Consider the following 57,671-nt stretch of genomic DNA (forward strand, 5'->3'; position numbering starts at 1 on the left):
GTTACCACCCGGCCAATGACCACGTCGCCGCCTTGGGATTGGGGGTCGAGCAGGCGCAGGTAGGCCACCAAGCGGTCTTGTTCCCAACCCATCAAGTGCAGCGTATCTGCGCAAAGGTCCTGGCCGTCGACCTCCTGGTAGGCGCATTGCTGCTCCACCACGAAGACTTCAGTGCGCAACTGCAGGATGGCATAGAGTTGCTCCTTGCCAAGGTCGGTATGGTGCTTGCAGATCCACTCGATGGACATGGGTATGAACTCTTTGAAGGGGCGGTCGATCATCGCAAATCCCGGCGCTGGCGACGAGTCAGACATTGCCCAAAAACGGCTTCAACTGCATTCGGCCAAAATAGAGGCTATTTGATATCATTTGTCGGCTGCCGTCCGAGAGGGCTTTGTGTAATCTGCCCATCCTGTAGTAGTGCGGATCGCCACCATCAGAGTGGATCACCCACCTGCGAAAGGACTCGAGCATGCGGCCATTGCTTTGCGCGCTTGGTTTAATGTTGATCGTGCTGGTCACTCCCGCCGTGGCGGCCGAGAAGTTGCGTCTTGTGGCCGACAGTTGGCCGCCGTTCACAGACAGCGACTTGCCCGGCGGCGGCCTGGCCACCAACATCGTCACCGCGGCACTGACCCGTGCTGGCTACACCAGCAATGTCGAGCAAGTGCCCTGGGCCAGGGCCTTGATGGGTATCGGCGAAGGCCGCTACGACATCTTGGTCAACACCTGGTACAACGACTCGCGCACGCGTCTGGGCGCATTTTCCAAACCCTACCTGGTCAACCGCATCCGCCTGCTCAGGCCGCAAGATACGCCTTTGAGCTACCGTCAGCTGGCCGACCTCTACGACTATTCCATTGCCGTGGTACGCGATTACGCCTATTCCCCGGAATTCGACGCCGACGCCCGTTTGCACAAGGTGGCGGTGCGCAACTTCTCCTCGGCGGTGCGCATGCTGGCGGCGGGCAGGGTCGACCTGACGGTGGAGGACGAATTCGTCGCGCGCTACAGCCTGCAACGCGAGCCGAAGGAGGTGCGTGAGGCCGTGACCTTCGTAGAGCCCGCGTTGGGCGAAAACAACCTGCACATCCTCGTCAGCCTCAAGCATTCCCATCATCAGCAGATCATCGAGCGCTTCGACCGCGCCATCGCCGCGATGAAGGCCGATGGCAGCTATGCCCGTCTGTTGCGCCAACACGGGTTCTGATCCGCCTCAGCGCCCTCTGGCTTCAAGAGCGGGTTGGCCTGGGAGCGTCAGCCCGTTGGGCTTTCCTTGATCAGGTGCGCCGCCAGGGTACGCAGCGGCCCGAGTTGGCGGCAGATCAGCGCCAGTTGGGTTTGCACCAGACGCTGATGTTCGTCCAACTCTTCGGGCATCTGTTCCAAGGTGCCGGCCAGGGCTTCCTCGGCATCGCTGTGGATGGCCACGGGCAGGCGGGCGGCCAGTCCATTGGCGATCTCATCGAGGCTGTTGGCCAGGCTCTGGCCGGCGCCATCGATCAACTGCTCGTGAACCTCCGGCGGCAGCGCCGTGTCGCGGTGTGCACCGAGCCCGGAGAGGTAGCTGAGCAGGGTGTGCGAGAGCACCAGGAAGCGGAAGCCCACATCGGCTTCCTTACGGAAGTGCCCAGGCTCCATGAGCATGTTGGCCAGTGTGGTCGACAGTGCCGCATCGGCGTTGTGGGCGTTGCGCCGGGCCAGGCGATAGGCCAGGTCGTCGCGCTTGCCATGGGCATATTGCTGCATGATCTGGCGCAGGTAGGCACTGGCGCAGGTCAGCGTATTGGCCAGCACTTTGTTCAGGCGCCGCCCCTGCCAATCCGGCAGGAACAGGAACACCGCCAGGATGGCAATCAGGCTGCCCACGAGGGTATCGAACAGGCGTGGCAGGAACAGGCCGTAGCCATCGCCGATCTGGTTGAAGCAGAACAGTACCATCAGGGTGATCGCCGCCGTGGCCAAGGTATAGCGGGTGGTTCGGTTGACGAAGAACACCACCCCGGCGACCACCGCGAACATCGACTGGATGACCGGGCTGGGGAACAGGTCGAACAGCGCCCAGCCCACCGTGAGGCCGACAGCCGTGCCCACTACGCGCTGCACCAGCTTGCGGCGGGTCGCACCATAGTTGGGCTGGCAGACGAACAGGGTAGTCAGGATGATCCAGTAGCCTTGGGTCGGGTGGATCAGGTGCACCATGCCGTAGCCCACCGACAGCGCCAGGGACAGGCGCAGGGCATGGCGGAACAACAGCGAAGTGGGCGTCAGCTGCGTGCGCAGGCGGCTCCAGACATCCTTGAGGTTGCGTGGCGAGCGGTCGAGCAGGCTGCTGTCGCTGGCATCGGCCAGACTGTCGGGGTTGCTGGCGGCGCCCAGCAGGCGGTCCAGGGTCGCCAGGTTGCCGGCCAGCGCCCGCAAAGAGCGCAACAGGCCGCGCCAGGCTGGATTGCTTTGCTGGCGCAAGTGTTCCAGGGAGGCGTTGAGGTCTTCCAGCGCTTCGGCGAACCCGCCGCCGTAGACGAACGGCTGGCGCAGGCGGATCGAGTGGGACAGTTGCTGGCAGGCCGAGCCTTGTTGGCGCAGCAGGCGCTGGCAGCGGAACATCACATCGCTGTGGAAGAACGCTTCGGCCAGTGCGTTGTAGGGATAGTGCGAGGCACTGACCCGCTCATGGATGTCCTGAGCCAGAAAGTACAGCTTCAAATAACGGCTGACCTTGGCGTTCGGCTGGCTGTTGCCAACCCGGTGCAGGATGATTTCCTTGGCTGCGTTCAGCGCTGCCACTACTTTGCCATTTTGCTGGGCCAGTTCCAGGCGGCGGGCTTCCAGGTCCAGGTTGCGGATCGGCTCGAACAGGTTGGCCTTGAGCTTGAGGTAGCGGCCAAGCTCCATGAACAACTTCGCCAGGCTCTGCTGCACCGGCTGGTTGGAGAACAGCGCCTGCCACAGGACCGAGAGCAGGCCATACCACGCCGCACCGGCCACCAGCAGCAACGGTTCGTGCCAGAAATCGCTGACCTGCCCGCCGCGCTGGTCCACGCCGATCATGGTGTACACCGAGAGGATCAACGTCGCCGAGGCGATGGCGCCGTAGCGTTCGCCCAAGGCACCGAGCATGGTCAGGGCGAAGGCTGCCAGGGCCAGTGCGCCAGCGAAGATCCAGGGGTAGGGGAACAGCAGCTCCACCGACAAGGCGGCGATGGCGAAACACACCAAGGTAACGGCCAGGGCGCTCAGGCGGCCTTGCCAGCCGTCGTCGGTCTCGGCCAGGGCGCTGGCGATGATGCCGAGGAACAGCGGGATCAACAGCGCCATTTCGTCCTGGTACCAGCAAAGCGCCAGGCTGCCGGTGAGTGCGATCGTTACCCTGATGCTGTAGCTGAACTTGTCTTGGCCCCACAAACGACGCAATGAATGGCGGAACGAGCTCGATGACATGATGGCCCTGGGCAGTGATCGAATGAATACCTTGGCGCCATTCATAGTGGGCCGCGCAGCAGCCCCAGAAAATCGGCACCTCAGCACAGACCAGCAAGAAGCGTTCCGTGCTGCTGAAAGGATTCTACTCTACACGAACTGCGCTGCAGCGTTGGCCGAGGCCCATGCCCACTGGAAATTGAACCCGCCCAGGTGGCCCGTGACATCGAGCACTTCGCCGATGAAGTACAGCCCAGGACTCTTCAGGGATTCCATGGTCTTTGAAGACACCTCGCGGGTATCGACGCCGCCGAGGGTCACCTCCGCGGTGCGATAGCCTTCGGTACCGGCCGGCACCAGTTGCCAGGCCGACAGCTTGTCCGCCACCTGGGCCAGTTCGGCCGGGGTGTACTGCTTCATCGGCTTGGACACGAACCATTGTTCGGCCAGCAGATTGGCCAGCTTGCGGGTGAAAACCTCGCCCAGCAGCGTCTTCAGCTCGCTGTTGGGGCGTTCGGCCTGCTGCTGTTGCAGCCAACTGAGGGCGTCTCGATCGGGCAACAGGTTGATCTCCACGGTATCGCCCGCCTCCCAGAACGAGGAAATCTGCAGGATCGCCGGGCCACTCAGGCCGCGGTGGGTGAACAACAGGTTTTCCCGGAAACTGGTGCCGTTGCAACTGGCGACGCAGTCCAGTGCGGTGCCGGAGAGCTCGGTGCACAGGGTCTTGAGTTGAGGCTCGGTGATGGTGAAGGGCACCAGACCCGCGCGGGTCGGCAGCAGGGTATGGCCGAACTGACGGGCGACCTGGTAGCCAAAGCCGGTAGCGCCCAGGGTCGGGATCGACAGGCCGCCGGTGGCGATCACCAGGGACTGGCAGGCGAACGGGCCGGCGGAGGTTTGCAGACAATAGCCTTCGGCGGTCTTCTCGATCTGCTCGATGCTGGTCTGCAGGCGTATCTGGGCCCCGGCCTCGTCGCATTCGGCGAGCAACATGTCGAGGATGTCGCTGGACTTGTTGTCGCAGAACAGCTGGCCAAGTTTCTTCTCGTGGTAAGGCACGCCGTGCTTGCACACCAGTTCGATGAAATCCCACTGGGTATAGCGGGCCAGGGCCGACTTGCAGAAGTGCGTGTTCTGCGAGAGGAAGTTGGCGGGCTCGGTGTACATGTTGGTGAAGTTGCAGCGACCGCCCCCGGACATGAGGATCTTCTTGCCCGGCTTGTTGGCGTGGTCGAGCACCAGCACCCGGCGTCCTCGGCGGGCGGTGAGCTGGGCGCACATCAGGCCGGCGGCGCCGGCGCCGATGATGATCACGTCGGTGGAATGCACGGTGTAAACCTTTTCTGAAATGACACACTGGCCCCCGTGGAAGCGGGTTTACCCGCAATGCGATGGTGGACTCACTGCCGCCTTCGCGGGTAAACCCGCTTCCACAGAGTCGTGCAGATCTTTAGATGATGCGGACTTTCAGGGACCGACCCTTGATCTTGCCGCTGTTCAGGCGCTGCATGGCTTGTTTGGCCACAGCGCGCTCCACCGCCACGAAGGCCTGGAAGTCGAAGATGGCGATTTTGCCCACCTGTTTACCGGGGATCCCTGCGTCGCCGGTCAGCGCGCCGAGAATATCGCCTGGGCGCAGTTTGTCCTTGCGGCCTGCGGCGATGCACAAGGTGGTCATCGCTGGCAGCAAAGGCTCACCCCCTTTGTGTTTGAGGTTGTCGAGCTGCTCCCAGCGCAGCGGGCGCTTCTGCAGGTCCTCGATGGCCTGTGCGCGGTGGCCCTCGGCAGGCGCGACCAGGCTGATGGCGATGCCTTTTTCGCCAGCGCGACCGGTGCGGCCGACGCGGTGTACGTGAATCTCCGGATCACGCGCCAGCTCGACGTTGATCACCATGTCCAGACCGTCGATGTCCAGGCCACGGGCCGCCACGTCAGTGGCCACCAGCACCGAGCTGCTGCGGTTGGCGAACATTGTCAGCACCTGGTCGCGGTCGCGTTGCTCCAGGTCGCCATGCAGGGCCTGGGCGACGATGCCCTTGGCGGTGAGGTGGGCTACCACGTCCTCGCACTGCTGCTTGGTGAAGCAGAACGCCACGCACGACTGCGGGCGGAAGTGGCCGAGCACTCGGGTGACGGCTTCCAGGCGTTGCTGCGGGTCGATCTCGATGAAGTGCTGTTCGATCTGGTTGTCGGCGTGCAGGCTTTCGACCTTGACCTGCTGTGGCTTGCGCATGAACTCGGCGGCCAACTGCTCGATGCCGGCCGGGTAGGTGGCCGAGAACAGCAGCGTCTGGCGGCGCGAAGGGGTCTTGCCGATGATGCTGGCGATGGCGTCGAAGAAACCCATGTCGAGCATGCGGTCGGCTTCATCCAGCACCAGGGTATTGAGCCCATCGAGCACCAAAGTGCCCTTGTCCAGGTGCTGCTGGATGCGCCCTGGGGTGCCGACGATGATGTGTGCGCCATGCTCCAGGGAGGCGATCTGCGGGCCCAGCGAAACGCCGCCGCACAGGGTGAGGATCTTGATGTTGTCTTCGGCACGGGCCAGGCGACGCAGCTCCTTGGCCACCTGGTCGGCCAGCTCGCGGGTCGGGCACAGTACCAGGGCCTGGCAGCCGAAGTAGCGCGGATTGATCGGGTTGAGCAGGCCGATGCCGAAGGCGGCGGTCTTGCCGCTGCCGGTCTTGGCCTGGGCGATCAGGTCCTGGCCCTTGAGGATGACCGGCAGGCTCTGGGCCTGGATCGGCGTCATCGAGGCGTAGCCGAGGGCGTCCAGGTTGGCCAGCATGGCGGCGGACAGCGGCAGAGTGGCAAAGGCGGTGGAGTCGGTGGTCACGAGGCGGGCCTGCGTTGCGAAGCGAAAAATGCCGCACAGTCTACCAGCCTCGTGGCCATTCGCCCTACGACTCCATGTGCGCTTCCTGACGACGGGCACGCCTTCCGTCTGTCGGCGACAACTGCAGGAAGATCGCTGCGGCCAGCATGGCCATCAAGCCGATGGTCAAGAAGGTCAGCTGGAAGGCGCCCAGGGTGCTTTCCACCCCCTCTGCGCTGCCAGCGGCGGTAAAGCCGCCAAGCAAGGCGCCGGCACAGGCCACCCCCAGGCTCAAGGACAGCTGCGCGACCACCGACAACAGGCTGTTGCCGCTGCTGGCGCTGGCGTCGTCCAGGTCGATCAGGGTCACGGTGTTCATGGCGGTGAACTGCATGGAGTTCACGGCGCCGAGCAGGGCCAGTTGCGCCAGCAGCAGGGCATACGGCGTGTCTGCGTCCACCAGTCCCAGACTGGCCAGCAGCAGGCCAAGCAACAGGGTATTGCCGGTGAGGATGATGCGATAGCCGAAGCGTTCGATCAGCGGCCGTGCGATGGACTTGGCGAGCATCGCCGCGGCGGCCAGAGGGATCATGCTCATGCCGGCCTCGGCGGGCGAATAGCCCAGCGCCACCTGCAGTAGCAACGGCACCAGAAACGGCAGAGCGCCGCTGCCCAGGCGGGCGAAGAGGTTGCCGAGGATGCCGATGGCGAAGGTGCGCACCCGGAACAGGCCCGGCGAGAACAGCGGCTGCGGATCGCGCCCGGCGCGCAGCCAATAGGCGGCCAGGCAGGCCATGCCGGCGAACAGCAGCAACATCACCCGCAAGTGCGGCAGGTGCAGCTCACCCAAGCCTTCCATGGCAATGGTGATCAGTACCATCGCGGCGCCGAACAGGATGAACCCCGGGCCGTCGAAGGTAGTGCGCTCGGCGCCGCGCAGATCAGGGATGAACTTCCATACCGCATAGCAGCCCAGTGCACCGACGGGCAGATTGAGCAAAAAGATCCAGTGCCAGGTGAGGATCTCCACCAGCCAGCCGCCCAGGGTCGGTCCCAGCAGCGGGCCAAGCAGGCCGGGGATGGTGATGAAGCTCATGATCCGCACCAGCTCCGAACGCGGGTAGGCGCGCAGCACTACCAGTCGCCCGACCGGCAGCATCAACGCACCGCCCAGGCCCTGGATGACCCGGGCCAGGATCAGGAACGTGAGGCTGTTGGCCATGGCGCAGAGCAGCGAGCCCAGGCTGAAGAGCAGGATGGCGCTGAAGAAAATGCGCTTGGTGCCGAAGCGGTCGGCGATCCAGCCTGAAGCGGGAATCAACAGGGCCACCGTGAGCATGTAGGCGATGATCACACCCTGCATGCGCAGCGGGTCTTCGGCCAGGGAGCGGGCCATGGCCGGTAGGGCGGTGTTGAGGATGGTGCCGTCCAGGGACTGCATGAAGAAGGCGATGGCCACCACCCAGGGGATCCAGCGGGCGGTGACGGGGTCCAGCGGGGCGCGTTCGGGCATGAATACCTCGGCTTTGCTGCTTGATCGTGCTGGCCCGCCTCCACAGGGTTATCGTCCTGTAGGAGCCCTGTGAAGCAGCCAGCACAGACCCATTACAGGGTGAGGGTCAGGGCTTTGACCAGCGCCCCCGGCAAATGACTCGACCCGGTGCTGCGCTGGCCGTAGGTACTGGTCGACAGGATCAGCTCTCGCTCACGCGTCAGGTCTTCCAACTGACTGCCCAGCAGGTTGTACAGGCTGTCATCGAAGCGCATGGTGCCGACCGGCCCCTGGATGCAACCGTCCTGCACCCAGAAGGTGGCGAAACGGGTCAGGCCGGTCATGCGGGCGGCGGGCAGGTCCGAGTAGTTCAGGTACCAGAGATTGCTGATATACAGGCCCGTGCCGAGTCGCTCGAGGACCTGCGCCGAAGGCAGATGCCCCGGAGCCAGGCTCAGTGCACAGGGCGACTCGAAGCTGTCGGCGCCGTTGGCCTGCAGGTCGAACTCCGCAGCGCTGCGCGCGCTGACCAAGCGCGCGTGTGCGCGGCCTTCGTGGATCAGGCGCACGTCCTGGCGCGGCGAGCCTTCGTCGGAGAAGGGCGGGCTGAGCGAGCCGCTGACCTGTTCATCGAAACCGACCTGCGGACTGAGGCTGGCATCGCCGGTATACAGGCGCTGCAGCGCGCTGTTGCCTGTGGCCAGAGCCTGCGCGGAAAAACCACCCCAGCAGAGCATGCCGGCAATCTCGTCCATCGCCGCCGGGGCCAGGTAGGCGCGGTAGCTGCCAGGCTTGAGGATGATTGCCGGGCGGCCAAGGAAATCCAGTTGCTCGCGGGCCTGGCGCAGGCGCGCCACCAGGGCCGCACTGTCCCAGACCTGACCTGCATAATTGGCCTTGACCGCCTGGCCATTGGCGTGGAACAGGCTCCAGTCGAAGTTGAAACTGTTGGCCTGATGCCAGCCAAAGGCCCCGAAGGAGCTGGCGAACCCCCGGCAGATGGGGCCTGCGGCATAGATACCGACCAGGTCCAGATCGCCGGCTTCACGCTCGATCAGTCCAAGAACATCGGCGCAGTCCGGCAGCGCCGCTGCCTGCAGGTTGTGGCTGTGCCAGGCGCTTTCATCAAGACGCAGGTAAGGGTCGACAGGCAGCAGCGGCAGGATCTGACGCAGCTGGGCCAGCGCGTCGCGCAGGCGCTGGCGGTCCAGCTGTGGATCGTCGCCCAGCGTGAAGTGCTGCTCGGCCTGGCGCCCGTCGCGGATCAGGCGCAAGTGCGCGCTGGCCTGGGCGACTTCGCCGGCCTGGCGCACGCGGGCATGGTTGAAGCGGATGAACTGTGAATGCTCGGCACTGTAGCCGAGGGTGAACTGCTCGCCAGCCTGGAGTGCGTCGCGCAGGGCGCCTGTCAGGTCCTCGAAGCGTTGCTGGGGCGTGGCGCTCATCAAGCGTCTCCTCCGAATACGTCGATCTGGCGGAACACGCATGCCGGCGAGGCATGGCCAACCCGTACCACCTGGTTGGGTTCGCCCTTGCCGCAGTTTGGCGTGCCCAGTATCTGGAACGTGCTGCGATCGCCGACGGCGGCGAGATTGCCCCAGAACTGCGCGGAGATGCCGCGGTAGTTGGGGTTCTTCACTACGCCTTTGAGTTCGCCGTTTTCGATCAGTTGGCCCCATTCGCAGCCGAACTGGAACTTGTTGCGTGCGTCGTCGATGGACCAGGAGCGATTGGTGCGCATGAGGATGCCATGCTCGATACCACCGATCAGCTGCGCCAACGACTGGTCGCCCGGCTCGATGTTGAGGTTGGCCATGCGATCGATCGGCGCGCGATTCCAGCCACAGGCCCGGCTGTTGGCCACGCCATCCAGTCCCGAGCGGTACTGCGACAAGGCGCCGCCCAGCGGGCGCAGCAGCACACCGTCGCGGATCAGGAACTGCTTGCTCGCCGCAGTGCCGTCGTCGTCGAAGCTGTAGCTGGCCAGCTCTTCGGCGATAGTCGGGTCGAAGGTCACGTTGAGCAGCTTCGAGCCGTATTGCAGGTGACCAAAGTCGCTTGCCTTGACGAAGCTGGTGCCGGCGTAGTTTCGTTCGTCGCCCAGGATACGGTCCATCTCCAGCGGGTGGCCGATGGACTCGTGGATCTGCAGCATCATCTGGTCTGGCATCAGCAGTAGGTCGCGCGGGCCGCTGGGGGTATTGGGCGCGAGCAGCAATTGCAGGGCCTCGTCGGCGATGCGCCTGGCCGCACCGACCAGGCCACAGCGCTCGATCACCTCGAAGCCGCCTTGCTGGCCGAAGTTCTCCCTGCCTAGGCTGCGGCTCTGGCTGTCCTGGCCATCGCTTGCGGTCACGCCCAGGCCCGGGAACAGGAAACGTTGGGCATGGCGCAGCTCGGCGCCTGCAGAATTGAGGTAGGTCTGCTCGACAAGGCTGATGCCCAGGCTCGCCTGCCAATCAACCAGGCGGCTGTCCTTGGGCACGCTGGCCGACTCGGCGGTGAGCAGCTCGAGGCACTCGGCAAGGCTAGGCAGGGGATGTTCGAAGTGGGGCGAAACATGGTCATGGCGCTCGCTGGCCACCGGTTGCCCGCTCAGGTCCAGCAGACTGTAGGCGGCGATCGTGCGAGCCAGCGCCTCGGCCTGTTCGAGGGCGCGTTGCAGACCTGCTTGGGACACGTCGGCGGTGGCAGCGTAGGCTTCCACACCCTTGACGCGCACGGTGAGCATGGCGCCTTCGTCCTGACTGAAGAATGGTGGCTCGGCCACATTGCGACGCACCGACAGACTCTGGTCCGACTGCTTCACATGGCGCAGGGAAAACACCTCGGCCGAACTGCGCAGCGCGGCAAAGCGCTGGCGTAGCAAGGCACTGGAATCGAACATGCGGGAACCTCCGGTGCGCGGTGGCTCCCCCTAGAACCACCCCCTCTTGCAGGCCCAGGCCGGCTATGTTGCCTGACTTGAGCGGTGCGAGGTCATTATGGCAGCCTCGCCCTTGGTCGGTGGAAGAAATAACGTGCGGCCTGAATCGTCAAAAGGTGAATCTTGTTGTGAACAGCAGACGGATCAGCTGGTGGTGCTGGGGCATGTTCGATGCCCTGTTGTTAATCGACTACATATTCAAAGCGATCGCCAGCGGAAGGATTCCATTCGTTTCCGACGCGCTGCGGATTGCTGTGGTCGCCAGCGACGAAGGTACGGCGACCGCGGTGCTTTTTGCCTTGCGCTTGGGCCTGCTGGTGTCAGTGGGCATCAGTTGTGCGCTGTTTTTCACCCAGCGCAATGCCGTGAAATGGCTGGTGGGGTTGCAACTACCGCTCAGGCTGCTCTTTTTCATTCCCTCTGTTTCGGTCTTCTATCTGTACGAGGGCTATCAAGCGTCAGCACATCCGCTGATGTTCTTTTTGATCGTGCTGGCGTGTGAGCTGTTCAAAATCTGGACCCTCTGGTTCTTCGGTAGAAACCAGGTGTCCACCTGATGGGTGAGCGGGAATCTGGCGTTGTAAACATAAAAAAGGAGAGCCGAAGCTCTCCTTTTTCGTTTACCGCGTTGGATCAGCCGATGGTCATGAGGCTGGCGTTGCCACCTGCTGCTGCGGTGTTGACGCTCACGGCGCGCTCGATTACCAGACGCTCCAGAGCGATCTGGTGGTCGCCGCTGGAGAGACCATGGACGCCGACGATGGCGCCGGCGCGCTTGGCCACTTGCTCGCACACGCCGCGCAGCTGGTCGGAGTCGCCGTGGTGGATGACGGCATCGAAGGCGACGTCGTCCTTCTGCCAGTCGGCCACCAGCTTGACCTTGGCCTGCAGCTCCTTCGGCAGGCGGGCACGCAGGCTCTTGCCGGGTTCTGCGTCGGCCCATACCGCCGAGCTGCCCACGGCCAGTACGGCAGCCAGTTGGGCCAGCAGGTCGGCATCGTTGTCGGCCAGGCAGAGCACGTGCTCACGTGGCAACACGGTATAGGTGTTGCGCTCGCCGGTCGGGCCGGGCAGCACGCGGCTGATACCGCTCTGGGACTGGGCGGCGAACTGGTCGCACAGGCTGGCCAGCTCACCCAGCTGGCTGCTGGCAGCCCAGGTCTTGAGGGTGTGCAGCGGCTTGATCAGTTGGTCGCGCAGGACAGTATCGACCTTGCCTTCGCCGTCGACACGCTGGAAGTGGCGGGCGATGGCGTCGGCCGGGCGGGTCGACAGCAGGCGGTACAGGTAGAGCGGACCGCCGGCTTTCGGGCCAGTGCCGGACAGGCCTTCGCCACCGAACGGCTGGACGCCGACCACGGCGCCGACGATGTTGCGGTTGACGTACATGTTGCCGGCATTGACGTTGTCCACCACCTTGGCGATGGTCTCGTCGATGCGGGTGTGCACGCCCAGGGTCAGGCCGTAGCCGGAGGCGTTGATCTGCTCGATCAACTGGTCGAGGTCCTTGCGGTTGTAGCGCACCACGTGCAGGACCGGTCCGAAGATCTCACGCTTGAGTTCGTCGAAGCTTTCGAGCTCGATCAAGGTCGGCATCACGAAGGTGCCGCGCTTGATCTCTTCACCTTCGGCGATGGCGACCTGGTAGACCGTACGACCTTTGTCGCGCATGCCCTGGATGTGCTTCTCGATGCCTGCCTTGGCTTCGGCGTCGATGACCGGGCCGATGTCCACGGACAGACGTTCCGGGTTGCCCAGGCGGCTTTCGGCCATGGCGCCCTTGAGCATCTCGATCACGCGGTCGGCGGAGTCTTCCTGCAGGCACAGCACACGCAGTGCCGAGCAGCGCTGGCCGGCGCTGTCGAACGCGGAGGACACCACGTCAATGACCACCTGCTCGGTCAGGGCCGAGGAGTCGACGATCATGGCGTTCTGGCCGCCGGTCTCGGCGATCAGCGGAATCGGACGGCCTTGGTTATCCAGACGGCCAGCAATGTTGCGTTGCAGCAGGCGAGCGACTTCGGTGGAACCGGTGAACATCACGCCTTTGACGCGCTCGTCACCGACCAGGCCGGCACCGACGGTTTCGCCGCGGCCTGGCAGCAGTTGCAGCACGCCTTCAGGGATACCGGCTTCCAGCAGCAGGCGCACAGCCTGGGCGGCGACCAGCGGGGTCTGTTCGGCAGGCTTGGCCAGGACCGGGTTGCCGGCGGCCAGGGCCGCGGCGACCTGGCCGGAGAAGATCGCCAGCGGGAAGTTCCACGGACTGATGCACACCACCGGCCCAAGCGGGCGGCAGCTGTCATTGCTGAAATCGTTGCGTGCCTGCACCGCGTAGTAGCGCAGGAAGTCCACCGCTTCGCGCACTTCGGCGATGGCGTTGGCGTAGGTCTTGCCGGCTTCGCGCACCAGCAGGCCCATCAGCGGCTGGATATCGGCTTCCATCAGGTCGGCGGCGCGTTCGAGGATCGCGGCGCGTTCGGCTGGCGGCGTGGCCTGCCAGATCGGAGCGGCGTTGAGTGCGCACTGGATGGCATTGTCGACGTCCTCGACAGTGGCTTCCTGCACGTGACCGACGAGATCGCGGTGGTCGGCCGGGTTGAGCACTTGCACGGCAGGTTGCTCGCTGGCGGCGCAGGCCAGCAGCGGGGCCGCTTTCCAGTCATTGTGGGCAGTGGCCAGCAGTGCGCAGGACAGCGACGCCAGGCGGTGTTCGTTGGCCATGTCGATGCCGGCCGAGTTGGCCCGCTCGCTGCCATACAGTTCACGCGGCATAGGAATGCGCGGATGCGGCAGGCCAATGCTGCCCTCCTGGGTGCCCATGCGCTCGATGCTGGCGACCGGATCGGCGACCAGTTCCTGGATCGAGATCGAGTGGTCGGCGATGCGGTTGACGAACGAGGTGTTCGCACCGTTTTCCAGCAGACGACGGACCAGGTAGGCCAGCAGGGTTTCGTGGGTGCCGACCGGGGCGTACACGCGGCATGGACGATTCAGCTTGCCTTCGGAGACCTTGCCCACCACCTGCTCGTACAGCGGTTCGCCCATGCCGTGCAGGCACTGGAACTCGTACTGGCCTGGGTAGTAGTTCTGGCCGGCAATGTGGTAGATGGCCGACAGGGTGTGGGCGTTGTGGGTGGCGAATTGTGGATAGATGGCTTCCGGTACCGACAGCAGCTTGCGAGCGCAGGCGATGTAGGAGACGTCGGTGTACACCTTGCGGGTGTAGACCGGGTAGCCTTCCAGGCCCTCGACCTGGGCGCGCTTGATCTCGCTATCCCAGTAGGCGCCCTTGACCAGACGGATCATCAGGCGGTGGCGGCTGCGCTTGGCCAGGTCGATGACGTAGTCGATCACGTACGGGCAGCGCTTCTGGTAGGCCTGGATGACGAAGCCGATGCCGTTCCAGCCAGCCAGCGATGGCTCGAAGCACAGGCGCTCGAGCAGGTCCAGCGACAGCTCCAGGCGGTCGGCTTCCTCGGCGTCGATGTTCAGGCCGATGTCGTACTGCTTGGCCAGTTGAGTCAACGACAGCAGGCGCGGGTACAGCTCCTCCATCACGCGCTCGTACTGGGCGCGGCTGTAGCGCGGGTGCAGGGCGGAGAGCTTGATGGAGATGCCCGGGCCTTCATAGATGCCACGGCCGTGGGAGGCTTTGCCGATCGAGTGAATCGCCTGCTCATAGGAGGCCAGGTACTTCTGGGCGTCGTGCTCGGTCAGGGCGGCCTCGCCGAGCATGTCGTAGGAGTAACGGAAGCCCTTGGCTTCGAACTTGCTGGCGTTGGCCAGGGCCTCGGCGATGGTCTCGCCGGTGACGAACTGTTCGCCCATCAGGCGCATGGCCATGTCGACGCCCTTGCGGATCATCGGTTCGCCGCTCTTGCCGATGATGCGGGTGAGCGAGGAGGTCAGGCCGGATTCGTTGTGGGTGGAGACCAGCTTGCCGGTCAGCAGCAGGCCCCAGGTGGCGGCATTGACGAACAGCGACGGACTGTTGCCCAGGTGCGGCTGCCAGTTGCCGGTGCTGATCTTGTCACGGATCAGGGCGTCACGGGTGCCTTTGTCCGGGATGCGCAATAGCGCCTCGGCCAGGCACATCAGCGCCACGCCTTCCTGGGACGACAGGGAGAATTCTTGCAGCAGGCCCTGGACGATGCCGGCGCGGCCGCTGGCGCTCTTCTGGTTGCGCAGTTTCTCGGCGATGCCGGCCGCCAGCTTGTTGGTGGCCTCGGCCTGCTCGGTGGAGAGACGCGCCTGCTCCAGCAGCATCGGCACAACTTCAGGTTCCGGGCGACGGTAGGCGGCAGTGATGGCCGAGCGCAGGACCGATTGCGGCAGGATGCTTTCAGCGAATTCGAGGAAGCACTGGTGGCTGTGGTCGGGCTGGACGTCGCCGGCATCGTCGCCGAGGCTGGCGGCATGGCCGTTGAGTTCGTTCAGGGTGGCACCACCCTCGAGCTTCTCCAGATAGTTGAAGATCGCTTGCTTGATCAACCAGTGCGGCGTGCGGTCGATGGACTGCGCAGCTGCTTTGAGTCGCTCACGGGTCGGGTCGTCGAGTTTGACCCCAAGGGTGGTCGTCGCCATTTCTTATCCTCGTTATTGCCACGGATGTGGCCTAAGCTGGCGGCAAGATTAGCTGTAGGACAATCCGGGTGCAACCGGGTGCAACCCGTTTTTTGATCGGCGTAGGTGCAACTCGTCCGACGGCTCCATGGGTGGCAGGAAAATGTACTTTCTTGGTGCTTTTTCTTATGAAAAACCCGGTTTTTGAAACAAAAAGGTGCAAAGAAGCGGTTTTGTCTGAAAATGCAGGTGTAGGTGCAACTTGCAAATGAAAAATGGTTGCACCTCGTTCGTGTTGTTGCATAGGATGCGCCGCCTAGGTGCAACCGCCTTGCCGGCGGTCGCAAAACATAAAAACAACGCCAGGGCACAACCATGGGCAATCCACTCACGATCACCTTCGTGATCTACATTGCGGCAATGGTGCTGATCGGCTTCGCCGCCTATCGCTCCACCAAGAACCTCTCCGATTACATCCTGGGCGGTCGCAGCCTCGGTAGCGTGGTCACCGCGCTTTCCGCCGGCGCCTCCGACATGAGCGGCTGGCTGCTGATGGGCCTGCCGGGCGCTATCTATTTCGCGGGTCTTTCCGAAGCCTGGATCGCCATCGGCCTGACCGTCGGCGCCTACCTCAACTGGCTGTTCGTCGCCGGTCGCCTACGTGTGCAGACCGAGTTCAATGGCGATGCCCTGACCCTGCCGGACTACTTCTCCAGCCGTTTCGAAGACAACAGCGGTCTGCTGCGGGTCATCTCGGCGATCGTCATCCTGGTGTTCTTCACCATCTACTGCGCCTCCGGCATCGTTGCCGGTGCCCGCCTGTTCGAAAGCACCTTCGGCATGCCTTACGAGACCGCCCTGTGGGCCGGCGCGGCCGCTACTATCGCCTACACCTTCGTCGGTGGCTTCCTGGCGGTCAGCTGGACCGACACCGTACAGGCTTCGCTGATGATCTTTGCGCTGATCCTCACTCCGATCATCGTGCTGATCTCCACGGGTGGCTTTGACACCACCTTCCTGGCCATCGAAGCGCAGAACCCTGCCAACTTCGACATGTTCCGCGGCGCGACCTTCATCGGCATCATCTCGCTGATGGGCTGGGGCCTTGGCTACTTCGGCCAGCCTCACATCCTGGCGCGTTTCATGGCCGCCGACTCGGTCAAGTCGATCGCCAAGGCCCGTCGCATCTCCATGACCTGGATGATCCTGTGCCTGGCCGGTACCTGCGCCGTCGGTTTCTTCGGTATCGCCTACTTCTCGGCTCACCCTGAGGTCGCAGGTCCCGTCACCGAGAACCATGAGCGTGTGTTCATCGAGCTGGCCAAGATCCTGTTCAACCCCTGGATCGCGGGTGTCTTGCTGTCGGCCATCCTGGCTGCGGTGATGAGTACCCTGAGCTGCCAGCTGCTGGTGTGCTCCAGCGCGCTGACCGAAGATTTCTACAAATCCTTCCTGCGCAAGAATGCTTCCCAGCGTGAACTGGTCTGGGTCGGCCGCCTGATGGTGCTGGCTGTGGCTCTGATCGCCATCGCCATGGCCGCCAATCCGGAAAACCGCGTACTGGGCCTGGTGGCCTACGCATGGGCAGGTTTCGGTGCCGCTTTCGGTCCGGTCGTGCTGATCTCCGTGCTGTGGAAGGGCATGACCCGCAACGGCGCGCTGGCCGGTATCGTGGTCGGCGCCCTGACGGTGATTCTGTGGAAGAACTACGTTGGGCTGGGTCTGTACGAAATCATCCCGGGCTTCCTGTTCGCCAGCATCGCCATCGTAGTGGTGAGCAAGCTGGGTGCCCCGACCGGCAGCATGGTGTCGCGCTTCGAGAAAGCCGACGCGGCGTATCACGCCGAGAAGTGATCCTGCGTTAGGACAACTGCTTTGTTCGCGGCAAGCCCGCTCCCACAGGCTCCAGTTGCCTGGGGGAGGCGGGCTTGACCGCGAGTGCAGCATGCGCCGATCGACAGCCAGGCCTGACTCCGCCTGCCTGACAAGATAAACTTGTCGCCCCCGCAGGAGTTGCCATGAACTATCGTCACGCCTTCCACGCCGGCAATCACGCCGACGTCCTCAAGCACATCGTGCTGACTCGCCTCATCGCCCTGATGTCGCGCAAGGAGCAGCCGTTCGCCTACATCGATACCCATGCCGGCCTCGGTCTGTATGATTTGCAGGGCGACCAGGCGACCCGCACCGGTGAGTACCTCGAAGGTGTCGCCCGACTGTGGAATCGCGAAGACCTGCCGGCCGTCACCGCTGACTACCTGCGAATCATCAAACGCCTGAATCCGGACGGCGAGCTGCGCTATTACCCCGGATCCCCGGAGCTGGCGCGGCGCCTGATGCGTCAGCAGGATCGGGCGCTACTCAACGAGAAGCACCCCGAAGACGGCCCGCTGCTCAAGGAAAACATGAAGAAAGACCCGCGGGTAGTCGTGCACCTGGGCGAGGGCTGGCACGTGCCTCGGGCATTGCTGCCGGTACAGGAGAAGCGCGCGGTGATGTTGATCGACCCGCCTTTCGAGCAGGCCGATGAGCTCAAGCGCTGCACCGTGGCGATGAAAGAGGCGATCGGCCGCATGCGCCAGACCGTCGCTGCGATCTGGTACCCGATCAAGGATCAGCGATCGCTCACGCGGTTCTATCAAGACCTCACCAGCACCGGGGCGCCCAAGCTGCTGCGGGTCGAGTTGTATGTCCATCATCAGGACAGCCCCCAGGGTCTCAATGGCTCGGGCCTGGCTATCGCCAACCCGCCGTGGGGTCTGGAAGAGGAGCTGCGCGAGCTGTTGCCGTGGTTGGCCAAGGAGCTGGCGCAAACGGCCGGCAGCTTCCGCATGGACTGGCTGATCGCCGAGTGACAAGGGCCTGTTGCGCAGCCATGCCAGGCCGCGAACTCGCTCGTGGTACAGCGCTGCTTCCTGTAGCCCCTTCCAGCAATCGCACCCCCTGCTGTTTGCGTTATAATTCCGCCCTTTAGCCGCCATCCGCCCGCAAGGCCGATGGCGCATCCCTACCGAAAGAAGAGGCTAGACCCTTGGCATTGACGATTCTTGGCCTGTCCGGCGCCCTTAGCCATGACCCTTCCGCGGCCCTGTACATCGACGGCAAACTGGTTGCCGCCGCCGAAGAAGAGCGCTTCGTGCGTGACAAGCATGCGAAGAACCGCATGCCCTACGAGTCGGCGAAGTTCTGCCTGGAGCAGGCCGGCATCAAGCCGTCCGACGTCGACGTAGTGGCCATTCCGTTCGCCCCCATCAGTCTGTTCGGCAAGGCGCGCTGGCACTATGCCAAGCGCTACTGGTACGCCCCGGACCGCGCCCTCGACGCGATCCTGATGGGCAACCGTCGCTACAAGCGTTACCGCAAGAAGATCGTCTGGTGCCTGGAGCAACTGGGCTTCGACCCGAAGAAGATCAAGATCGAACCGGTCGAACACCACCTGGCCCACGCCTCCAGCGCCTACCACTGCTCGGGCTTCAAGGAAAAGACCGCGATCCTGGGTATCGACGGCAAGGGCGAGTACGCCACCACCTTCTTCGGCTACGGCGAGAACGGCAAGATCCACAAGATCAAGGAGTTCTACGATCCGGACTCCCTGGGTGGCCTGTATGGCGCGATCACCGAGTTCCTCGGTTTCGAGATGCTCGATGGCGAATTCAAGGTCATGGGCATGGCGCCCTATGGCGACGCCAGCAAGTATGACTTCTCCCGTCTGGCCAGCTTCGAGAACGGCGAGCTGGTGATCAACACCGAGTACGCCAACGTCATTGGCCTGCGCCGCTATAAAGAGAAGGGCAAAGGTTTCTACTTCTCGCCCAAGCTGATCGAGTGGCTGGGGCCCAAGCGCGAAGGTGACATCGCCGACGAGCCATACATCCACTACGCCGCGAGCATGCAGGCGCTGTTCGAGAAGCTCGCGCTGCAAATGATCGACTACTACCTGGGCGACATCCTCAAGCAGGGTGGCAAACTCGCCTTCGCCGGCGGTTGCGCGCTGAACGTCAAGCTCAACCAGAAAATCATCGCCCGCCCAGACGTCAAGGAACTGTTCGTGCAGCCTGCCTCGGGCGATGCCGGTACCGCCGTCGGTGCCGCAGCGTATGTTTCCCACGCCCGCGGCGTGCCGGTCGAGAAGATGGAGCACGTCTACCTCGGCCCTTCGTACTCCAACGAAGACGTGATCGCCGCCTGTGCCCGTCATCCAAATGCACCGAAATGGCGCAAGATCGACGACATGCCGCAGCGCATCGCCAAGATCATGGTCGATGGCAACCCAGTGGCCTGGTTCCAAGGCCGCATGGAGTTCGGCCCGCGTGCGCTGGGTGGTCGTTCGATCATCGGTTGCCCGAGCGTGCCGGGCGTGGCCGACCGGATCAACGAGCAGATCAAGTTCCGCGAGCGCTGGAGACCCTTCTGCCCGTCGATGCTCGACACTGTAGGGCCGCAGATGATCAAGGTCGATCACCCCGCGCCGTTCATGACCTTCACCTTCGAGGTCGCCGAGGAATGGAAAACCCGTGTGCCAGAGGTGGTCCATGAGGACGGCACCTCTCGCGCCCAGGTGCTCAAGCGTGAATACAACCCGCGTTACTACGACATGATGAAGGCCCTCGAGGACCTGACCGGCAACGGCGTGTCGCTGAACACGTCGCTCAACCGCCGTGGCGAACCCATGATCTGCTCGCCGACCGATGCCCTGAACATGTTCTTCGGCTCGGACCTGCAGTACCTGATCATGGAGGACATCCTGGTAGTCAAGGACGGCGCGGCGCCTTATGACCAACCGCTCTGAACGGCGCGTCCTGCAGTTCTGCCACGGCTATGACGGGCCATTCCTCGATTGCGCCCGTCAATATGCCAGTCTGTTCCAGGGCAGCGGCTTCAAGGTCACCACGGTCTTTCTCACCGGAAAGGCCGACCCCCAGGTAGCCGCAGGCTGCGCGTCGGACGAAGTGCTGTTTCTGGAGTTCAGCTCCAAGGCCGTACGTGGCCTGAAGCTGGGCGCGATCGCCGCGTTGCGCAAGATCGCCGCGGCCCGCGACTTCAGCTTCTGCATCGCCCACCGCTTCAAGCCGATCTATGTGGCGCTGCTGGGTACCCGCCTGCCGGTGATCGGCGTGCACCATGCGTTCGGTGACTACCAGCGCGGCGGTCGGCGCCTGTTCGCCAGCTTGTTCAAAAAGCGTCTGAGCCTGCTCGGCGTTTCCGATGCGGTGCGTGACGACATGCGCCGTTGCCTGGCGCAGTGGCCGATCGAGCGAATCCAGACACTGTACAACCGCATCGATGTCCAGGGGCTGCAGGCCGGCCTGGTGCCTCGTGAGGAGGCGCGCCGGGCGCTGGGGCTCGATCCGCAGGCCTGGGTCGTCGGCAACGTCGGTCGCCTGCATCCCGACAAGGACCAGGCCACTTTGCTTCGCGGCTTTGCCGAGGCGCTACCCGATCTGCCAGCTGGCGCCCGTCTGGCGATCCTGGGAGAGGGCCGCCTGGAAGCTGCGCTCAAAGCGCAGGCGGCGCAGCTGGGTATTGCCGGTCAGGTGGATTTTCTGGGCCAGGTGCCCAATGCGCGGCGCTATTTCCAGGCGTTCGACGTGTTCGCCCTGAGCTCCGACCATGAGCCGTTCGGCATGGTTCTGCTGGAGGCGATGGTTGCCGGCGTACCGCTGCTCGCCACGGCGTGTGGTGGAGCCCTCGAGGTGGTTGAAGGTGTGGGCGTGCTGTTCCCGCTTGGGGATGCCGCTCAGCTGGCCCAAGGCCTGAAGCATATGGCCGGGCTGGATGCGGCGCAGCGCCAGGCGTGCGCCGAGCACATGCTACAACGCCTGCATGAGCGATTTTCCGACCAGGCCGTACGCGAGGCCTTCTGGGCCTTGCCGCAGGTGCGGGCATTGGTGGCGGAGGCGTGATGCTCAATCATATCCGGGCCCTGCGCGAGCGCGGCTGGTCCGTCATCGACGGTCAGGCCTACGCCGATGCCTGGCATCGTTTCGGCGGCAGTGTCGCCACCCATCCGCAGGTGGTCGAGCAATTGGCGGACCTGGCGCAGATCCCTGTGCGTTACCTGGGTTGGCACCACGCTGGCGAGCTCAAGGCTGCTATTCCAACTTGGGGGCGTCACCTGGCGCTGTCCAAGGACGTGCTCAAGCGCCACGGTAAGAAGGGCCTGTTCGACCTGGGCAATGCGGAAATCATCCTGCCCGCAGCTCCCGATGCCGGTGCGCCACTGCGCCATGCAGCGCGTTATCTTTCCGAGTTGAACCAAGGTCGATTCACTGGGCTCAAGGCGCAAGCCGAGCAGCTGGCCATGGCCCGTGCCCATGAAGACTTGTCGAAGAAGTTCCGTTACAACCAGCGCCGCGAGCTGCGCCTGCTGGAAGAGGCGGGCGGTGTGGTGCGGCCGATCAGCGACTTCAGCGCGACCGAAATTGCCGCCATCTACTGCGACCTGTTCATGCGCCGCTGGGGGTTCCCGGCCACGGGCGCGGCGCGTATGGCTGAGGTGCTGGAGCGCCTGCGTGACCTGTTGATCGGCTCGGTGTTGCTGCTCGATGGGGCGCCGATCGCGATCCAGCTGGTGTACCGGGTCGAGGCGCCGGAATGGATCAGCGTCGAATACATCAACGGCGGGGTCGACCCAGAGACCAAGGCCTTCAGCCCGGGCAGCGTCCTGAGCTTCCTCAATACCCAGGCTGCCTGGGAGGACGCCAGGGCGCGCAACAAACCGCTGCGATTCTCCTTCGGTCGCGCCGACCGCGAGTACAAGGACCGCTGGTGCAACCCGGTGCCGGTGTTCCAGTCGTGAGCCGCAAGCAGCAGTTGCTCAAACGCCATCGGCGCAACAAGCGCCTGGGGCTGCTGGCCGGGCTCATGGTGCTGGCCGCCCTGGGGGTATTGACTTGGTGGTGGCTGCCACTGGTGCTATTGCCGCTGGTGTGGATTGCCCACGAGGCCTGGTTCGCTGATCACCTGTTCTATTCGCCCTCCGAAGACTATGCCTACCGCTTCGGCGAATTGACCCGCCAGGCCGCTGCGCGGCTTCAGGGTGACCGGCTCCAGGTCGATGTGCCACTGGCAGGCGATGAGACGCTGATCCTCGAAGTACGGGTCAAAGCCAGCTGGTTGGGGCGTTTTCTCGACCCGCAGGTGCTGCTTGATGGTGAGTCCGAGCAGGACTGCCAGACTTTCGAACGCGGCGTCGATGGTGTCCGCTTCCTGAACCTGACCGGTTTCGCCGCGCCCCTGATGGCGGGTGTCTTGCGTTTGCGCGGTCGCCACTGTCGGCTGGTCGGCGAGCCTCGCCTGTGGATAACCCCCTCGGTTGAATTGCACAAGCGCCGTGTGATGGTCATCGCACCCCATGCAGATGACGCTGAGCTTGCTGCCTATGGCCTGTATAGCCAGGCCGAAGAAGCCTGGGTGGTCACCCTGACCGCAGGTGAGATCGAGGCCGAGCACTATCAGCAGATGGGCCTGCCCAAGGCTGAGGCGGCGCGCCTGAAGGGCCGTCTGCGCGCCTGGGACAGCATCGCGGTGCCGCGCTGGGCGGGCGTGCCTGAGGCGCGCTGTGTGCAGTTGGGCTATTTCTGTCTGCAATTGCCGGCGATGCAAGCGGCGCCGGACATGCCGGTGGGCTCGCGTGAGGCGGACATGGCCGACATCCGCCCCTTCCGCCGATTCAACCCCTTCGACTTGCCAGGCGATGCCGATGGTGCACCGACCTGGAACAACCTACTGGCCGATCTGCGCGCCGTCCTGGAGCGGGCGCGGCCCCAGGTGCTGGTGATGCCACATCCACAGCTCGATCCACATCCGGATCACATCTGTGCCCAAGCGGCGGTGCTCGAAGCGTTGCAGGGCCTGGACTGGCAGCCCGAGACGCTGCTGTGCTACGCCAACCACCTGCACGACAATGACCGCTGGCCGATGGGTGACAGCGGCGACGGCGTTGCCTTGCCCCCGCAGTTGAGTGCCGACCAGGTCTGGGCACCCTGCAGCCAGGTATTGAGTCTTGCCATCCAGCGCGACAAGGCCATGGCCTTGGGCATGATGCATGACCTGCAGCCCAGCGCGCCGTTCAAGCGTCGCTTGCGGCGTGCCCTGCAACGCTGGCTGGCCGGACGCAAGCTATCGCCTTATGGCGAGAACGAATTCTTCCGCAAGGCGGTACGCCGCCACGAGCTGTTCTGGCGTCGCACGTTTGAGCGCGACGAATGATTGAAGGCGCAGAGGCCCAAGCAAAGCAATGAAAGTCCTATTTCTGGTGCAGAAGGAGCAACGGGCGATCCTCGACCGCCTGTACGATGGGGTGGCCGCCAATTGCGATTGCGACCTGCGCTGGCTGAGCAGCGAGGACCAGCGCAACCTGCGCCGCTACTTCAAGCGCGAGGTGGATGTCACGCGCTATGACCGGATCGTGTTCTTCCTACGCTTCAAGCAGGAGATCCGCCAGGTCCCGTTCATCCGCAGCGTGCCCAACCTGGTGATTCTCGAGCACGACGCCTACCAGAACTACATACCGTGCAAGTACACCGGCAAGTTCAGTGCGCATTATCGCCAGTTGCCGTGGGCTCGGGTGATCAGCTCCGGCTATATGGTCAGCGAGCGCCTGCGCCAGGAAGGTTTCGACGCAGTGTTCGTGCCCAAGGGTTACGACGAGCAATTGCTCACAGACCAGGGGCGCGAGCGCGATATCGAGCTGGCCTTCGTCGGCAGCACTGGAAGTGTCGCCTACAGTGGCCGCAAGGCGTTGCTCGATGAGCTGGGTCAGGTGGAGAACCTGGTGGTCACCCGCACCAAGTCCGGCGAGGACTACTGCAATACGCTCAACCGCATTCGCTTCTTCGTCAGCGCCGATGTGGGCATGGGCGAATATATGATCAAGAACTTCGAGGCCATGGCCTGTGGCTGCGTGCTGCTGGCCTATGACCAGGGCGAGGCGGAGAACCGTGCACTGGGTCTTGAGGACATGCACAACGTGGTGCTGTACGACAGCATTCCGACCTTGCGGGAGAAATTGGCGGTACTGCGCAACGACCCCGAACTTGCCGAGCGCATCGCGCGTAATGGTCGTGAGCTTGCGGTGTCACGCTTTAGCTTCGCCCAGGTAGGACGCAGCATCGTCGAGCATCTGGTACCTGCGCTGCGTCCGCATCCGCCGCTGACCCGTTGGCAGCGTCTGCGCCTGGCACTGGGATTCTGACCGGCTTCTATTACCTGGGGCTCGGCGGCGGCTTCCAGCGGCTTCCAGCTGCCGGGGCCGGTGTGCGGCCCAGCGCAGTCTTGGTAGGTGCTGGCGAAGCGGCCCCAGGACCTGACAGCCGCTATCGATTAGCAGGCCTCAATGGGCCAGCAGGGCAGCCTCGAAATCGGCGACGGGGAACTGATTGGCGAGTTTTTCTCGCTCGATGTAGCGCGCCATGTGCTGGACGTTGCGCCGAACCATTCGCGCCGAAAGCGGTGCACGCAGGAAGCGCATGTCCGCCACATCGATCAGCCCAAGGCGCTGGTCGGGTGTCATCACCACGTTACCCAGGTGCAACGAGCGGAAATAAATGCCCGAACGGTGCAAGTGACGGATCAACTCGATCAGTTGAGGCATAAGGGCGTCCCAACTGAACCCAGGTTTGCGCGACAGCTGCAGCAGTGTTTCGCCCGGCAGTGGGCGGTACAGCACGGCGGTGCGTCCTGGCAGTTCGAGCTTGTGGTGGCTGATCACCTGCAGGGTCGGGATCCCCAGTTGCGTCAGGCGTGCCGCATTCTCGACGAAGCGTTGCGAGTAGGGGCGCAACAATGCAGATGAAATCAAACGCTTGCGACGAAAGATTTTAAGGATATTGCCATTCCCTAGCAGGTAGACTTTGGCGCCGTAGCTATCTGCCTCTAGAACCTTGGCACCGAGTGTCAGCTGATCGAAGTCGACCTGGGAGAGCCGGGAGCATTGCATGGGTAGGGCCTTGTCGTCTGGCAAGCAAAATGACCGGCAATAATGCCGAAAATAACGCGCCAGTACCATGATGGTGGCGTTGGATTGTTTCAGGGATCGAAGCCAAGAAGCATTGCGCCGGCCTGCGAAGAGGCTGGTCATGTGGGTCTGGTGCTGCCCCGACGGGTGCCCTGGACAAACCCTGTGTTAAAATTTCCGGTTCAACCTGAACAGCGAGCTCGATGATGGCCGAAACACCGCTACCGGCGGAGCAAACCTCCAGCCTGAAGATCTACTTCCGGCTGCTGAGCTACGTCAAACCCTATATCGGCATTTTCCTGCTGAGTATCGTGGGCTTCGTGATCTTCGCCTCCACCCAGCCGATGCTGGCGGGGATTCTCAAGTATTTCGTCGATGGATTGAGCGATCCACAGGCGGTCCTGTTCCCGGACGTGCCCTACCTCAAAGACATGCAGTTGCTGCAGGCCGTGCCGTCGCTGATCATCCTGATCGCAGCCTGGCAGGGCCTGGGCTCGTTCCTGGGCAACTACTACTTGGCCAAGGTCTCCCTGGGGTTGGTGCATGACCTGCGGGTGGAGTTGTTCAACAAGCTGTTGGTGCTGCCGAACCGCTATTTCGACAGCCACAACTCCGGTCACCTGATTTCCCGCATCACCTTCAACGTGACCATGGTCACCGGCGCCGCCACCGATGCGATCAAAGTGGTGATTCGCGAAGGCCTGACCGTGGTGTTCCTGTTCGCCTACCTGCTGTGGATGAACTGGAAGCTGACCTTGGTGATGGTTGCCATCCTGCCGGTCATCGCCCTGATGGTCAGCACCGCGAGCAAGAAGTTTCGCAAGCAGAGCAAGAAGATCCAGGTGGCCATGGGGGACGTCACCCATGTAGCCTCCGAGACCATCCAGGGCTATCGCGTGGTCCGCAGCTTCGGCGGCGAGGCCTACGAGCAGCGTCGCTTCAGCAACGCCAGCCAGAGCAATACGGACAAACAACTGCGCATGACCAAGACCGGCGCGCTGTACACGCCGATGCTGCAGCTGGTGATCTACAGCGCCATGGCCGCGCTGATGTTCCTGGTGCTGTTCCTGCGTGGCGATGCTTCGGCGGGCGACCTGGTGGCCTACATCACCGCCGCGGGCCTGCTGCCCAAGCCGATCCGCCAGCTTTCGGAAGTCAGCTCGACCATCCAGAAGGGCCTGGCCGGCGCCGAGAGCATCTTCGAGCAGTTGGACGAGAAGCCCGAGGTGGACACCGGTACCGTGGAAAAGGACAAGGTGGAAGGCCGCCTGGAGGTGCGCAACCTCAGCTTCACCTACCCAGGCACCGAGCGCCAGGTACTGAGCGACATCAGCTTTACCGCCGAGCCTGGGCAGATGATCGCACTGGTTGGGCGTTCCGGCAGCGGCAAGTCCACGCTGGCGGCGCTGATTCCACGCTTCTATCACCATGATCAGGGGCAGATCCTGCTCGATGGCGTGGAGATCGAACAATACCGACTGCGCAATCTGCGTCGACATGTGTCCCAGGTGACGCAGCACGTCACTCTGTTCAACGATACCGTGGCCAACAACATCGCCTATGGCGACCTGGCCGGTGCGCCGCGTGAGGCGATCGAGGCGGCGGCTGCCGATGCCTACGCCAAGGATTTCGTCGACCAGCTACCCAAGGGTTTCGACACCGAAGTCGGCGAGAACGGCGTGCTGCTTTCCGGTGGCCAGCGCCAGCGCTTGGCGATTGCCCGCGCACTGCTCAAGAACGCACCGCTGCTGATCCTCGACGAGGCGACCTCGGCACTGGATACCGAATCCGAGCGGCACATCCAGGCGGCGTTGGACCACGTGATGGAAGGCCGCACTACCCTGGTGATCGCCCACCGCCTGTCGACCATCGAGAAGGCCGACCTGATTCTGGTCATGGACCAAGGCCGCCTGGTGGAGCGTGGCACCCACGCCGAGCTGCTCCAGGCCAATGGCCATTATGCCCGCTTGCACGCCATGGGGCTGGATGAGCCGGAAAAGGCCGATATCACCTGACCCCCCTGAATCGGGGCCCTCTCGGCCCCGATCATCATTGGTAACGCACAGATCGCAGCTGGCCATAAAGCCGTCGCCGACCCTGTGCTAATATCCTGCCCCTGTTCATTATTTTTCATATGGGTTGCCCATGAAGTTGTCCATGCCGCGTTTCGATCAAGGCCCGGTCCTGGTGGTCGGTGATGTCATGCTCGACCGCTACTGGCATGGCGGTACCTCGCGGATCTCTCCCGAAGCACCGGTGCCGGTGGTCAAGGTCGAGCAGATCGAGGATCGCCCCGGCGGCGCGGCCAACGTCGCACTGAACATCGCTGCCCTTGGCGCGCCTGCCTCGCTGGTCGGCGTGACCGGTCAGGACGAGGCTGCCGACAGCCTCGCCAACAGCCTGCAGGCTGCAGGTGTGCGCTCGGTCTTCCAGCGCATCGCTCATCAGCCGACCATCGTCAAGCTGCGGGTCATGAGCCGTCACCAACAGCTGTTGCGCATCGATTTCGAAGAACCGTTCGCCACCGACCCGTTGTCGTTGGGCGAGGAGGTCGATGAGCTGCTCGAAGGCATCAAGGTGCTGGTCCTGTCCGACTACGGCAAGGGGGCGCTGAAGAACCATCAGAGCTTGATCCAGGCGGCGCGGGCCAAGGGCATTCCAGTGTTGGCCGACCCCAAGGGCAAGGACTTCTCCATCTACCGTGGCGCCAGTCTGATCACCCCGAACCTCAGCGAGTTCGAGACGATCGTAGGTCGTTGCGCCGACGAGGCCGAACTGGTCGCCAAGGGTCTGCAATTGCTCCAGGATCTGGAACTGGGCGCGCTGCTCGTGACCCGTGGCGAGCATGGCATGACCCTGCTGCGCACCGGGCACCCGGCGCTGCACCTGCCCGCCCGGGCCCGTGAAGTGTTCGATGTCACCGGTGCCGGCGATACCGTGATCTCGACCCTGGCCGCAGCCATTGCCGCCGGCGAGGATCTTCCCCACGCTGTCGCGCTGGCCAACCTGGCTGCAGGTATCGTGGTCGGCAAACTGGGTACCGCTGCCATCAGCGCGCCGGAGCTGCGCCGGGCGATCCAGCGTGAAGAGGGCTCCGAGCGCGGCGTGCTCACCCTCGACCAGTTGCTGCTGGCCATCGATGATGCCCGGGCACACAACGAAAAGATCGTCTTCACCAACGGGTGTTTCGACATTCTCCACGCTGGGCATGTGACCTATCTGGAACAGGCTCGCGCTCAAGGTGACCGCCTGATCGTGGCGGTCAATGACGATGCTTCGGTCAGCCGTCTCAAAGGGCCGGGTCGTCCAATCAACAGTGTCGACCGTCGCATGGCCGTACTGGCTGGCCTGGGGGCTGTGGATTGGGTCATCAGTTTCCCTGAAGGCACGCCGGAAAACCTGCTCAGCCAGGTCAAACCGGACGTGCTGGTCAAGGGCGGCGACTATGGCATCGACCAGGTGGTCGGCGCCGATATCGTCAAGGCCTACGGTGGCACCGTGAAGGTGCTGGGACTGGTGGAGAACAGCTCGACCACCGCCATCGTCGAGAAGATCCGCAAGCACTGATCTGCAACGTAGGTATCGCGTGACAATTCCCCCATAGCGCAATGCTTGTGGGGAGCTTGTCACGCGATTGGCCTGTAAGGCCTGCTGTCGTTACTTGTTCAGTGCGCGCTGCAACAGCGCCCGCGCCTTATCGCTGAATCGCTGCAGGTGCGAGGTCGGCACCTGCTCAAGGCCTTGTTGCTTGATCCACTCTTTCCAACGAATCCGCTCATCCTTCACCACCCAGCCTTCCTGTCGGGCAAAGCTTTCGGCCAGGTACAGACCGCGGGTGCTTGCAGGCACCAGTTGGTCTTTCTTCAAGGTATAGAGCTCGGCCGTGGGCTGGCCATCGATCAGTGGCATCAGATACAAGTCAGGGCGCTTGCGGTTCAGGCGTGCGACCAGTTGGTCGCCTTCCAGCCGTTCGTCGACATGGAACAAACTGAGCGACTTGGCCTCCCGGGGGACCTGCAGGCGAAGGTCATAGATCAACTGCAGGGATGCCGTTGGCAGGTGCACATAGGCGCGTGGGCGTTCCAGCAGCATGAGGTTGTCGCAGTGAACCGGACGGGCTGCACCGGACTCGGGGGACAGAACAAACGGTAATGCCTCGCGGTAGTGCAGGGCGTCGGCGTAGGGGGCTGGCAGCCAGGTATCGTTGAAACGCCCACCGAGCCAGCCTTCGGGCGTCTCCATCAGGCACTCCTCGGCCACCTCCTCGATGGCGGTGTGCAGCGGCAGGTTCAGTTCCTGGGCCGGGACATAACCGGAAATAAGCTTGAGCACGACATCGCCGCGATCCTGGCGGCGCTGGCGCACCAGCACCCAGTAATCGCGATGCTGCCAATGCAAGGTCAGACGCACCGATACCCCGAGGTTGGCCAGTTCGACCACGAAACGCTCCGGGTTGCCCAGCTGAATGGCTTTGCGTCGCTGTTGCACCTGGGAGAAGTTCAACGGCATGCCGATGGGCTTGTAGGTCAGGCCGTCGGGCGTGGCTTCGACATGCAGCGGTAAAGTTTTGAAGTTGCTCGGGTTCTTGCGGATCAGCGTTCGCGGCACGAGGCTCCTCCTTGCGTTGGGCGCCCGTCTGGGCGATTCAAGGCCGTCCCAGGATTCGGGCGACGGTGGCCACGTTATGGGCCAGGTGCAACGGGTTGATGGTACCGACGATAGCACTGCTCACCCCCGGGTGGGAGAACAGCAGCTCGAAGCTGGCCTGCACCGGATCGACCCCGGGCGCGAGGCAGATGTGCCCGCTGGCCAAGGCCTTTTTCACCAGGATGGCCTTGCCGTGTTCGGCAGCGTAGTCCAGCACCGGGCGTTCTGCCTGCTCGTTGAGGTTGTAGGTGACCATGGCGCAGTCGCCTTGCTCCAGCGCCTTGAGTCCGCCGGCTACGGTCTTGCCGGACAGGCCGTAGCCGAGGATCTTGCCCTCCTGCTTGAGTTCGGCGAGGGTCTGGTAGACGCCTTGCTGTTCGAGGATTGCCAGGTCGTTGCCATCCGAATGCACCAGCACCAGCTCGATGCGGTCGGTCTCCAGACGACGCAGGCTGCGCTCCACCGACAGGCGAGTATGGGCGGTGCTGAAGTCGAATCGGGACTGGCCGTCCTCGAACTCCTCACCCACTTTGCTGACGATCACCCACTCGTCGCGCTGCCCGCGCAACAGCGGCCCCAGGCGTTCCTCGCTGCGGCCATAGGCAGGGGCGGTGTCGATGAGATTGATACCCAGCTCTCGCGCCTGGGCCAGCAACAGCCGGGCCTCGTCATCACCTGGAATGGTGAAACCGGTGGGGTACTTGACGCCCTGGTCCCGGCCGAGCTTGACGGTGCCCAGGCCCAGCGGCGAGACCTTCAGGCCGGTGCTGCCCAGCGGGCGATGGAGGTCGTGCAGGGTCGGCAGGCTCATGGCAGCAGTTGCTCCCAGGCAGGCACGCCAACCGGGGGGCGGGGCAAGTCGGCCAGGTCCGGTTGGGCGGTGGGGCGGATGCCGTCCCGATCCAGGCTCGCCAAGACGCGATCAGCAAAGTCCGGTGCCAGGGCCAGCTTCGTCGGCCAGCCCACCAGCAGGCGCTGCTGGTCAGCCAGGAAGGCGTTGTCCGGGCGTACCAGGCCTGATTGCGCAGGTTCTGCGCGGTCGACACGCAGGGTGGCCCAGCGAACTGGGCTCTGGTCGACCCATGGCAACAGGCTGGCGATTTCCTTTTGCGCCGCGGCGATCTGCGCCGCAGGCTCTCGGGCGACCCCCTCGGCTTCGGCCAAATCCCCCCCCAGGTACCAAACCCACTGCCCGTCCGCAGCCGGGTGGGTGGTGACGGTCACCCGAGGCTTGGGGCCGCCGCCCAGGCAGTGGGCGTAGAGCGGTTTGAGATTCGGCCCCTTGGCCATGACCATATGCAGCGGACGGCGTTGCATGGCGGGTTGGCTCAGGCCCAGGGCCTGGAGCAGCGCCTCGGTGCCCGCGCCGGCGCTGAGGACGATGCGTTGGGCACGAATTTCACGGTCATCGACACGCAAGCCGACGAGCTCGTCGCCTTCTTTCAAGGGTTCGATGCGCTCGCCGGCCAGTAGGCTGTCGCCGGCCAGTTCGGCCAGGTTGGCGAGCAGGCTGGGCACGTCGATGACCAGTTCGGCCAAGCGATAGACCTTGCCCTTGAAGGTACGATCCTGCAGAGCGGGGGGCAATTGATCGCCCTTGACCTGATCGACCCGACCGCGCACGGCTTTGCTGGCGAAGAAGCTGGTGAGGTTGCCGGCCAGGGTGCCAGGAGACCACAGGTAGTGGGCTTCGGAGAGAATGCGGGTCTTGCCGAGGTCGAGCTCGCCGTTGCCGGCCAGTGCTTCGCGCCAGCGGCGAGGCATGTCGGCGATGGCCTCCGATGCGCCGGTCAGGGCGCCATGCAGGGCGTACTTGGTACCGCCGTGGATGATGCCCTGGGACTTGATGGTCTGCTCGCCGCCGAGGCTGGCGCGCTCGACCAGCACGGTCGAGTACCCCAGGCGCTGCAGCCGGGCATTGAGCCAGAGGCCTGCGACCCCGGCGCCGACGATCAGCACGTCAGTGGAAATGGCAGATGGCATGCGGGCACCTCTAGAACTGGGACAGTTGCCCAGTATACAGGCTGTGGCGTGATGCTTGTCCGGGGAGAGATGCAGACCGTTTTGTCGCGTTCGTGGGTAAACCCGCTCACACCGTTACAGCGGCGTACCTATGAGCGCCGAAGAACCGGTGAGGGCGGGTTTGCCCGGTGAAGAGGGCACTACCACAGGGCAAGATGCTTGCCGCCCATGGGCGTGCATGAAATGCGCTGTCGCTCAGTGCCCCGCGGTCTTGGAGAACAGCTGGATCACCACCACGCCGCCGACGATCATGGCCATGCCCAGCATCGCCGGGAAGTCCAGCTTTTGCCCATAGATCACCAGCGCCACCGCGCTGATCAGCACGATGCCCAGGCCCGACCAGATGGCGTAGGCGATACCCACTGGAATGCTGCGCACCACCAGCGTCAGCATCCAGAACGCCACGGCGTAACCGCACACCATCAACAGCAGGGGCAGCGGTGTGCTCAAGCCCTTCACAGCTTTCATGGAAGCGGTGGCGATGACTTCTGCGCAGATGGCGATGGTCAGGTAGGTATATGCGTTCATGGTGCGAGTCTCCGTTGCCAGGCCTCGCATTCTAGGCCTAGGTGAAATGCGGTAAAGTCATTACCTATCTAACTTGGAGATAGGTTCAATGGCTGAGCAGTGGAGTCTGGATCAGCTGCGTCTGTTCCTGCGGGTGGCCGAGTTGCGGTCGTTTTCTGCTGTCGCACGGGAGCAGCGCAAGGCGCAGTCAGCCATCAGCAATGCAATCGCGCTGTTGGAGACGGACTTGGGCGTAACGTTGTTCGAGCGCAGCAGCGGGCGCCAGCCACGTTTGACCGAGAGCGGTGCGGCCTTGCTCGAGGATGCCCGCGAGCTGCTACGCCAGTGCGAGCGTCTGGACGGCCGGGCCTTGGCATTGATGCGGGGGCAGGAAGCACTGCTGCGGGTAGCCAATGACGAAGCCATGCCCTACCAGCCGGTCATCGACAGCCTGGACGAGTTGTCCACCCGCTTTCCGTTCCTCGAGGTGCAACTGGCCAGCGGTGCTCAGGGGGATGTGGCGCGCAAGCTGGTCGAGCGGCGCGCGGACCTGGGGTTGTTCTTCCATCACGAGCAGATTCCCGCCTCGCTGGAGCGTCGGGCGCTGGGCAGCGTCGAGATGGTCACGGTCTGCGCCGTGGGGCATCCGCTGGCCCGTGAGCAGCGGGTCAGTCGTCAGCAACTGGCGCGTCATCGGCAATTGCTGATCACGCCCCAGCAAAGCGGTTATCCGGGTGGCGAGGCGATCAGTCCGCAGGTGTGGCGCGCCGACAGCTTCTATTCAATGGCCGAACTGCTGATGCGTGGCCTAGGCTGGGCCTGGCTGCCGCGGCATGTGGTGCAGTATCCGACCTACCAAACGCACATGGTCGAACTGGACAGCGAGTGGCGCCCGCCGGCGCTGGTGGTCGAGCTGGCTTGGCGCCGCGACCAGCCGTTGGGGCCGGCGGCGCAATGGTTGGCCGAGCGCTTCGCCGTGCACCTGCGGGCGATTGGCTGAGGCTCGCCGCTTGCAGGCCTTTTCCTGCGGTTCCTTGTACACTGCGTCGCCATGAACAGAACCCTCTATACCTTGCTGTTTCACCTGGGCCTGCCGCTGGTCGCGCTGCGCCTGTACCTGCGCGCCCGCAAGGCCCCGGCCTACGGCCAGCGCATCGCCGAGCGCTTTGCCTGCAAGCTTGCGCCCATGCGCCAGGGAGGCATCTGGGTGCATGCGGTGTCGGTAGGCGAGAGCATCGCTGCTGCGCCGATGATTCGCGCCCTGCTCAAGGCCTACCCGGACTTGCCCATTACCCTGACCTGCATGACCCCGACCGGGTCGGAGCGGATCCGTGCGATGTTCGCCGAGGAGCCGCGCATTCAGCATTGCTACCTGCCATACGATCTGCCGTGGGCCGCCGGGCGTTTCCTCGATCATGTGCGGCCACGGCTAGGCATCATCATGGAAACCGAGCTGTGGCCAAACCACATTCACCAATGCACCAAGCGCGGTATCCCGGTGGCCTTGGCCAATGCTCGGCTGTCCGAGCGTTCGGCCCGCGGTTACGCGCGCTTTGCCGGGCTGACCGGTCCGATGCTCGCTGAGATGAGCCTGATCGCCGTGCAGACCGAGGTCGAGGCCGAGCGTTTCCGCAGCTTGGGCGCGCGCCCCGAGTGCGTGCAGGTGACCGGCTCGATCAAGTTCGACCTGAAGATCGACGAGCAACTGCAACCACGTGCCAAGGCGTTGCGCGAACAGTGGGGCGCCGAGCAGCGCCCCGTGTGGATCGCCGCCAGTACCCACGAGGGTGAGGATGCGCTGATCCTGGAGGCCCATCGGCAGTTGTTGCAGGTTCATGGTGATGCGCTGCTGATTCTGGTGCCGCGTCATCCGGAGCGCTTCGATGCGGTGTACGCCTTGTGCCGCGATCAGTTCGCCACGGTGCGACGCTCCCTGGGGACGCCGGTGAACGGCCAGACTGCGGTGCTGTTGGGCGACACCATGGGCGAATTGCTGTTCCTCTACGCATTGGCTGATATCGCCTTCGTCGGCGGAAGCCTGGTGGCTACCGGCGGGCACAACCCACTGGAGCCTGCTGCGCTGGCCTTGCCGGTGGTCATGGGACCGCATGTGTTCAATTTCCTCGAGATCACCGCCATGTTGCGTGAGGCCGGTGCCTTGCAGCAGGTGGATGATGCCGAGGGACTGGCTGGCGCTATACGCCGCTTGATCGAGCTGCCACAGGATGCCCGGCGCATGGGGCTGGCGGGCAAGGCCGTGATGCAAGCCAATCAAGGGGCCCTGGACCGGCTTGTGCAGGCATTGGCGAAATGGCTGTGATGACGCAAAAGGTGGCAAACAGATAGTTCATTTGCGCTGTGCGTGCTGCCTACGCTCCTGTCCAGGACGCCAACAGGCGTGTCGAAGATTGGAGGAGACGCCGCATGTACAGCAGGACACTCACCGCGTTCGGCCTGATGGCCGCCTTGTCGGCACAGGCCTCGATCGGTGTGCCGAAGTACCCAAAGTTCATCGAACCGTGGGCCAGCGTGAGCGTGAACTACCCGGATCCAAACGCCAGCATCCAGCACACCGGGGCCTATTTCATCGACGCCTTGAAAGGGCCGCACTTCACTATCGATGACAACGCCAGTTGGTCGGTGGATGACGACGATCAGGGCAGGTTGGAGATGGTGCCGAAGGTGCTGGGCAAGCATAGCTTCGTTGAGGAGGTCCTTGTGACCTCGGGCGCTCTGGCGTGCAATTTCAGCATCATGTACGACCTGCGGCGTGTCAGGCTTCATGCCGCGTCCATCGGCGAGGCCTACGCCGACTGCAGGTCTTCGCTGCATGTCGATGGCGATCACAACGCAATTCGTTTCTTCATGAAGTGATGTGCATCGACAGGCTGTGCCAGCTACTTCACGAGCCACTTCACGAGCCGCTCGGCAGGCGTGCCCGTGAAGTAGCGGTAGCGCGTCCTCAAGGTCGCCGCTCGAAGTTCTTTGCCGCCGCGGCTGCCAGGTCGGGTGGGAGGAAGTCCTTGTCCGGGTTGTAGTCGGCTTTCAGATAGCGGCCCAAGTCCTGCAGGTCCTGCGGACTGAGCGTCCCGGCGGCTTGCTTGAGGCGCAGGTTGTCGAGGATGTAGTCGTAGCGGCTGTTGTTGTAGTCGCGCACCGAGGTGTAAAGCTGGCGCTGGGCATCGAGTACGTCGACGATGTTGCGGGTACCGACCTGATAGCCGATCTCGGTAGCCTCCAGGGCACTCTGGTTGGAAATGATCGATTGCTTGCGCGCCTGTACCTGTTCCACGTCTGTGTTCACTGCGCGGTGCAGGTTGCGGGTGTTCTCCACCACCTGACGACGCAGGCTTTCGCGCTGCTGTTCGCTCTGGCTCAGGCGCTGGTACGCTTCGCGCACTTGGGAACTGGTCAGCCCGCCACTGTAGATCGGGATGTTCAACTGAAGGCCGATGCTGGTCTGCTCCACGTCGCCGCTGTAGCGCCCGAAGGGCGAGGGGTTGGTGAAGCCGAGACTGTCATTGTCGCCTTTTTGGTATTTGGCCACCGCATCGAGCGTCGGGGCGTGGCCGGCCTTGCGCTGGCGCAGGGTTTCCTCGGCGGCGGTCACGGCATGGTTGGTGGCAAGCAGGTTGAGGTTCTGCCGCGCCGCGGTATCGACCCAGGCCTTGGCATCGTTGGGGATTGGCACCTGCACCGGTAGGGTATGGACCACGCCCTGGATCGAGCTGTATTCGCGGTTGGTCAGGGTCACCAGGGCCTCGAAGGCATCCTGTACCTGGCGCTCGGCGATGATCCGGTTGGCCCGGGCGGTGTCGTAACTGGCCTGGGACTGCAGCACGTCGGTCTTGTCCGAAAGGCCGACGTCGAAGCGCTCGTTGGACTGGTCCAGCTGGCGCTTGAAGGCCGCTTCCTCGGCTTTGGTCGAGGCCAGGTTGTCCTGGGCGCGCAGTACCGCGAAGTAGTTTTCGGCGGTTTGCAGAATCAGGTTCTGTTCGGTGGCCGACAGCTCGAGGGCCGCCTGTTCATTGACGGCTTCGGCTGCCTGCAACTGGAACCAGCGGTCGGCACGGAAGATCGGCTGCGCCAGTGTGGCGCTCCAGGAATTGCCGCTGCGGTTGGACGTGATGGAGGGCTCGTCGATCTTGGTGCGGGTGTTGAGCATCTCGGCACCGGCCGACAGGTTCGGCAGCAGTCCGGCCCTGGCCTGGGGGACCACTTCGCGACGAGCGCCGTAGTCGGCGCGGGCGGCGGCCAGGTCGGCGTTGTTGTCGACCGCCTCCTGGTAAACGCTGACCAGGTCGGTTTTCACCGTCGTGGGCATATCCGCTGCCCAGACCACTGCGTTGGACGCACAAGACACGGCTATCGCCAGTGAGAGTTTGCGCAGCATAGGCAATCCTTGAAATGAATTTCTGAACTGTTGAGTATCGAGCGATGGCCAGTGTAGTGCCGGGCGCACCTGGCAACAATCGCCTGACGTGCCTTTCATCATTCGCCAAGCTACACGCTTGGCTTTGCCGACCACTTGAGTCTAGACTGCGCATGTTCTTGTCGGGGTGCCTTGAATCGAAGGCTGAGATCGGATAGTTCCGGATCCCGTTGAACCTGATCAGGTTAGCGCCTGCGTAGGGAACAAGATTGCTCGCTTTCCCGGCGAGATCTTGTGCCAGGTCCGGGATTGTCGAAGCTCAAGCTCAAGGCACTTCTCGCATCCGGCACCGCACCGTCCTAGGTGTATCCGCGCCCCTTCAGGTTCTCCCCGACATTCCACGCTGTCTGGAGAGCCTGTGATGAGCCAACAAGAAAAATCGATCCACCTCAGCGAGTCGGCGCAAGTCGACCAGCAGTCCGTGCAACCTTTCCCCCGTTCGCGCAAGGTCTATGTCGAAGGCTCGCGCCCCGATATCCGCGTACCCATGCGCGAGATCAGCCTGCATGACACGCCCACGGACTTCGGTGGCGAGCAGAATGCGCCGGTGCTGGTGTACGACACTTCTGGTCCCTACACCGATCCCAACGTCGTCATCGATGTGCGCAAAGGCTTGGGCGATGTGCGCTCGGCGTGGATCGAGGCCCGTGGCGATACCGTGCGCCTGGATGGCCTGAGCTCGAACTTCGGTCAGCAGCGCCTGAACGACCCCGAACTGGCCAAGCTGCGTTTCGCCCACGTGCGCAACCCGCGCCGTGCCAAGCCAGGCGCCAACGTCACCCAGATGCACTATGCACGTCAGGGCATCATCACCGCCGAGATGGAATACGTCGCCATCCGCGAGAACATGAAGCTGCAGGAGGCCCGCGCCGCTGGCCTGCTGGACCAGCAGCACGCCGGGCACAGCTTCGGTGCCAGCATTCCCAAGGAAATCACCCCTGAGTTCGTGCGCGAGGAAATCGCCCGCGGCCGCGCGATCATCCCCGCCAACATCAACCACCCGGAACTCGAGCCGATGATCATCGGCCGAAACTTCCTGGTGAAGATCAACGGCAACATCGGCAACAGTGCCCTGGGGTCCTCGATCGAGGAAGAAGTGGCCAAGCTGACCTGGGGCATCCGCTGGGGTTCGGACACGGTCATGGACCTGTCCACCGGCAAGCACATTCACGAAACCCGCGAGTGGATCATCCGCAACTCGCCGGTGCCGATCGGCACCGTACCGATCTACCAGGCCCTGGAAAAGGTCGGCGGTGTGGCCGAGGACCTGACCTGGGAGCTGTTCCGCGACACCCTGATCGAACAGGCCGAGCAGGGCGTGGACTACTTCACCATCCATGCCGGCGTGCTGCTGCGCTACGTACCGCTGACCGCCAAGCGGGTCACCGGTATCGTCAGCCGTGGTGGCTCGATCATGGCCAAGTGGTGCCTGGCACATCACAAGGAAAACTTCCTGTACACGCACTTCGACGAGATCTGCGAAATCATGAAGGCCTACGACGTCAGCTTCTCGCTGGGCGACGGCCTGCGTCCGGGCTCGATCGCCGATGCCAACGACGCGGCCCAGTTCGGTGAGCTGGAAACCCTGGGCGAGCTGACCAAGATCGCCTGGAAGCATGACGTGCAGTGCATGATCGAAGGCCCGGGCCACGTGCCGATGCAGTTGATCAAGGAAAACATGGACAAGCAGCTCGAGTGCTGCGATGAGGCGCCGTTCTATACGCTGGGTCCGCTGACCACCGACATCGCCCCTGGCTACGATCACATCACCTCCGGTATCGGTGCCGCGATGATCGGCTGGTTCGGCTGCGCCATGCTCTGCTACGTGACGCCCAAGGAGCACCTTGGCCTGCCGAACAAGGACGACGTAAAGACCGGCATCATCACCTACAAGATCGCCGCGCACGCCGCTGACCTGGCCAAGGGCCATCCTGGGGCACAGATCCGCGACAATGCCTTGTCCAAGGCACGCTTCGAGTTCCGTTGGGAAGACCAGTTCAACCTCGGCCTGGACCCGGACACCGCCCGTGCGTTCCACGACGAGACGTTGCCCAAGGAGTCGGCCAAGGTCGCGCACTTCTGCTCGATGTGCGGGCCGAAGTTCTGCTCCATGAAGATCACCCAGGAAGTCCGTGAGTACGCAGCCAACCAGCGTATCGAGGCGACGGATGTGTCCGTGGAAGAAGGCATGCGCGAGCAGGCCGAGCGGTTCCGTCAGGAAGGCAGCCAGCTGTACAAAAAGGTGTAACGCATCCCGGCCCCTTCCTGTGGGAGGGGCACATTTTTCTGTGTGGGGCACGGCCCTGTGGGGGCGGGTTTACCTGCGAATGCTGAGTTCACTGACGCATTCGTGGGTAAACCCACTCCCACAGGGCTGTGCCCTTCGTCAGTTTGACTCGGTATCCCCAACAACAACTCTGGTAAGCCCGCCGATGACCACTCCCAGCCACTTCTCCCCCGACCACCCGGTCCCTCACGGGCAGCGCCAATTCGGCGCCCGCGACCTGTTTTCCCTCTGGTTCTCCCTCGGCATCGGCCTGATGGTCCTGCAGGTCGGCGCGCTACTGGCGCCAGGCCTTGGCTTGGCAGGCTCGGTGCTGGCGATCGCGCTGGGCTCCGCGGTAGGCGTGCTGCTGTTGGCGGCGGCCGGGGTCATCGGCAGCGACACTGGGCTATCGGCCATGGCCACCCTGCGCCTGAGCCTGGGGCGTCATGGCGCGCGTCTGCCGGCGCTGCTCAACTTGTTGCAACTGGTGGGGTGGGGGTCGTTTGAAATCATCGTCATGCGCGATGCCGCCAGCCTGCTCGGCACCCGGGCGTTCGGCGAGGGCAGCGGCTGGAGCAGCCCTCTGCTCTGGACCTTGTGCTTTGGCGCTCTGGCCACCTTGCTGGCGGTGAGCGGCCCACTGACCTTCGTGCGCAAGGTGCTGCGCAAATGGGGTATCTGGCTGCTGCTCGGGGCGTGCCTGTGGCTGACCTGGAACTTGTTCGCCAAGGCCGACCTGGCGGGCCTGTGGCGCCAGGCGGGCGATGGCTCGATGTCACTGGCGGTGGGCTTTGACATCGTCATCGCCATGCCGTTGTCGTGGTTGCCGTTGATCGCCGACTACTCACGTTTCGGCCAGCGAGCCAGCCGCGTGTTCGGCGGTACGGCGCTGGGCTTTTTCATTGGCAATGCCTGGCTGATGAGCTTGGGCGTGGCCTACACCCTGGCCTTCGCGCCGAGCGGTGAGGTCAATGCACTGCTACTGGCCTTGGCGGGGGCAGGTCTGGGTATTCCACTGCTGCTGATCTTGCTGGATGAGTCGGAGAACGCCTTTGCCGACATCCATTCTGCTGCCGTGTCTACGGGTTTGCTGGTGCGCATGAAGGTCGAGCACCTGGCCCTGGCCATCGGCGTGCTGTGCACATTGATCGCCCTGCTGGCGCCGCTGGCGCAGTACCAGAACTTCTTGCTGTTGATCGGATCGGTGTTCGCGCCGTTGTTCGGTGTCGTGCTGATGGACCACTTCGTCATTCGCCGTCGGCAGATACCGGCGGCGATCAGTGGCTTACACTGGCAGGCGCTGGTCGCCTGGGCGGTGGGGGTGGCGGCATATCACTTCATGGCCAATGTCGCACCGGAGCTGGGGGCGACCCTGCCGGCACTGCTGCTGGCAGGGGTACTGCATGGCCTGCTGAGCCTTAGCCGCGGCCAGGAAACAGCTCGGGCTTGAGCACGCCATTGAGGCGTGGATAGGGGATCTTCAGTTCGATGTGGCCCATGGAATAGGGCGCAATGGCATAGACTTCGTACTTGACCACCACCGCGCCATAGGTCAGCGCCACGTGCGGGGACTTGCGGAACGGCCAGGTCTTGATGAATTCGGGGTCCTTGTCCATGCCGGTGCTGATCATCCAGGCGCGGTGGGACTCCTCGACCGTCTTCCAGAAGGTCTCCTCCTGGCCCGGCAGCAGCATGTCCTGCAGGGTCAGGACCTTGTCCAGCTTGCGCGAATAGTTGATGAACCCGCGCCCCGGCATGCCGTGGGCGCCACCGCTGTCCAGATAGCTGGACAGTTCGATGATCACCAGCCCGTCATGCTGCTCGCGTACCTTGGCCTGCAGGTAGCTGCTGTTGCGTTTTTCGGCAGTGGCCAGGTATTGCTGCTCATAGGCTTGCAGCGAGGTAGGCGCGGTGCTGCGCTGGTTGTCTTCGGTCAGCTGCAGCAGGCGCTGTTCGACGATGGCGTCGAGCTTGGGCAGGGCCGGGAAATGAATGGTGTCGATGTTCACCAGTGGGCAGTCGCTCTCGCTGCAACCGGGTTTGACGTGTTCCCAGGCGTCGCGCTTGACCTCGAGCGGGGCTCGGTAGTTGGGCTCGAACAGGCTTTGGCAGGCGCCAAGGGCCAATGCCAGCACAGCCACGGAAGTCAGTTTGACAAGCGTCATGATGATCCTTGCAGAACAGATGGAGTCGAGCTTCGACCGTCGGCGCGGCCTTCAGTTCGCCACTAAGCTAACAGAGTAGAGACGCTCTGTCCTGGCCGCCTGAACGGTCGTTGGAAAGGGGTGAAACACGACGGCTCGCAGAGTAGGATGGCGCGATGCGGTAAATGAGGTAACGAGGATTCCCATGTCAGATACGTTGAATTCAGTGCCCAAGGCGGTCGAGATCGTCGAGCAGGCCAACTGCTTCCAGGGCTTCTACCGGCTCGACAAGGTGCGCTTGCGCCATGAGTTGTTCGCTGGCGGCATGGGGCGGGAGATCAGCCGGGAACTGTTCGTGCGCCATGATGCGGTCTGTGTGCTGCCATACGATCCTCAGCGTGACGAGGTGGTGCTGATCGAGCAGTTCCGCGTCGGTGCCTTGGGCAAGGTCGAGAACCCTTGGCTGATCGAGATGGTCGCCGGGCTCATCGACAAGGACGAGGAGCCCGAGGAGGTCGCCCACCGCGAAGCCCAGGAGGAAGCCGGCCTGACCTTCAGCGCACTGTGGCCCATGACCCGCTACTTCCCGTCGCCCGGAGGCAGTGACGAGTACGTGCACCTGTTCCTGGGGCGCTGCTCCAGCGAAGGCGCCGGCGGGCTGCATGGTCTTGAGGAAGAAGGCGAGGACATCCGCGTGCGCGTTTGGTCGTTCGAGGACGCCCTGCAGGCTGTGCGTGACGGGCGTATCTGCAACGCCGCGACCATCATCGGCCTGCAATGGTTGGCGCTGAACCGTGCGGAAGTGCGAGGGATGTGGTCGTGAACCTGTTACGCGAGCGCTATCGGGTCGACCTGGCCGGGCTGCAGGCAGCCTGCGAGGCCAACTACGCCCGCCTGATGCGTCTGTTGCCAGACATGCGCACCACCCAGAGCTCGCGGCGCATCGGCATGACCCAAGGTGACCAGATGCTGGGCGTGCTGGTGCTCGACGTGGTGCTGGCGTGCCCCTACACCACCACCCTGCGCGTGCGTCAGGAACACAGCCTGCCCTGGTTGCCGGTGCCGCATCTGGAGGTGCAGGTGTACCACGATGCACGCATGGCCGAAGTGGTCAGTGCCGAGCATACCCGGCGCCTGCGCAGCATCTATCCCTATCCCAACGCGGCCATGCACCAGCCGGATGAAAAAGCTCAGCTCAACCTGTTCCTGGGTGAATGGCTCAGCCACTGCCTGGCCTGCGGCCATGAGTTGGAAGCCGTTCGCTGAAATGTGACGGCGGTCGGTTTCAGCCCTTTGCTCCGGCGCCTTCGGCATCCCATAATCGCGCTGAATCCGTTCGAGGAGCCGGCCGTTGCCGCAATTCAATCTCCCTCAAGCCTCGGCACCCCTGCAGGTGGTGCAACTGACCGACGCCCACCTGTTCGCGGACGCGGGCGGCACCCTGCTGGGCATGAATACCCGCGACAGCTTGCAGCATGTGGTCGAGCAAGTGCGGCGCGAGCAGCCGCAACCGGACTTACTGCTGTGCACCGGTGATCTGTCCCAGGATGGCAGCGTCGCGTCCTATGAAGCCTTCCGCCAGCTGACTGCGGTGTTGGGTGCGCCGAGCCGCTGGCTGCCGGGCAATCACGATGAGGCCAAGGTGATGGCCGAGTTCGCGCAGGGCAGCGACCTGGTGCAGGCGGTGACCGATCTGGGCGCCTGGCGCATTGTCATGCTCAACTCGAACGTGCCCGATGCCACCCATGGTTGGCTCGCCGACGATCAACTGGCCCTGCTGGAGCAAGCCCTGGCTGGAGCGGGGGAGCGTCACTGCCTGGTCTGCCTGCACCATCAGCCTGTGGACATCGGTTGTGCCTGGATCGCGCCGATCGGCCTGCGCAATGCCGATGAGCTATGGAAGCGACTGCGCGGTTATACACAGGTAAGGGCAGTGCTCTGGGGGCATATCCACCAGCCTTGGGATGAGCGGCGTGAAGGTGTTCGTCTGTTGGCCACGCCCTCGACCTGCATCCAGTTCGCCCCCAACAGTGAGGACTTCCAGGTCAGCGAGGAGCAGCCCGGTTACCGGTGGTTGCGCTTGCATGGCGATGGGCGAGTCGAGAGTGGGTTCGAGCGGGCCCGGGATTTCAACGTACAGCTGGATTTCAACAGTCCGGGGTATTGAGCTCGGTGTGCTCCAGGTAAGGCCCCGCGACAAGATGCAAGCCCTTGGCCGCCTGCGGCGTGAAGAATTTGTTGCGAAAAGCCCGAAGCTGCGCCAAAACCCAGCGAACAGGCTACACTGCGCGTCCCTGCGCCCGCACGGACGGGCGCGCCGCAGTACACTCCGGGGGCAGCATGTCGGGTTCCATCCTTTATATCCACGGCTTCAACAGCTCGCCGCTGTCGAGGAAAGCCCTCCAACTCGAGGCGGTGATGCAGCAACTGGGCCTGGCCGACCAACTGCGTGTGCCTGCCTTGCATCACCACCCGCGTCAGGCCATTGCCCAGCTCGAAGCGGCCATCGCCGAGCTGGGCCACCCTTTACTGGTGGGCAGTTCGCTCGGCGGCTACTATGCCACCTACCTGGCCGAGCGCCATGGCCTGAAGGCACTGCTCATCAACCCGGCGGTCGGACCGCACCGGCTGTTCGACGGATACCTCGGCACCCAGCGCAACCTGTACACCGACGAGACCTGGGAGCTGACCCTGGACCATGTGCACGCCCTGGCCGAGCTGGAGGTGCCGCCCCCCCTGGATGCCAACCGCTATCAGGTATGGTTGCAGACCGCCGATGAAACCCTGGATTATCGCCATGCCGAGCGCTATTACCGAGCTTGTGCCCTGCGCATCCAGGCTGGCGGCGACCACGGTTTCCAGGGTTTCGCCGAGCGTCTTCCGGCATTGCTGGCCTTCGCCGGCATTGCGCGCGGGCAGTATGCGGCGCTCGATTTTTCTGTATTTTGACTTTTTGCATTCACCAGACTGACGACGAGAACCCATGGCCAATCCCAGCGCTAGCGCCTATAACGCAGACGCCATCGAAGTCCTCTCGGGCCTTGACCCGGTCCGCAAGCGGCCGGGCATGTATACCGATACCAGCCGGCCCAACCACCTGGCCCAGGAAGTCATCGACAACAGTGTCGACGAAGCCCTGGCCGGCCACGCCCGTTCGGTACAGGTGATTCTCCACGCCGATCATTCGCTGGAAGTCTGCGACGATGGTCGCGGCATGCCGGTGGACATTCACCCCGAGGAGGGGGTGTCCGGGGTCGAGCTGATCCTCACCAAGCTGCATGCTGGCGGCAAGTTCTCCAACAAGAACTACCAATTCTCCGGCGGCCTGCATGGGGTGGGCATCTCGGTGGTCAACGCCTTGTCCAGCCAAGTCCGCGTACGCGTCAAGCGCGATGGCACCGAGTACCAGATGACCTTCGCCGATGGCTACAAGGCCAGCGAACTGGAGGTGGTCGGCACTGTTGGCAAGCGCAACACTGGCACCAGCGTCTATTTCAGCCCCGACCCGAAATACTTCGATTCACCTAAGTTTTCCATCAGCCGCCTCAAGCATGTGCTCAAGGCCAAGGCCGTGCTTTGCCCAGGCCTTCTAGTCAGCTTCGAAGACAAAGCCAGCGGCGAAAAGGTCGAATGGCATTACGAGGACGGCCTGCGCTCGTACCTGGTCGATTCGGTCAGCGAGTTCATGCGTCTGCCCGACGAGCCGTTCTGCGGCAGCCTCGCGGGCAACAAGGAGGCGGTCGACTGGGCCTTGCTATGGTTGCCCGAGGGCGGCGACAGCGTCCAGGAAAGCTATGTCAACCTGATCCCCACCGCCCAGGGCGGCACGCACGTCAATGGGCTGCGCCAGGGGCTGCTGGATGCGATGCGCGAGTTCTGCGAGTTTCGCAACCTGCTGCCGCGTGGCGTCAAGCTGGCGCCCGAGGATGTCTGGGAGCGCATCACCTTCGTCTTGTCCATGAAGATGCAGGAGCCACAGTTCTCTGGCCAGACCAAGGAGCGCCTGTCATCCCGCGAGGCGGCGGCGTTCGTTTCCGGCGTGGTCAAGGATGCGTTCAGCCTGTGGCTCAATGCCCACCCCGAGCTGGGCATGCAATTGGCGGAGCTGGCCATCAGCAACGCTGGGCGTCGTCTGAAGGCGAGCAAGAAGGTCGAACGCAAGCGCATCACCCAAGGCCCGGCACTGCCTGGCAAGCTGGCCGACTGCGCAGGTCAGGACCCGATGCGTGCCGAGCTGTTCCTGGTCGAAGGTGACTCGGCCGGCGGTTCGGCCAAACAGGCGCGTGACAAGGAGTTCCAGGCGATCCTGCCCCTGCGCGGCAAGATCCTCAACACCTGGGAAGTCGATGGTGGCGAAGTCCTCGCCAGCCAGGAGGTGCACAACATCGCCGTGGCCATCGGGGTCGATCCGGGCGCTGCGGACCTGTCGCAGTTGCGCTACGGCAAGATCTGCATCCTCGCCGACGCCGACTCCGACGGTCTGCATATCGCCACGCTGCTATGTGCCTTGTTCGTTCAGCACTTCCGCCCGCTGGTGGAAGCCGGTCACGTGTACGTGGCTATGCCACCGCTGTATCGCATCGACCTGGGCAAGGAGATCTACTACGCCCTCGACGAGGCGGAACGCGACGGCATCCTGGACCGCCTGGTGGCCGAGAAGAAACGTGGCAAACCGCAGGTCACCCGATTCAAGGGGCTGGGCGAGATGAACCCACCGCAGTTGCGCGAGACCACCATGGATCCGAACACCCGGCGCCTGGTCCAGCTGACCCTGGACGATGTGCAGGGCACCACCGAGATCATGGACATGCTGCTGGCCAAGAAGCGCGCCGGCGATCGCAAGAGCTGGCTGGAGACCAAAGGTAATCTCGCCGAGGTACTGGTTTGACCCGCCTGCTCGCAGCGGTCTGCCTGCTGTTGGTCGCCTTGCCGAGCCTGGCGGCCAACTGGCCTGAGCTCAAGATGAGCGAGGAACACCCGGTCGATGGCATGCGCGGTGGCAACCTGTCGGGCCTGGCCTGGTGCCGTGGGGCCTTGTGGACGGTGTCCGACCGGGACGACGACCGCATCTACCGCCTCGATCAGCAGGACCGGACCTGGCGTGCCCAGCCACTGACGTTCACCCCGCCACCGGTGCCGGAGAGCGGTCTGCCTTGGGGATTGAAGTCGCGTAATTGGGCGGCCTCTTATATCCGCGGCGGCGAGCTGGACTTCGAGGGCATCAGCTGTGATCAGGCCGGCAACTTCTACCTGATCAGCGAAGCCCATGCCGCGGTGTTGCAACTGCCTGCCGATGGCGAACCGCGCTGGCTGAAGATCGACCCGGCCATGGTGCGCCAGGCGCGTGCCAGCGGCATGCTGCTGCACTTCAATGCACTGTTCGAAGGGCTGGCAGTCCACCCGTCCGGGGATCGTCTGTGGCTGGCGGCCGAGCGGGAGCGACGCGGTCTGCTGCTGGTAGAACGCCAGCAGTCGGTCTGGAACTGCGCACGCAGCTGTGTGTTGCTCAGCGAGGCGGGCGTCGAAATGCAGCCCAAGCAAATGCCCAATCCGCAGGCCATGGCGCGGGACTTCTCCGACCTGGCATGGTACGAGGGCAAACTGTACACCCTCGAACGCAACGCCTATCGCATCTGCCGCCGTGACAGCGAGAGCGGGCAGGTCGAGCGTTGCTGGTCGTTCGCCGCCGATACCTTGGTTGAATCGCGCCGCTACGACCAACCGTATGGGCTGGCCGAGGCGTTGGTGATCGACGCCAAAGGTGCCTGGGTGGGTGTGGACAACAACAACGGCGATCGTGCCGATGGTGAGGCTCGTCCAATCGTCTGGCGTTTCGCGGCCCCTGAAGGTGGCTGGAACGCCAAGCCGTAGGCTTGCCGGCCGATTTGAATTTACCCGGCGCGGCGGTAGTTGCCGTCGCGCCAGAACCTGAAATGACGAGGCCCGCATGAGCGACTCACTGGAACTCAGTCTCGAAGGCGTCGAACGCCGCTCCTTGGCTGACTTCACCGAACAGGCCTACCTCAACTACTCCATGTACGTGATCATGGACCGTGCCTTGCCGCATATCGGCGACGGTCTGAAGCCGGTGCAACGACGCATCGTCTACGCCATGAGCGAGTTGGGGCTCGATGCCGATGCCAAGCACAAGAAATCGGCGCGCACCGTCGGTGACGTGCTCGGCAAGTTCCACCCCCATGGCGACTCGGCCTGCTACGAGGCCATGGTGCTGATGGCCCAGCCATTCAGCTACCGCTATACCCTGGTCGATGGCCAGGGCAACTGGGGTGCGCCGGACGATCCGAAGTCATTCGCCGCCATGCGTTACACCGAGGCGCGCCTGTCGCGTTATTCGGAGGTGTTACTCAGCGAGCTGGGCCAGGGCACTGTCGACTGGGTGCCGAACTTCGACGGCACGCTCCAGGAGCCTGCCGTGTTGCCGGCGCGCCTGCCGAACATCCTGCTCAACGGCACCACCGGCATCGCCGTGGGCATGGCCACCGACGTGCCACCGCACAACCTGCGTGAAGTCGCCAGCGCTTGCGTGCGCCTGCTCGACGAGCCCAAGGCCACCATCGAGCAACTGTGCGAGCACATCCAGGGGCCGGACTATCCGACCGAAGCCGAGATCGTCACGCCGCGCGCCGAGATCCTCAAGCTCTACGAGAGCGGCCGTGGCTCGATCCGCATGCGTGCCGTGTACCGGGTAGAAGACGGCGACATCGTGGTGACGGCCCTGCCGCACCAGGTCTCCGGTGCCAAGGTGTTGGAGCAGATCGCCGCGCAAATGCAGGCCAAGAAGCTGCCGATGGTCGCCGACCTGCGCGATGAGTCGGATCACGAGAACCCCTGCCGTATCGTCATCATCCCGCGTTCGAACCGGGTGGATGCCGACGAACTGATGCAGCATCTGTTCGCCACCACGGACCTCGAGAGCAGCTATCGGGTCAACGTCAACATCATCGGTCTGGACGGCCGGCCGCAGTTGAAGAACCTGCGTGCCTTGCTGCTCGAATGGTTGGAGTACCGCATCGGTACCGTCCGCCGCCGCTTGCAGCACCGTCTGGAGAAGGTCGAGAAACGCCTGCATCTGTTGGAAGGCTTGCTCACAGCGTTCCTCAACCTGGATGAAGTCATCCACATCATTCGCACCGAAGACCAGCCCAAGCAGGCTCTGATCGCTCGCTTCGACCTCACCGAGGTTCAGGCCGATTACATCCTCGAGACCCGCCTGCGTCAGCTGGCGCGCCTGGAAGAGATGAAGATCCGCGGCGAGCAGGACGAGCTGCTGAAGGAACAGGCCAAGCTGCTGGCGCTGCTGGGCAGCGATGCCAAGCTGCGCAAGCTGGTGCGCAGTGAGCTGATCAAGGATGCCGAGACCTACGGCGACGACCGCCGCTCGCCGATCGTCGAGCGAGCTGAGGCCAAGGCACTCTCGGAAAACGAGCTGATGCCGACCGAGCCTGTTACCGTCGTGCTTTCCGAGAAGGGCTGGGTACGCTGCGCCAAGGGGCATGACATCAATGCCACAGGCCTGTCCTACAAGGCCGGTGATGGCTTCAAGGGAGCTGCCGCGGGCCGCTCCAATCAGTACGCCGTGTTCATCGATTCCACCGGGCGCAGCTATTCGCTGGCTGCCCACAGCTTGCCTTCGGCACGTGGCCAGGGTGAACCGCTGACCGGTCGTCTGACGCCGCCACCGGGCGCGAGCTTCGAATGCGTACTGCTGCCTGATGACGATGCGCTCTATGTGGTAGCCTCCGACGCCGGCTACGGCTTCGTGGTCAAAGGCGAAGACCTGCAGGCGAAGAACAAGGCCGGCAAAGGGCTGCTCAGTCTGCCCAACGGCGCCAAGGTCATGACTCCAAGGCCGGTGTCGGACCGGGAGCAGGACTGGCTGGCTGCGGTGACCACCGAAGGTCGCCTGCTGATCTTCAAGGTCAGCGATCTGCCGCAATTGGGCAAAGGCAAGGGCAACAAGATCATCGGCGTGCCCGGTGACCGGGTCGCCAGCCGTGAAGAGTTTGTCACTGACCTTGCGGTAGTGAGTGAGGGGGCGACCCTTGTATTGCAAGCGGGCAAGCGTACGCTATCTCTCAAGCCTGACGATCTTGAGCATTACAAAGGCGAGCGGGGACGGCGTGGCAGCAAGCTGCCGCGTGGCTTCCAGCGCGTGGATGGCATGGCGGTTGAACGCCCTGAGTGAACCGGCTGTCTGTCTGAAGCGGCAATTACAGCGTCATTTCAGGCAGAAATGCTGGAGTCGGGCGGTTATTTCGCGGATGATAGTGCCCTTGCGGTACCGGCGTGGCCGTGTGCCCGTAAGAATCTACATGAGTATCACTGCGGTTTGCCCCTGGGCGACCGCTTGGATGGGATGAATGAAATTTCTGCGCCTTCCATTTGCGCTGTTGATGACAGGTCTGCTGGGACTGAGCGGATGCAGCATGCATCAGCCGGTAGCCTTGTATCAGCTGGACAGCGGTGATCCAGGCCAGCCCTCGCAGAGCGCCGGCATGGCGGTTGTGCTCGGCCCGGTATCGGTCGCCGATTACCTGCAACGTGAAACCTTCCTGCAGCGTCAGCCTGATGGCAGCCTGACCTCGGCGACCGACGGTCGTTGGGCCGGCAGTTTGTCCTCGGACATCGATCAGTTGCTGGTTCGCCAATTGGCCTGGCGTCTGGACAGCCAGCGCGTGGTCCTGGCCCCGGCGACCGCCGGTTTCAATCCTGACGTGCAAGTGTTGCTGTCGATTACCCGCCTGGATTCGGGCAAGAACCAGCCGGCGATTCTCGACGCCCAGTGGCGCCTGCTCGATCGTCGCGGCAAGGTACGGGATAACCGTATCGTTCACCTGGAGCAGCCACACGAGGGCTCCGAGGCGTCCCAGGTGCAGGCCCAGGGGCAATTGCTGCAGAAGCTGGCCGAGCAGCTCAGTGTTGCGGTCAAACCGCTGGCTAACCAGCCGGCAATTGCTGAAGAGACCCCGCCTCAACGCAAGTCCGCCCCGGTTCAAGTCAAGAAGGGGCCTGAGAAGCCAAAGATTCCGATGGCCTCGCCGATTCGGACCGACATGGAGGTCTACCGGTTCTAAACCGATAGACACAAAAAAGCCCGCAGCGATGCGGGCTTTTTTTTGCTTCGTGAAGTGCTGGTGATTCGAGCTGTTGGAACGGTTGCGAATTAGAAGGCCGGTGTACGGACCCTCGCAGGTTGAGCCAGCTCCTACGGTGCGCTGGCTCGGCCCCAATCGTTCCTGAAGCTCAGGCCCGGCGCTCGTGCATGCGCGCCAACTGGCGCTCGAGCATGGACGGATAGGGCTCCATCAGTCGCTCGACGCAGCAGGCGCCTTCTGGGCTGGCTATCGGGCGGATGCGGGCTCGTTGACGAATCAGTCCATCATCGCTGATCTTGCGCTCCACCAGCAGCAAGTTACGGCTGTGCTGCGAGAGCGCCAGGGCATCCTGGGCTTTTTCGGTCATCAGCAGGTCGACCTGCTCCAGACCCTGCAGGTCGTCTGCCAGGACCAAGCCCAGCTGCAGTTGCAGGGTGATGCCACTGTCGGCCACCTCGATCTGCAAGGCATGGCCCAGCGCCCGTAGCAGTTCGCCGCAGCAGATGGCATTGGTCAGGTAATCCTCGCCACAGTCGCGACTGTGGAACAGCAACAGGGTGCTGCCATCGTTGAGGGTGTAGGTCTCGCCGTCATACAGCGATGCGGCCTGCTCCAGGCAGTCGCGATAGCGCTCCAGCAACTCGGTCAGGCGTGTGCGGGGCAGGCGGCGCAGTTGCTCCTGGGAGCCCAGTTGCACGGCGAGCACGGCGCTGTACTGCGGCTCGTCGGACACAGCAGCGACAGGCTTGGCGTGGCTGTCCTCGGCGTCGATCAGACCGGCGAAGGCATCATCGTCCTCGTCGTCTTCAGTTGCGATCTTGGTTTTTGTCGTGGCCTTGGGGGTAACGACGACTTCGTCCAGGTCCTCGAAATCTTCTTCGATTTCCTCCGGTTCTGGCGGCGGGGGTGGTGCCAGGCGGGTGTGCAACTGACGCGCCAGGTCGCCGATCTCGTCCTGACGGTCGGTTGCAGGCGTATATGGGTGCGGGTCGCGCAGCCACACGCGCAACTGCAAGAGCGGCGTGGTGATGTGACGGCCCAGGCGCAGGCTCAGGGCCAGTGCCAAGGCCAGCAGGATGCCGCCGAGGATACCCATGCTCTGCAGGCTGATGGTCATCGGCTGCTGGAACTGACTCATGTCCAGGCTGATGCGCAGTTGCCCGGCGGTCACGTCCTGGAAGGTGATCTTGGTCTGGTAAAGCCCTTCAGCCTCGCCCAGCAGTCCGTTCTTCGGCCGTTGGCCGGCTTCGGCCAGCATGCGGTTGTCCACGCTGTAGATGGCCGCATGGGCCACCAGCGGATTCTTCACCAGATTGCCCAGCAATACGTTGAGGCTGAGGATGTCATTCGACACCAGCAGCTCGGTCGCCGAGTTGGCGGTCTGGATGGTCAGGCTCTGGCCGAGGGCGTCGGCCTGCTCATGCATGGCCTGCCGGAACTGCAGACCCATGACGCAGGCATAGATCACCAGCGCCAGGGCCACCAGGAAAATATTGTGGCTGGCGATGCGCAGAGCCAGCGGAACGCGACGCTGGCGCAGGGCTCGGAAGATCATCAGGAAGAAGTTATCAGGTTTGACTGGCGTGGGCCGGTTCACAGAGCGCGGCTCTTTATGGCGAAAAAGGTGTTGCGCAGTATAGCGAGCCGTGTTTTGTCGGCAAAGTATCGGTAGCGCCCGATGGTCACGGAAAATCGGTAGAATGCGCATTTTTCATCGAAGTCGGAGCCCGGTCTTGCGCGAAATCGTCCTGATCAACATCACTGGTGAAGACCGTCCCGGTCTCACTGCGGCCATCACTGGCGTCCTGGTCCAGGGCGGTGTGAACATTCTCGACATCGGCCTGGCGGTGATGCATGGCACCCTGTCCTTCGGCATTCTGGTCGATATCCCGGACAACGAAGTGGCCACCAACTTGCTGCAGAGCGTTCAGGCCAAAGCTCATGCGCTGAACCTGCAGGCCCGCTACACGCCCATTTCCGAGGCCGACTACCAGCATTGGGCCGACAGCCAGGGCGAGGCACGCCATATCGTGACGTTGCTCAGCCGCAAAGTGACACCGGAGCAGTTGCAGCGGGTCAGTGCTGTGATCAGCCAGTACGGCCTGACCATCGAGCGCATCGAGCGCCTGTCCGCTCGGGTGTCGCTGGATGCCTCGTGCGAGAAGAGCAAGGCCAGTCTCGAGATTTCCGTACGCGGCGAGCCGAGTGATTCCCAGGCCCTGCGCGCGGACTTCTTCGCCCTGGCCGAGGAGCTGAGCGTCGACATCGCCTTCCAGAAAGATGACCTGTTCCGCCGCAACCGGCGCCTGGCCGTGTTCGACATGGACTCGACGCTGATCGAGGCTGAAGTGATCGACGAGCTGGCCAAGGCCGCCGGTGTGGGCGAGCAAGTGGCGGCGATCACCGAGCGCGCCATGCGCGGTGAGTTGGATTTCCGTGCCAGCTTCAAGGAGCGCATGGCCTTGCTCAAGGGCTTGGATGTTGGCGTGCTGGACCAGATCGGCGCTTCCCTGCGCCTGACGGAGGGGGCCGAGCACCTGTTCGCCGAGCTCAAGCGGCTGGGCTACAAGACAGCGATCTTGTCTGGTGGCTTCTCCTACTTCGCCAAGCAGGTGCAAGCGCGCCTGGGCATCGACTATGTCTTTGCCAACGAACTGGAAGTGGTCGACGGCAAGGTCACCGGCGTCGCTGTTGAGCCGATCGTCGATGCGCAGCGCAAGGCCGATCTGCTGCAGCAACTGGCGAGCGAAGAAGGCCTGCAGTTGGAACAGACCATTGCCGTGGGTGATGGCGCCAACGACCTGCCGATGCTGTCGCTGGCCGGCCTGGGTGTGGCTTTCCGTGCCAAGCCGCTGGTGCGCCAGTCGGCCAAGCAGGCAATCTCCACCCTGGGGCTCGATGGCGTGCTGTACCTGCTGGGCCTACGGGATCGCGACGCGCGTAGCTGAGGTTGGCGTCTAATGACGTAGCACCATGAAAAAGGCCCCGCCTGTGCGGGGCCTTTTTTCGTGGCGATGACTCAGGCTTGGGCAGGCTGTGCGAGCAACTCGCCCATACGTACCGCAGAGCCTGCACCCAGGCTTTGCGCCCACTTCACCTGCTCTGGGCCAAAAAGCACGATTGCGGTCGAACCCAGCTTGAAACGGCCCAGTTCGGCGCCTTTCTCCAAGTGGATAGGGGCACGGCTGCCTTCGTCGTAGCGGAAGGTCTTGAGTTCGCGCTTGGGTGGCGTGACCAGGCCTGCCCAGACCGTCTCGATCGAGGCCACGATCATTGCGCCGACCAGCACTACAGCCATCGGGCCACGCTCCGTATCGAACAGGCAGACTACACGCTCGTTGCGGGCGAACAGCTCGGGTACGTTCTCGGCAGTGGTCTGGTTGACCGAGAACAGCCGGCCTGGCACGTAGACCATTTCTCGCAGGGTGCCGGCCAGTGGCATGTGCACGCGATGGTAGTCCTTGGGCGACAGGTAGATAGTGGCGAACTCCCCCCCCATGAAGGGCGCGGCCAGGGCGGGATCGCCGCCGAGCAGTTCCAGGGCACTGAAACTGTGCCCTTTGGCCTGGAAGATACGGCCATGCTCGATCGGACCGAGCTGGCTGACGGCACCATCGGCCGGGCACAGGATGGCGCCTGGGGTTTCGTCCAGCGGGCGGGCGCCTGGCTTCAGGGCGCGGGTGAAGAAGGCGTTGAAATGTTCGTAGGCGGTCAGGTCTTCGACCAATGCCTCGGACATGTTCACCTGGTAGCGCTTGGCGAACCAGGCGGTGAAGGCGTTCTTGAACCAGCGGGCGCGGCATTCGGCGACGCAGCCGGCCAGCCGCGAGAGCAGGTGATGCGGCAGCAGGTACTGGCTGATGATGAACAAACGGGATTTCATTGGGTTTCCTTGGAATTTCAAACTTCTACAGGCGTGTCCGGATGGTTGCCCCATTCGCCCCAAGAGCCGGCGTAGGCCTTCACTCGTGGATAGCCGAGGGCTTTGGCCACCAGATAGGTGAAGCCGGAACGATGGTGGGTCTGGCAGTGAGTGATCACTTCCTTGTCCGGGGTGATGCCGAGTTGTTGCAGGATGTCGGCCATGTCCGAGCGGATGCGCAGGTGGTCGTTCAGGTCCATGCCTGCGGTCCACTCGAAGTTGACCGCGCCGGGAATGTGCCCGCCTTTGGCGGCCAGGACTTTCTCGCCTTTGTACTCGCCGGGGCTGCGGGCGTCCCAGATGGCCAGGTCCGCCGCGCCCAATCGGCTTTGCAGGTATTCGCGGGTGGCGGTGGGCTCTGCATGCAGTTGCAGGCTGACCGGGCTGCCGCCGCTTGGCGGGATTTCAACGCTGAGCTTGTCAGCGGGCCAGGCCTGGATGCCGCCATTGAGGTAGTGGTAACGCGTGTGCCCGATGACATCGAGCAGCCAGATGAAGCGCCCGGCCCAGCCGCCCCCTTCATCGTCGTACACCACATAGACCGCATCGTCCCGGTGCTCGAGTTCACCGAACAGCTTCTCCAGGTCAGCCCGCGCCGGCAGCAACCCTGGTGCCGGTGGTTGTCCCAGCTGGGTGCGCTTGGGATCGACGAACCGGGCGCCAGGGATGTGCCCGCTGCCATAGCGATTGACGCTGGTCAGGTCGACGAGGATCAGCTGTGGCGAATCCAGGCGCGCGAGCAGGTCGGCCGGTTCGATCACCAGGGGCAAGCCGGAAAAGTCAGTCATCCACGATCTCCAGGGTGGAATAGAGGAGGCGATTGTAGCCTAAGGCTCAAGCGTTGCGGTTGGTAAAGGCCGACAGGGCACGCTCGGTGCATTGGGCTGTCTTGCCGAAAGCCTGCACGCTGACATCGGCCATGGGCCTGCCGCCTTGGTCGGCGATCATCAGCATCGTCGCCTGGCCGTTGACTGCCAGCGAGCGCAGCAACAAATGCTCGCTGGACAGTAGTGCTCGCAAAGGAGTTGGCAGCAAGGCCGAGAACTGGGCGTGGTTCTCCGGCGTCAGGCGCAGTTGCGCTGCCTGGCCCATCAGCCGTTGCAACAATTTGCTCTGGTTCAGTGGCAGCACCAGCGAGGCTGCCTCCGGGGGCAGACCTGCGGTCTGCTGAACACGCAGGCATTCATTGGGTCTGTCGAGCGCCAGCAGCATGACCCGCTGCATGCCGCAGGCCAGGAGGGCTTCGCGCGCCTGGGTGCTCAGGTGCAGGATGGTGGTGAACGGGCTGGGTTGGACCAGCAACTCGCCACAGATTTTGCGCCAGTGTTCCAGATCCTTACTGGTGGGTGGCTCAGGTGCGAGCATGTCCGGATGCGGTCGCCGCTGGTGCCAGGGCCAGAGCAGCGCTTCGGCGGGATGGAACAGGGCGTGCCGGGCGTGGTGCCGGGCACTGGCTGCCGCTTGCTGGTGAACCTGTTGCTGGACATCGTCGAGCGAGGTTTGTAGGTACAAGGCCGTCAGCAACTGCCACCGCAGTAGGTGAGGGTTGTCCCAGCCCACCTGCGCCGCCAGAGCCAGTCCGTTGGCCAGCAGCACGGTGTTGGCCGGTTGGTTGAACCAGCGGCGCAGCCCGGGCTCTTCATCCAGACGCTGTTGCTGGGAGAAGGCATCCTGCTCGCGCGCGATGGTCAGGATCTGGGCCAATTGTTCGCGCTCATCGAGCAGCAGGCGATAACCCTGGGTCACCCAGCCGGGCAAGCGCCATTGCTCGGCCATGGCCTGGCACAGGGTCACGATGCGCACGCCGAACAGTGCCTGCTCGACTTCGGCGGCCTCCTCGCCCTTGTGGATGACTCGCAGTTCCCAGGCATCGAGCAATTTAGGGTAGGCCAAAGCCAGGGGCCACAGTGGTGACAGGAACAACAGGCTGCCCCAATGGATCTCTTGCCACAACCGGGCCAGGCGGCTGGCGAACAGGCCACTGGCCTGCTGGGCAGCGTGCTGGCTGATCAGCAGGAACTGACGTAGTACCGGCGGAATATCTTCGCCAGGGACGGCAGGCAGACGTGCCAGCAGGCTCGCGGTGCGGGCCAGACCTAGGCGATTGAGGGCGACTTCCAGGCTTTCGGCGGGTTCGGCCTGGCTGGCGTTGGCCGGATGGTTCGCCTCGCGCATCACCGAAAGCACCAGCGCTGGGCTGTCCTGCATGAGTTCGGCGATGTCGCGCAAAGAGCGCCGGCTATCGTTGATGGCGGCCAGTACCCGGTCATGACTCTCCTTGGGTACTGGCAGGCGGATGCCATCGAGCAGTTTTACCCAGGCATCGAGCGTGGGTGGAATCTGGCTTGGTACCTTAGCGTCCATTGGCATTTTGACATCAGTCCGAACTGGCTTTTCGCATTTTGTGCCTATAGTCTGGCGCAGTTCTGTCGATAAGTAGAAGAAGAGTTTTAAAGCTCCCGCCCCTGACCCTGACCACCACAGCAAGTGCTTTGAACCTATGGCTAAAATTATCGGCATCATCGTCGTATTCGCGAGCGTGCTCGGCGGCTACGTGCTATCCCACGGCAAGATCGCGGCGCTGATCCAGCCGTTCGAAGTGCTGATCATCGGCGGTGCGGCCTTCGGTGCGTTCCTTCAGGCCAACCCTGGTCACATGACCATGCATGTGATCAAGAAGTCGCTGAAGATGTTCGGCACCCGTTTCACTCACACCTTCTACCTGGAGGTGCTGGGCCTGGTCTATGAGATCCTCAACAAGAGCCGCCGCGAGGGCATGATGGCCATCGAGGGTGATATCGAAGACCCAGCCGCCAGCCCCATCTTCGCCAAATACCCGGCCGTTCTGGGCGACGAGCGCATGACCGCGTTCATCTGCGACTACCTGCGCATCATGTCCACCGGCAACATGGCGCCCCACGAGCTCGAAGGCCTGTTCGACATGGAGCTGTTGAACATGAAAGAAGAGCTCGAGCACCCTTCCCATGCGGTGACAGGCATCGCCGATGGCATGCCCGGCTTCGGTATCGTGGCCGCGGTTCTCGGGATTGTCGTGACCATGGCATCGCTGGGCGATGGCGACCAGAAGTCCATCGGTCTGCACGTGGGCGCCGCGCTCGTGGGTACGTTCTTCGGTATTCTCGCGGCCTACGGCTTCTTTGGCCCGTTGGCCAACGCCCTGCGTCATGACGCGAAGGAAGAGCTGAACGTCTACGAGGCAATCAAGGCATCGCTGGTGGCCTCTGCCTCTGGCATGCCGCCGTCGCTGGCCGTGGAGTTCGGGCGCAAGGTGCTTTATCCGGCGCACCGTCCAAGCTTCGCCGAGCTGGAACAAGCGGTTCGCGGTCGCTAAATCATGGAGAACAATCAGCCCATCATCGTCAAGCGCGTCAAGCGCTTTGGCGACGGTCACCACGGCGGTGCCTGGAAGATCGC

45 protein-coding genes, 1 pseudogene and 1 riboswitch (2 of these 47 cut by a window edge) are annotated in these 57,671 nt (G+C 63.5%); of the genes and pseudogenes, 27 read left to right on the forward strand and 19 right to left on the reverse strand.

The window, feature by feature from the left end; all coding sequences use genetic code 11:
• On the reverse strand, positions 1 to 248 hold the 5' portion of the coding sequence (locus tag R6G97_RS09570) for a GNAT family N-acetyltransferase (RefSeq protein WP_043207347.1). It extends 205 nt beyond the left edge of the window; the window shows 248 of its 453 coding nt (coding positions 1–248); it begins with the start codon at positions 246 to 248; the stop codon falls past the left edge of the window.
• 224 nt (positions 249 to 472) lie between these two features.
• Here R6G97_RS09570 and R6G97_RS09575 point away from each other — a divergent pair, with 224 nt between their 5' ends.
• Positions 473 to 1,210, forward strand: a complete 738-nt coding sequence (locus R6G97_RS09575; RefSeq protein ID WP_317848033.1) for a substrate-binding periplasmic protein — start codon at positions 473 to 475, stop codon at positions 1,208 to 1,210.
• A gap of 47 nt (positions 1,211 to 1,257) precedes the next feature.
• On the opposite strand, the gene yccS is transcribed toward R6G97_RS09575, so the two are convergent.
• The 6 genes and pseudogenes from yccS to R6G97_RS09605 all read right to left on the reverse strand — a co-directional run bounded on the left by yccS (position 1,258) and on the right by R6G97_RS09605 (position 10,617).
• A complete protein-coding gene (yccS, locus tag R6G97_RS09580) occupies positions 1,258 to 3,441 on the reverse strand; it encodes a YccS family putative transporter (RefSeq protein WP_317848034.1) in 2,184 nt (727 codons plus the stop codon).
• A gap of 129 nt (positions 3,442 to 3,570) precedes the next feature.
• A pseudogene (locus tag R6G97_RS09585) lies at positions 3,571 to 4,785 on the reverse strand (NAD(P)/FAD-dependent oxidoreductase); the annotation flags it as partial.
• An 88-nt stretch (positions 4,786 to 4,873) separates the two neighbouring features.
• Entirely contained in the window at positions 4,874 to 6,211 is a 1,338-nt protein-coding gene (gene dbpA / locus R6G97_RS09590; RefSeq protein ID WP_232092100.1) for an ATP-dependent RNA helicase DbpA, read from the reverse strand.
• Between the two features lie 112 nt (positions 6,212 to 6,323).
• Entirely contained in the window at positions 6,324 to 7,751 is a 1,428-nt protein-coding gene (mdtD, locus tag R6G97_RS09595) for a multidrug transporter subunit MdtD (RefSeq protein WP_043207291.1), read from the reverse strand.
• Positions 7,752 to 7,843: 92 nt separating this feature from the next.
• Complete coding sequence (locus tag R6G97_RS09600) at positions 7,844 to 9,175, reverse strand: TldD/PmbA family protein (RefSeq protein ID WP_043207295.1); 1,332 nt, start codon at positions 9,173 to 9,175, stop codon at positions 7,844 to 7,846.
• Positions 9,175 to 10,617 (reverse strand): TldD/PmbA family protein, encoded by a 1,443-nt coding sequence (locus R6G97_RS09605; RefSeq protein ID WP_317848035.1) that lies wholly within the window; start codon positions 10,615 to 10,617, stop codon positions 9,175 to 9,177. Before R6G97_RS09605 ends, R6G97_RS09600 begins: the two co-directional genes overlap by 1 nt.
• Positions 10,618 to 10,820: 203 nt before the next feature.
• On the opposite strand from R6G97_RS09605, the gene R6G97_RS09610 reads away from it, so the two are divergent.
• Positions 10,821 to 11,213, forward strand: a complete 393-nt coding sequence (locus R6G97_RS09610) for a hypothetical protein (RefSeq protein ID WP_102081295.1) — start codon at positions 10,821 to 10,823, stop codon at positions 11,211 to 11,213.
• Between the two features lie 76 nt (positions 11,214 to 11,289).
• Here the strand turns inward: R6G97_RS09610 and putA are convergent, their stop codons facing one another.
• A complete protein-coding gene (putA, locus tag R6G97_RS09615; RefSeq protein WP_317848036.1) occupies positions 11,290 to 15,243 on the reverse strand; it encodes a trifunctional transcriptional regulator/proline dehydrogenase/L-glutamate gamma-semialdehyde dehydrogenase in 3,954 nt (1,317 codons plus the stop codon).
• Between the two features lie 354 nt (positions 15,244 to 15,597).
• Here putA and putP point away from each other — a divergent pair, with 354 nt between their 5' ends.
• The 7 genes from putP to R6G97_RS09650 all read left to right on the forward strand — a co-directional run bounded on the left by putP (position 15,598) and on the right by R6G97_RS09650 (position 24,418).
• The gene (gene putP / locus R6G97_RS09620; RefSeq protein WP_043207301.1) at positions 15,598 to 17,076 is read left to right on the forward strand and encodes a sodium/proline symporter PutP; all 1,479 of its coding nucleotides are present in this window, start codon (positions 15,598 to 15,600) and stop codon (positions 17,074 to 17,076) included.
• A 164-nt stretch (positions 17,077 to 17,240) separates the two neighbouring features.
• Positions 17,241 to 18,077, forward strand: a complete 837-nt coding sequence (locus tag R6G97_RS09625) for a 23S rRNA (adenine(2030)-N(6))-methyltransferase RlmJ (RefSeq protein WP_043207307.1) — start codon at positions 17,241 to 17,243, stop codon at positions 18,075 to 18,077.
• A gap of 176 nt (positions 18,078 to 18,253) precedes the next feature.
• Complete coding sequence (locus R6G97_RS09630; protein WP_043207308.1) at positions 18,254 to 20,011, forward strand: carbamoyltransferase family protein; 1,758 nt, start codon at positions 18,254 to 18,256, stop codon at positions 20,009 to 20,011.
• A complete protein-coding gene (locus tag R6G97_RS09635; protein ID WP_317848037.1) occupies positions 19,995 to 21,125 on the forward strand; it encodes a glycosyltransferase in 1,131 nt (376 codons plus the stop codon). Before R6G97_RS09630 ends, R6G97_RS09635 begins: the two co-directional genes overlap by 17 nt.
• Positions 21,125 to 22,021, forward strand: coding sequence for an antimicrobial resistance protein Mig-14 (locus R6G97_RS09640; protein ID WP_043207311.1), 897 nt, complete (start codon positions 21,125 to 21,127; stop codon positions 22,019 to 22,021). The genes R6G97_RS09635 and R6G97_RS09640 overlap by 1 nt, the downstream gene beginning before the upstream one ends.
• The gene (locus R6G97_RS09645; protein WP_317848038.1) at positions 22,018 to 23,433 is read left to right on the forward strand and encodes a PIG-L deacetylase family protein; all 1,416 of its coding nucleotides are present in this window, start codon (positions 22,018 to 22,020) and stop codon (positions 23,431 to 23,433) included. The genes R6G97_RS09640 and R6G97_RS09645 overlap by 4 nt, the downstream gene beginning before the upstream one ends.
• A gap of 28 nt (positions 23,434 to 23,461) precedes the next feature.
• Complete coding sequence (locus R6G97_RS09650) at positions 23,462 to 24,418, forward strand: glycosyltransferase family protein (protein ID WP_043207315.1); 957 nt, start codon at positions 23,462 to 23,464, stop codon at positions 24,416 to 24,418.
• Between the two features lie 138 nt (positions 24,419 to 24,556).
• Here the strand turns inward: R6G97_RS09650 and R6G97_RS09655 are convergent, their stop codons facing one another.
• Positions 24,557 to 25,162: a toluene tolerance protein gene (locus tag R6G97_RS09655; protein WP_043207317.1), complete on the reverse strand. Its 606-nt coding sequence runs from the start codon at positions 25,160 to 25,162 to the stop codon at positions 24,557 to 24,559.
• Between the two features lie 224 nt (positions 25,163 to 25,386).
• Here R6G97_RS09655 and msbA point away from each other — a divergent pair, with 224 nt between their 5' ends.
• Together msbA and hldE are read left to right on the forward strand one after the other, a co-directional pair.
• Positions 25,387 to 27,195 carry a lipid A export permease/ATP-binding protein MsbA gene (msbA, locus tag R6G97_RS09660; protein ID WP_317848039.1) on the forward strand — a complete coding sequence of 603 codons (1,809 nt, stop codon included), beginning with the start codon at positions 25,387 to 25,389 and terminating at the stop codon, positions 27,193 to 27,195.
• Between the two features lie 130 nt (positions 27,196 to 27,325).
• On the forward strand, positions 27,326 to 28,747 hold the full coding sequence (hldE, locus tag R6G97_RS09665) for a bifunctional D-glycero-beta-D-manno-heptose-7-phosphate kinase/D-glycero-beta-D-manno-heptose 1-phosphate adenylyltransferase HldE (protein ID WP_317848040.1): 1,422 nt from the start codon (positions 27,326 to 27,328) through the stop codon (positions 28,745 to 28,747).
• 90 nt (positions 28,748 to 28,837) lie between these two features.
• Here hldE and R6G97_RS09670 read toward each other — a convergent pair whose 3' ends face one another.
• From R6G97_RS09670 to R6G97_RS09685, 4 genes are all read right to left on the reverse strand, one after another.
• Positions 28,838 to 29,788: a metal ABC transporter ATPase gene (locus tag R6G97_RS09670; RefSeq protein WP_317848041.1), complete on the reverse strand. Its 951-nt coding sequence runs from the start codon at positions 29,786 to 29,788 to the stop codon at positions 28,838 to 28,840.
• 37 nt (positions 29,789 to 29,825) lie between these two features.
• A complete protein-coding gene (locus tag R6G97_RS09675; protein ID WP_317848042.1) occupies positions 29,826 to 30,638 on the reverse strand; it encodes an aldo/keto reductase in 813 nt (270 codons plus the stop codon).
• Positions 30,635 to 31,810 carry an NAD(P)/FAD-dependent oxidoreductase gene (locus R6G97_RS09680; RefSeq protein ID WP_317848043.1) on the reverse strand — a complete coding sequence of 392 codons (1,176 nt, stop codon included), beginning with the start codon at positions 31,808 to 31,810 and terminating at the stop codon, positions 30,635 to 30,637. Before R6G97_RS09680 ends, R6G97_RS09675 begins: the two co-directional genes overlap by 4 nt.
• A gap of 234 nt (positions 31,811 to 32,044) precedes the next feature.
• The gene (locus R6G97_RS09685; protein ID WP_043207325.1) at positions 32,045 to 32,377 is read right to left on the reverse strand and encodes a DMT family transporter; all 333 of its coding nucleotides are present in this window, start codon (positions 32,375 to 32,377) and stop codon (positions 32,045 to 32,047) included.
• Positions 32,378 to 32,465: 88 nt separating this feature from the next.
• Between R6G97_RS09685 and R6G97_RS09690 the strand changes: the two genes are divergently transcribed.
• From R6G97_RS09690 to R6G97_RS09700, 3 genes are all read left to right on the forward strand, one after another.
• Entirely contained in the window at positions 32,466 to 33,356 is an 891-nt protein-coding gene (locus R6G97_RS09690; RefSeq protein WP_043207326.1) for a LysR family transcriptional regulator, read from the forward strand.
• A gap of 51 nt (positions 33,357 to 33,407) precedes the next feature.
• Entirely contained in the window at positions 33,408 to 34,676 is a 1,269-nt protein-coding gene (gene waaA / locus R6G97_RS09695; protein ID WP_043207327.1) for a lipid IV(A) 3-deoxy-D-manno-octulosonic acid transferase, read from the forward strand.
• Positions 34,677 to 34,780: 104 nt separating this feature from the next.
• Positions 34,781 to 35,230, forward strand: a complete 450-nt coding sequence (locus R6G97_RS09700) for a hypothetical protein (protein ID WP_317848044.1) — start codon at positions 34,781 to 34,783, stop codon at positions 35,228 to 35,230.
• 88 nt (positions 35,231 to 35,318) lie between these two features.
• On the opposite strand, the gene R6G97_RS09705 is transcribed toward R6G97_RS09700, so the two are convergent.
• The gene (locus R6G97_RS09705) at positions 35,319 to 36,749 is read right to left on the reverse strand and encodes a TolC family outer membrane protein (protein WP_043207331.1); all 1,431 of its coding nucleotides are present in this window, start codon (positions 36,747 to 36,749) and stop codon (positions 35,319 to 35,321) included.
• Between the two features lie 152 nt (positions 36,750 to 36,901).
• Positions 36,902 to 37,008, forward strand: a riboswitch (TPP riboswitch).
• A 141-nt stretch (positions 37,009 to 37,149) separates the two neighbouring features.
• Here R6G97_RS09705 and thiC point away from each other — a divergent pair.
• Both thiC and cytX read left to right on the forward strand, forming a co-directional pair.
• Positions 37,150 to 39,036 (forward strand): phosphomethylpyrimidine synthase ThiC, encoded by a 1,887-nt coding sequence (gene thiC / locus R6G97_RS09710; protein ID WP_043207332.1) that lies wholly within the window; start codon positions 37,150 to 37,152, stop codon positions 39,034 to 39,036.
• Between the two features lie 184 nt (positions 39,037 to 39,220).
• Complete coding sequence (gene cytX / locus R6G97_RS09715) at positions 39,221 to 40,504, forward strand: putative hydroxymethylpyrimidine transporter CytX (RefSeq protein WP_090343208.1); 1,284 nt, start codon at positions 39,221 to 39,223, stop codon at positions 40,502 to 40,504.
• Here cytX and R6G97_RS09720 read toward each other — a convergent pair.
• A complete protein-coding gene (locus tag R6G97_RS09720) occupies positions 40,473 to 41,219 on the reverse strand; it encodes an RsiV family protein (protein ID WP_090343206.1) in 747 nt (248 codons plus the stop codon). The two genes, cytX and R6G97_RS09720, sit on opposite strands and share 32 nt — an antisense overlap.
• Before the next feature lie 184 nt (positions 41,220 to 41,403).
• Here R6G97_RS09720 and R6G97_RS09725 point away from each other — a divergent pair, with 184 nt between their 5' ends.
• The 8 genes from R6G97_RS09725 (at position 41,404) to R6G97_RS09760 (ending at position 50,293) form a co-directional block, all read left to right on the forward strand.
• Positions 41,404 to 42,021: an NUDIX domain-containing protein gene (locus R6G97_RS09725; protein ID WP_043207336.1), complete on the forward strand. Its 618-nt coding sequence runs from the start codon at positions 41,404 to 41,406 to the stop codon at positions 42,019 to 42,021.
• A complete protein-coding gene (locus R6G97_RS09730; protein WP_043207338.1) occupies positions 42,012 to 42,464 on the forward strand; it encodes a DUF1249 domain-containing protein in 453 nt (150 codons plus the stop codon). Before R6G97_RS09725 ends, R6G97_RS09730 begins: the two co-directional genes overlap by 10 nt.
• Positions 42,465 to 42,549: 85 nt before the next feature.
• Entirely contained in the window at positions 42,550 to 43,365 is an 816-nt protein-coding gene (cpdA, locus tag R6G97_RS09735) for a 3',5'-cyclic-AMP phosphodiesterase (RefSeq protein ID WP_102081290.1), read from the forward strand.
• A gap of 173 nt (positions 43,366 to 43,538) precedes the next feature.
• A complete protein-coding gene (locus R6G97_RS09740) occupies positions 43,539 to 44,147 on the forward strand; it encodes a YqiA/YcfP family alpha/beta fold hydrolase (RefSeq protein WP_317848045.1) in 609 nt (202 codons plus the stop codon).
• Between the two features lie 34 nt (positions 44,148 to 44,181).
• A complete protein-coding gene (gene parE / locus R6G97_RS09745) occupies positions 44,182 to 46,086 on the forward strand; it encodes a DNA topoisomerase IV subunit B (protein WP_070571120.1) in 1,905 nt (634 codons plus the stop codon).
• Positions 46,083 to 47,069, forward strand: coding sequence for an esterase-like activity of phytase family protein (locus R6G97_RS09750; protein WP_317848046.1), 987 nt, complete (start codon positions 46,083 to 46,085; stop codon positions 47,067 to 47,069). The genes parE and R6G97_RS09750 overlap by 4 nt, the downstream gene beginning before the upstream one ends.
• A 76-nt stretch (positions 47,070 to 47,145) precedes the next feature.
• The gene (gene parC, locus R6G97_RS09755; protein WP_317848047.1) at positions 47,146 to 49,404 is read left to right on the forward strand and encodes a DNA topoisomerase IV subunit A; all 2,259 of its coding nucleotides are present in this window, start codon (positions 47,146 to 47,148) and stop codon (positions 49,402 to 49,404) included.
• A 175-nt stretch (positions 49,405 to 49,579) separates the two neighbouring features.
• Positions 49,580 to 50,293, forward strand: a complete 714-nt coding sequence (locus R6G97_RS09760; RefSeq protein ID WP_070571122.1) for a PqiC family protein — start codon at positions 49,580 to 49,582, stop codon at positions 50,291 to 50,293.
• Between the two features lie 169 nt (positions 50,294 to 50,462).
• Here the strand turns inward: R6G97_RS09760 and R6G97_RS09765 are convergent, their stop codons facing one another.
• Positions 50,463 to 51,911, reverse strand: coding sequence for a histidine kinase (locus R6G97_RS09765; RefSeq protein ID WP_043212006.1), 1,449 nt, complete (start codon positions 51,909 to 51,911; stop codon positions 50,463 to 50,465).
• Positions 51,912 to 52,047: 136 nt separating this feature from the next.
• Between R6G97_RS09765 and serB the strand changes: the two genes are divergently transcribed.
• Entirely contained in the window at positions 52,048 to 53,262 is a 1,215-nt protein-coding gene (gene serB / locus R6G97_RS09770) for a phosphoserine phosphatase SerB (RefSeq protein WP_043212004.1), read from the forward strand.
• 71 nt (positions 53,263 to 53,333) lie between these two features.
• On the opposite strand, the gene asd is transcribed toward serB, so the two are convergent.
• The 3 genes from asd to R6G97_RS09785 are packed head-to-tail and all read right to left on the reverse strand — an operon-like array spanning position 53,334 to position 56,606.
• On the reverse strand, positions 53,334 to 54,197 hold the full coding sequence (gene asd, locus R6G97_RS09775; protein ID WP_043212003.1) for an archaetidylserine decarboxylase: 864 nt from the start codon (positions 54,195 to 54,197) through the stop codon (positions 53,334 to 53,336).
• 17 nt (positions 54,198 to 54,214) lie between these two features.
• A complete protein-coding gene (locus R6G97_RS09780) occupies positions 54,215 to 55,024 on the reverse strand; it encodes a rhodanese-like domain-containing protein (protein WP_043212000.1) in 810 nt (269 codons plus the stop codon).
• 46 nt (positions 55,025 to 55,070) lie between these two features.
• On the reverse strand, positions 55,071 to 56,606 hold the full coding sequence (locus R6G97_RS09785; RefSeq protein WP_317848048.1) for an HDOD domain-containing protein: 1,536 nt from the start codon (positions 56,604 to 56,606) through the stop codon (positions 55,071 to 55,073).
• Positions 56,607 to 56,736: 130 nt separating this feature from the next.
• On the opposite strand from R6G97_RS09785, the gene motA reads away from it, so the two are divergent.
• Together motA and motB are read left to right on the forward strand one after the other, a co-directional pair.
• Entirely contained in the window at positions 56,737 to 57,588 is an 852-nt protein-coding gene (gene motA, locus R6G97_RS09790; protein WP_043211996.1) for a flagellar motor stator protein MotA, read from the forward strand.
• A 3-nt stretch (positions 57,589 to 57,591) separates the two neighbouring features.
• A protein-coding gene (gene motB / locus R6G97_RS09795) for a flagellar motor protein MotB (protein ID WP_043211995.1) crosses the window boundary here: on the forward strand, positions 57,592 to 57,671 show its 5' end (the start). It continues 952 nt past the right edge of the window; the window shows 80 of its 1,032 coding nt (coding positions 1–80); its start codon is at positions 57,592 to 57,594; its stop codon lies beyond the right edge, outside the window.

The organism is Pseudomonas sp. HTZ2, assembly GCF_033173945.1.
GTDB lineage: Bacteria > Pseudomonadota > Gammaproteobacteria > Pseudomonadales > Pseudomonadaceae > Aquipseudomonas > Aquipseudomonas guariconensis.

Coding starts and splice junctions, on each gene's coding strand:
- motA (WP_043211996.1), top strand. CDS start 56,737: ATGGCTAAAATTATCGGCATCATCGTCGTATTCGCGAGCGTGCTCGGC.
- mdtD (WP_043207291.1), bottom strand. CDS start 7,751: ATGCCCGAACGCGCCCCGCTGGACCCCGTCACCGCCCGCTGGATCCCC.
- R6G97_RS09625 (WP_043207307.1), top strand. CDS start 17,241: ATGAACTATCGTCACGCCTTCCACGCCGGCAATCACGCCGACGTCCTC.
- R6G97_RS09635 (WP_317848037.1), top strand. CDS start 19,995: ATGACCAACCGCTCTGAACGGCGCGTCCTGCAGTTCTGCCACGGCTAT.
- R6G97_RS09680 (WP_317848043.1), bottom strand. CDS start 31,810: ATGCCATCTGCCATTTCCACTGACGTGCTGATCGTCGGCGCCGGGGTC.
- R6G97_RS09690 (WP_043207326.1), top strand. CDS start 32,466: ATGGCTGAGCAGTGGAGTCTGGATCAGCTGCGTCTGTTCCTGCGGGTG.
- hldE (WP_317848040.1), top strand. CDS start 27,326: ATGAAGTTGTCCATGCCGCGTTTCGATCAAGGCCCGGTCCTGGTGGTC.
- R6G97_RS09655 (WP_043207317.1), bottom strand. CDS start 25,162: ATGCAATGCTCCCGGCTCTCCCAGGTCGACTTCGATCAGCTGACACTC.
- yccS (WP_317848034.1), bottom strand. CDS start 3,441: ATGTCATCGAGCTCGTTCCGCCATTCATTGCGTCGTTTGTGGGGCCAA.
- R6G97_RS09600 (WP_043207295.1), bottom strand. CDS start 9,175: ATGAGCGCCACGCCCCAGCAACGCTTCGAGGACCTGACAGGCGCCCTG.
- R6G97_RS09675 (WP_317848042.1), bottom strand. CDS start 30,638: ATGAGCCTGCCGACCCTGCACGACCTCCATCGCCCGCTGGGCAGCACC.
- asd (WP_043212003.1), bottom strand. CDS start 54,197: ATGAAATCCCGTTTGTTCATCATCAGCCAGTACCTGCTGCCGCATCAC.
- putP (WP_043207301.1), top strand. CDS start 15,598: ATGGGCAATCCACTCACGATCACCTTCGTGATCTACATTGCGGCAATG.
- R6G97_RS09700 (WP_317848044.1), top strand. CDS start 34,781: ATGTACAGCAGGACACTCACCGCGTTCGGCCTGATGGCCGCCTTGTCG.
- parE (WP_070571120.1), top strand. CDS start 44,182: ATGGCCAATCCCAGCGCTAGCGCCTATAACGCAGACGCCATCGAAGTC.
- R6G97_RS09760 (WP_070571122.1), top strand. CDS start 49,580: ATGAAATTTCTGCGCCTTCCATTTGCGCTGTTGATGACAGGTCTGCTG.
- putA (WP_317848036.1), bottom strand. CDS start 15,243: ATGGCGACGACCACCCTTGGGGTCAAACTCGACGACCCGACCCGTGAG.
- R6G97_RS09610 (WP_102081295.1), top strand. CDS start 10,821: ATGTTCGATGCCCTGTTGTTAATCGACTACATATTCAAAGCGATCGCC.
- R6G97_RS09720 (WP_090343206.1), bottom strand. CDS start 41,219: ATGACGCTTGTCAAACTGACTTCCGTGGCTGTGCTGGCATTGGCCCTT.
- waaA (WP_043207327.1), top strand. CDS start 33,408: ATGAACAGAACCCTCTATACCTTGCTGTTTCACCTGGGCCTGCCGCTG.
- cytX (WP_090343208.1), top strand. CDS start 39,221: ATGACCACTCCCAGCCACTTCTCCCCCGACCACCCGGTCCCTCACGGG.
- msbA (WP_317848039.1), top strand. CDS start 25,387: ATGGCCGAAACACCGCTACCGGCGGAGCAAACCTCCAGCCTGAAGATC.
- R6G97_RS09605 (WP_317848035.1), bottom strand. CDS start 10,617: ATGTTCGATTCCAGTGCCTTGCTACGCCAGCGCTTTGCCGCGCTGCGC.
- R6G97_RS09725 (WP_043207336.1), top strand. CDS start 41,404: ATGTCAGATACGTTGAATTCAGTGCCCAAGGCGGTCGAGATCGTCGAG.
- R6G97_RS09685 (WP_043207325.1), bottom strand. CDS start 32,377: ATGAACGCATATACCTACCTGACCATCGCCATCTGCGCAGAAGTCATC.
- R6G97_RS09785 (WP_317848048.1), bottom strand. CDS start 56,606: ATGCCAATGGACGCTAAGGTACCAAGCCAGATTCCACCCACGCTCGAT.
- thiC (WP_043207332.1), top strand. CDS start 37,150: ATGAGCCAACAAGAAAAATCGATCCACCTCAGCGAGTCGGCGCAAGTC.
- dbpA (WP_232092100.1), bottom strand. CDS start 6,211: ATGCTGGCCAACCTGGACGCCCTCGGCTACGCCTCGATGACGCCGATC.
- R6G97_RS09575 (WP_317848033.1), top strand. CDS start 473: ATGCGGCCATTGCTTTGCGCGCTTGGTTTAATGTTGATCGTGCTGGTC.
- R6G97_RS09705 (WP_043207331.1), bottom strand. CDS start 36,749: ATGCTGCGCAAACTCTCACTGGCGATAGCCGTGTCTTGTGCGTCCAAC.
- parC (WP_317848047.1), top strand. CDS start 47,146: ATGAGCGACTCACTGGAACTCAGTCTCGAAGGCGTCGAACGCCGCTCC.
- R6G97_RS09640 (WP_043207311.1), top strand. CDS start 21,125: ATGCTCAATCATATCCGGGCCCTGCGCGAGCGCGGCTGGTCCGTCATC.
- R6G97_RS09740 (WP_317848045.1), top strand. CDS start 43,539: ATGTCGGGTTCCATCCTTTATATCCACGGCTTCAACAGCTCGCCGCTG.
- R6G97_RS09780 (WP_043212000.1), bottom strand. CDS start 55,024: ATGACTGACTTTTCCGGCTTGCCCCTGGTGATCGAACCGGCCGACCTG.
- R6G97_RS09650 (WP_043207315.1), top strand. CDS start 23,462: ATGAAAGTCCTATTTCTGGTGCAGAAGGAGCAACGGGCGATCCTCGAC.